The sequence below is a fragment of the Butyrivibrio sp. genome, assembly GCF_017433805.1.
In the GTDB taxonomy this organism is placed as follows: Bacteria; Bacillota; Clostridia; order Lachnospirales; family Lachnospiraceae; genus Butyrivibrio.
Genome location: NZ_JAFRGN010000036.1, coordinates 173015 through 230685, shown reverse-complemented (window position 1 = coordinate 230685; position 57671 = coordinate 173015). Strand labels below are relative to the sequence as shown.

Below are 57671 nucleotides of genomic sequence, written 5' to 3'. Positions count from 1 at the left end.
ATTTGCCACTGAGGGCGAAGAGTCCTTCAGGGATATGGAGACAGCTCTTTTGGAGACCGCTTCCAGCGAGCATTTCAGAGAAATGGTTATTTCACTTGGAGGAGGGCTTCCACTTCGAGAGGAGAACAGAGAGCTTCTTGGAAGGCTTGGAAAGGTAGTGTACCTTCGCACCAAGCCTGAGACAGTTTATGAGAGAGTTAAGTTTGACGATTCGAGGCCACTACTTAAGACTGAGGATCCTCTTGCGAAAATTCGTAAGATGCAGGAGGAACGTGGCAACATTTATGAGCTCGCGGCTGATTATATAATAGATACTGATGAGCTTACCCCATCACAGATCGCTGACAAGATCATTGAGGGACTTGGAATCGTCTTTTGATATTAGAAATTAGAAGATATGAACAAAAGAAATTATTCCAAAGAATTAGAGAACAAAATAGCGGAGTTTGAAAAAGAGGAAAGGGCACCCAAGCTTCTTTTACATGCGTGCTGCGCACCGTGCTCGTCATACTGTCTGGAGTATCTTAGAGAGTATTTTGACGTTACAGTCTTTTTCTACAATCCTAATATCACAGAAGAGCGTGAGTACAGGAAAAGAGTTGAAGAGGAAAAGAGACTTATCGCTGAGTACAACAAACAGGTCGAGGATGGGAACTTTGAAGGGATGAATTCAGATTCCAGAGCCAGACGCATTGAAATCATGGAAGGGGATTATGTCCCTGGAGATTTCCTCAGCGCGGTCAAGGGCTATGAGGATTGCCCTGAGGGCGGCGACAGATGCAGGAAGTGTTTTGAACTTAGACTTGACGAGACAGCCAGAATAGCAAGGGATAAGGGCTTTGAGTTTTTTACCACGACTCTTACTATCAGCCCTCTCAAAAACGCCGATGTGCTGAACGAAGTTGGAGAGCTTGCTGCGGAGAGAATTAATACAGAGGGTAAAGGCACTGTAAACTTCCTTCCATCAGACTTTAAGAAAAAGAACGGGTATAAGCGCTCTATAGAATTGTCCCATAGATTTGATCTGTACAGGCAGGATTTCTGCGGATGCAGTTTTTCCAAGGCTCAGAGGGAAAGAGAAAAAGAGGAGAGAAAAGAAAATGGATAATCAGCAGTTCGATCAGCAGTATACATCACAGATGATGCCACCACAGCAGAAGATCATAATGGTGACACCTTATAGCATGGCAGATGACAATAATAACCCAATAGCTAAAAAATATATTTTGGCAGCGGTTATATGTATGTGCATTTCCAAGTTTTTCCCGGCAATCAGCATGCTCATTATGTCGGCCGAAAGGTTTGTTGATATGCCTTACGTTCCATCAAGCTTTAACATCCTTTTATTTATTGCAGCAATTGTTATTCTGATCATTACAAGAGTTAAGTATCCCAAGAATAGTATAGCTAAGGGGCTTTTGATAGGTCTTATAGCTAATGCAGTTATTTCATTTTTAATAGGAATAGGTGTTCTGGTTGCGCTCTTTGGTATCCTTAGTACCTATTCTTCAGCAGAATTCTCAGATTTTATCTATGAACTTATGGAGATATTTGATCTATAAAAATAGCTTGTTGATGTATAAGTAATTATTTGGTAGAATCTTGTAGATTGTGATTAAATATTAGCTATTTGGATAGCTACTTTAGATAAGAAAGAAGGTTAGATTTTGGAAAAAGTACTTGAACTAATTTCTAAAGAAGTAGGAGATGCATTTGAGGCAGCTGGATATGATAGGGAGCTCGGAAGGGTAACTATCTCTAACAGACCTGACCTGTGCGAGTATCAGTGTAATGGTGCTATGGCTGGTGCCAAGAAATATGGCAAGGCTCCATTCATCATTGCTGATGAGGTGGCTGAGAAACTTCAGGGTAACGACATGTTTGACAAGGTTGAATCTGTTAAGCCTGGATTCCTCAACATCACAGTAAGCGGAGACTTCGCAAGAAGCTATATCGTTAGAATGCTCCACGAGAAGCACATGGGCGTTACAATGCCAGGTCACGAGCCTACATATATCATAGATTATGGCGGACCAAACGTTGCTAAGCCTCTTCATGTAGGACATCTTCGTTCTGCAGTAATTGGTGAGAGTATTAAGAGAATCCTTAGATATACAGGTAACAAGGTAATCGGTGATGTTCACCTTGGAGACTGGGGACTTCAGATGGGACTTGTTATTACAGGTCTCAAGGAGAGGAAGCCAGATCTGTGCTACTTTGATCCTGATTATACAGGTGCTTACCCTAAGGAGGCACCATTTACTGTTACAGAGCTTGAGGAGATTTATCCTGCAGCCAGCAAGAAGTCCAAAGAGGACGAGGCTTTCAAGGCAGAAGCTATGGAAGCAACCAAGCTTCTTCAGGATGGTTACAAGCCATACAGAGCACTTTGGCACCACATCCTCAATGTTTCAGTTACAGACCTTAAGAAGAACTATGACAAGCTTAGTGTAAGCTTTGATCTTTGGAAGGGTGAGTCTGATGCACACGAGACTATCCCAGGAATGGTAGATTACATGAAGTCTCATGGCTATGCTCATGAGAGCCAGGGAGCACTTGTTGTTGACGTTGCAGAGGAGACAGATACCAAGGAGATTCCTCCATGTATGATCCTCAAGTCAGACGGAGCTTCACTTTACAACACAACTGACCTTGCTACAATCAAGCAGCGTATGGATGGTGAGCATCCAGCTGGAATTATCTACGTAGTAGATAAGAGACAGGAGCTGTACTTTACACAGGTCTTCAGATGCGCTCGCAAGACCAGGCTTGTTATGCCTGAGACAGAGCTTCATTTCGTAGGCTTTGGTACAATGAATGGCTCAGATGGCAAGCCTTTCAAGACAAGAGAAGGCGGCGTTATGCGTCTTGAGAAGCTCATCGGCGAGATTGATGACAAGATGTACAACAGAATCAAGGAAGGCAATCCTGACATCAGTGAAGAGGAGGCTAAGGATACATCACACAAGATAGCTCTTTCAGCTCTTAAGTATGGTGATCTTTCCAACCAACCAGCCAAGGATTACATCTTTGATATTGATAAATTCACTTCCTTTGAGGGAGATACAGGCCCATACATTCTCTACACTATGGTTCGTATCAAATCAATCCTCAAGAAATACGAGGCAGAGGGCGGTAACGTCAAGGAAGCCAAGCTCGGTAACCCAGACAGCCCTGCTATGAAGGAGCTCATGCTTCAGCTTACAAGATTTGCTGATGCAGTAGAGAGCGCAGCAAGAGATCTTTCTCCTAACAGAATCTGTGCATATATCTATGATCTTAGTAATGCATTTAACAGTTTCTATCACGGAACCAAGATCCTCGCTGAGACAGATGCAGACAAGAAGAGCAGCTATATCGCACTTCTTAGCACAACACTCAAGGTACTTGAGACAGGTATAGACCTTCTTGGATTTAGTGCACCTGAGAGGATGTGAGCGATATATGGAAGAGAAGCTTCAAGTATGCATGCTCGCATGCATATACTTGAAACCTCGATGACATAACGGACATGAGGAAAGAAGACATACGAACGAAGTGAGTAGGTCGATTTCCGAATGGACGTAGGATTGCGTGAGCGAAGCGGAGCAATCCGTAATATCGCTCATAAGTAGTGGGTATATATAATGAATCAAAATCACATGTTCAGCAACAGGAAACTTCTCCTGTTGCTGATTCCTATTATAGCTGAACAATTTCTGAACTCCCTTATGGGAATGGCTGATTCCATGATGGTCAGCAACGTAGGAGCAGCGGCTCTTTCCGGTGTATCCCTCGTTGACTCCATCAACAATCTGGTAGTTCAGGCTTTTAATGCCCTTGCAACAGGTGGAGTTATCATCTGTTCAACTTATATTGGCCAGAAGGACATCAGAAGAGCTAATGAGGCAGCCAGACAGGTTATTCTGGTATCTGCCTTCATATCTCTTGCTGTTATGCTGATCTGTCTTCTTTTCAGAGGACAGCTCCTTAGAGGAATATTTGGACAGATAGATGCAGATGTTTATCAGGCAGCTAGTATCTATTTTATCCTGACTATTCTGTCTTACCCTGGAATATCTCTGGCTGCGGCCGGAAGTGCCATATTCAGGGCTCAGTCCAATACAAGACTTCCTATGAACGTAGCCATTGTTTCTAATATTCTGAACGTGGCTGGTAATGCGGTTCTTATCTATGTATTTGGGCTTGGAGTTTACGGAGCAGCTATTGCTACTCTGGTTTCAAGAGTATTTTCTGCAGTTGTACTGTTATGGCTTCTTCGCAGAGATAATCAGGAAATCTTCATCAGGCAGTATCACAATATCAGACCTGATTTTGACAAGATCAAACGTATCCTTGGAATGGGTATTCCAAACGGTATAGAGAATTCCATGTTCCAGTTTGGTAAGCTGGCTATTCAGTCATCTGTATCAACCCTTGGTACAATGGCGATTGCAGCTCAGGCTATGACCAATATCTTTGAGAACGTCAACGGTGTTGCGGGTATTGGAGTTGGTATAGGTCTCATGACCATAACTGGTCAGTGTCTTGGAGCAGGCAGGAAGGATGAAGCCATCTACTACACCAAGAAGATGATAGGATGGGGCTACATTGCAATACTGGCGAGCTGTCTGTTTACCTATGCTATTGCAAGACCAGTAACTATCCTTGCTCACATGGAACCAGATAGTGCTAAGCTTTGCATTTACATGCTGGGCTGGATCACTATAGCCAAGCCACTGCTCTGGGCGCCATCTTTCATTACTCCATATGCCATGAGAGCAGCTGGAGACGTTAAGTTCTCAATGATAATCGCTACACTTACCATGTGGCTTTGCAGAGTTACCCTTGCTACCTTCCTTATCCGCGTGGTTGGTATGGGTGCAATGGGTGTGTGGATCGGAATGTTTGCAGATTGGGCAATCCGAGGCATTATTTTTACTATCAGATTTGCCAGCGGAAAATGGATTCACAAAGTTGTCGAATAGTTATTAGTCTTTTAATGGTTTTTTAATTAAATAAGAATCTTATCTCCAATATAATTAGGGTGTAGTAAATTTTCGTATAAATAATTATGGCGAAACGTATGGAAGAGAGAAAAAGAAAGCTTTTCTTATATATACGCTACACCCTGACTGCAATTGGAATCATGCTTCTGATTGCAGCTATTATTACGCTTGTTTTTAGTATTCGCTCAGAAAATGAGGATACTGAAGTCAAAAGACCAACTATGGTCACTCACCGCGTACTGTTCCTGTGCGCATATAATCCACTTTATTATACATATGATGATCAGATAGAAGGCCTCAAACAGGCTCTCTATCCTAAGGGTATTGAGTTTGATGTGATTTACATGGATGCCAAGAATTATGGCACTGATGCTGATAAGCTTGATTTCCATGATTTCCTAAAGAAGAGGATGGAATCCAAAGACAGGGGCTACGAAGCAGTTCTTTTAGGAGATGATGATGCCCTTGCATTTGCACTCAAATATCAGGAGGAGCTTTTTAAGGGGCTTCCAATGGTTTTCTTTGGCATAAATGATGCGGACTTTGCTGTGAAATCTGCAGAAAATCCTATGATGACAGGCTTTTATGAAAAAGACTACCTGAGAGATTGCCTGGAACTTGCCATGGAAACTATGCCAGATAGAAAGACCTTCGTGGCGCTTCACGATGAGTCAGCTGCTGGTAAGGCGGATATGGATATCTTTTTCTCCTATGACCAGAAGTATCCGGATTATACCTTTACTGATATAAACACAGAAAGTCTCACTCAGGAAGAGCTTATTGGAGTGCTTAAGAGACTTCCCAAAGATGACGCAGTTCTTTTCTACATGACCAGTTATACAGATCGCAACGGAAATACTTATTCTATGCTGGATCGCACAAATACGGTTGTGACATATGCTGATGTGCCTATCATCAGAAATTATTCCGGTGGAAGAGATCAGGGCGTTTTGGGCGGAATATACATGGATTTTTCCATACAGACAAGGGACGCAGGACTTATTATTGTTGATGTCCTTGAAAATGACACGGATATTTCAATGTATCCTCTTGATCTGGTCACTCCAAGTAAGGCTGAGTTCAACTATAAACTCATGCAGAAATATGGCATAAAAGAGAGTATGCTTCCGCCAAATACGAATTACGTCAATAAGCCTTTTAATCCTCTGGAATACTATAAGAATATTATTCCGGCATCGATGCTTATTGTTACAGCCCTTATGCTACTGATGGTTACTGCGAATATGACAGTCACGCAACAAAAGTATGATAATGAGCAGCTTAAGATCTCAGCTGAGAAGCTGGAAAAATCGAGGAACAAGCTCCGTTATCAGGCTGAACATGATGATCTGTCAGATCTTTTGAACAGAAGAGCCATTGTTGAAACTCTGAACAGAGAAATCAAGAGCGACGAAAAATATGCGGTCATGATGGTTGATATAGACGGCTTCAAGGTTGTAAATGAGAACTATGGGCACAGTATGGCTGACTATATCATCAGGCATTTGTCCAGAGAACTCAAACAGCTTGCTATTGATAAGCGATGGCAGGTCGGAAGATATGGCGGAGATGAGTTCATTGTTATGGTTCCGGGCAAAAATCTGGAGGCGGATTCTGAGGAAGTACAGGAGATTCTGGAAGCCTTTAGAAAACCGATAGTAGCAGGCGAAGACACTCTGGCACTTTCTGCCAGCGTAGGTGTGTCAAATGCATCCGGAGATAGCTATCCTGAGCAGCACATTATAAATGCTGAGATCGCTATGTATGAAGCCAAGGAACATGGCAGGAATACAGCATTTATTTATGCTGACGAGATGCAGAAAAAGCTTCAGGAAGAGAGCTATCTCAAGACTCTGGTGAATGAAGCCTTTGATAATAATCTGTTCTACATGGTATATCAGCCCAAGATTGAGACTGCTACAGGCAAAACTATAGGCTTTGAGGCTCTTGTAAGGGCGAAAAACATTGCACAGGGACCAGGTACCTTTATTCCTGTTATTGAGAAAAATGGCTGGATCATCAGGCTTGGAAGAATCATAACAGAGCAGGTTGTTAAGCAGATGGCAGAATGGAGAGATCAGGGAAAAGAGCTCATTCCAGTTTCCATAAATTTCTCATCCAAGCAGGTTAATGATGTGGGCTTTATGAGCTTCTTAAAAGAACTGCTGGCAGAGTATCAGATACCACATAGATATATACAGATAGAGATTACGGAATCTCTTTTGATAGAGCAAAATATCCAGACCAAGAAGCTGTTCGAAGACTTTAAGGATTTGGGCTTCAGGATTCTGATGGACGATTTTGGAACAGGATATTCGTCCCTTGGTTATCTGATCTATATTCCTATAGATGAGATAAAGCTGGATAAGTCCCTGGTGGATGCTTATCTGATTCCTGGTAAGGACAGCTTTATCGGTGATGTAATTAAGCTTGCACACGACATGAACAAGACAATCATCATCGAGGGCGTTGAAGAAAAATGGCAGTATGACAGGCTCTGCGAGTTCAAAGCAGATGCAGTACAAGGCTATTATTTCAGCAGGCCACTCGAAGCTGATATGGCGATTGATTTCGTGGCAAACATGAATTGATATTTTCCAAACTATAATGACATGAAAGGGCGTGAAGTTTTATGAAGGGAATGAAGTTTTTTTGCAAAGGATTTGCAGCTTTACTACTTGTGTTAGGGGTACTTGGTGGGTCTTGCGTGAGAGCACAGGCCAGCGACTTTGACCCGTCTTTTTATGCAGCTCAGTATCCGGATGTTGTGGCTGCCTATGGAAGAGATCCGAACGCTCTGTATAGTCATTATGTGAATTTTGGAATAAATGAAGGCAGATATAAAAATGCGCAGGAAGCAGCCTCTGGAGAACATGAGGCATATACTGCACCTACAACCTATGTGGATGTGGACCTCGATAATCAGACCATGAACTACTATGTGGATGGCGTATCTGTACTGTCGTCCCCTATAGTTTCCGGTAATATCAAAAATGGCAATGGAACACCAAGAGGAGTGTTCTTTATTGATTCAAAGGTTCCTGGTAAGTACCTTGTAGGGCCAACCTGGAATGTATGGGTCAACAGATGGATGAGATTTACAGGGGCAGTAGGACTTCACGATGCCAGCTGGAGAAGCGAATTTGGCGGCGATATCTATACCTATAACGGATCTCATGGTTGTGTGAACCTCCCTAGTGATGTGGCTAACACCTTGTATGATATGGTTAGTGTTGGAACCATGGTTGTTGTACACTAAATAACATGATACAATTTATCTATAAAACATTTATGGAGGTAGAGATAATGTGGAGTAGAAAAGAAATTAAGGCTAGGGGTAAAGAGTGCTTTAAGCGAAACTACTGGAAATCTGTGCTGGTAGGAATCGTTTATTCTCTTTTCTTTGCATCATCATCAGGTGTAGCATGGAAACAGAATGGTGAACAGATTGAACAGGCTATGGCAGAAGGTACTATCGATGAGCAGACTTTGATAATAATTGCTGTAGCTATACTTGCAGTTCTGGCGTTTGTGGCCATTATCGTTGCTCTTTTTGATACGTTCCTGTTCAATCCACTTGAGGTCGGATGTAACAGATTCTTTATACAGAATCTTGATGCAAATGCTGATCTTGGTGAGATGGGATATGCTTTTAAACATGGCTATCTTAGCACTGTTGGTGGTATTTTCCTTAGAAACTTTTTGATTGCGCTTTGCTGTGTGCTATTCATTATTCCGGGAATAATACTGTCGTATTCCTATAGGCTGGTGCCATATCTTTTGGCAGATGAGCCGGGAATTAAGGCTGTTGAAGCTCTTAAGAAGTCAAGAGCTATGATGAAGGGCCACAAGTTTAATGCATTTGTTTATGACCTTTCATTTATTTTGTGGGGTATCCTGGTAGTATTAACACTTGGGCTTGCAGGTATCTTCTACGTTAACCCATATAAGCTCAGTTCTGATGCAGCTCTTTATAAGGCAATCAAGGGATAAAATATTAGCTGGATATAAGGTCTCAGGTTTTTAAACCTGAGGCCTTCTTTATTTCTTAAATCTTTCTTAAGGTTTGGCTCTAACCGGCAAATAATAAATGATATAACGTATAATTAATTTGCGATTATATTACCGCGTAGTAGAAAGGAAGATGAGACATGAGAAAAAGAATTGTATATCTTCTGACGGTAGCTTTGGCCTTGATGTGTGTTACTTCTGGCTGTGGTAATAAAGAAGCTGCAGGTGAAGTGACAGATTCTGCAGAGCCAGCTACTATCTCCTTGCTGAACATTAAGAGTGAGGTAAGCTCTCAGTTACAGACTCTTGCTCAGGAATACCAGAAAGAAACAGGAGTGACAGTAAATATCCTTAATGTTGAGTCTGGCGTTGATGCCCAGGCGACACTTAAGGGGTATTATTTGTCTGATCAGATGCCTGATATCATTGCCTGTGAATCCTCCGGTTTTGGTAACTGGGAGGGACTTCTGGTTGATATGAGCGATCAGGGCTGGGCTTCCAGAACTGATGCAGCCTACAAGGATTCGACTTATGGTACCCTTGGCTTTCCTTATACAACTGAGGCCATAGGTCTTGCTTATAACGCAGATATTTTGGCTAAGGCAGGCGTTGATCCAGCGTCCATCACGGGACCCGAGTCAATGAGAAAAGCCTTTGAAACAATAGATTCTAAGAAGGACAGCCTGGGCCTTAAGGCTGTTATTGGATATTGCGCAGAACCTGAGAATCTTGGATGGTCCGCAGGAAACCATATTATGGGTGCGTATTACGATTCAGGCCTTGACAGGGCTGACACTACATACATTGATATGCTTGGAAATGGCGGATCCTTTGACGATGAGAGACTTACTCATTTTGCTGAGATGATAGGTCTTTTCAATGAGTATTCTGATCCGGCTCTTCTGACAGATGGCGTATATAATGATCAGGTGCTGGGCTTTGCATCTGGTAAATATGCTTTCATAACCCAAGGGTCATGGATCGGTGCAACACTCACAGGTGATGATGCCAGTCAGTATGCCGCTGCCGGCAATTTCGAAATTGGAATGATCTCATATGCTTTTGAAGAAGGCATGGATACAATCCTTACCAGCGCTCCATCCTGGTGGGCAGTATCAAAAGAAGGAAATGTTGATGCAGCACTTGCATTCTTGCAGTGGTGCTCTGAGGATAGTGCGCAGAAGATTCTGGTAGAAGAAGCAGGCTTTGTAAGCCCATTTGTTGATTGCAAATATGTGGCTTCAGATCCATTTGCTCCTGTAATTTCCAGCTATATTTCAGCAGGTAAAACCTCCAGCTGGCACTGGATGGATATGCCAGAAGGACTTGGACAGAACGGTTTGTCTTTTGCCTTCCATCATTTCGCAAAGGGCGACACAGATGTGGCTGGTTTTGTTAATGAAATCAAGAAGATTGCCAAAGACTGGTACGCTAAATTATAAGGAGGGGACATGAGAGAAGATAAAGTTCGTATTAAAAAGATACATTCTATTATGTTCCAGCTGACGACATCAAATGTCATGATCTTCATAGCGTTCATAATAGTTATGGCCTTTGTGGTTCTGTCTATGAGGAGCTCCACAAATAGCAGTAAGAGCATGTTCAATACCATGATGAAGCTGACGCAGGATGAGGCAACACTAAAGAGTGATGTCATGTCTCTTTACGATCAGGCTACAGGCTATGTTGCAGCTTCTGCTGTTGAGACCAAGACAGCGCTTCTTCCTCAGATTGAAGCAGTAAGGTCGGCGATAGATGCAGATATTTCATCGCTTGAGACAGATTTTACAGCACTTGGTAATGAAGCTGCGATAGCGCAGATGGCTGAGATACGTCAGCAATATTCAAGGCTTAATAAGTTCATTGATTCATCTATAGAAAAATGTGATGCCGGAGATACTGATTCAGCCTACAATATTCTGTTTAATAAGGCTGAGATTCAGAAGGTGGCTATTTTCCATTCCACTAAGGTTTTGGATGAGGCAATAAATGCATCCTCTGATGCCACAATCCTCATGATGACCACCTTGCTTAAGTCCGGTAATATGACGGCTCTTATTGGTGTTATTGTCATTCTGATGCTGATCATATTCAGCTTCCTTATCAACTATAAGAACATCGTCAGAAAGATTAGGAGCATCAGTGACGAAGTTAATAGTATTATTACAGATATTGAGGCGGGCAAGGGCGATCTTACAGCAAGAATTGGAACAAAGACTAAGTCGGAGCTTCTTTTCATAACTACAGGTATCAACCATTTCATTGAGACACTGCAGGGAATAATGAAGGATGTAAAAGAGGGTTCCGGAATACTCACCAAGTCCTCAGAGGAAGTTGCGGAAGAGCTTCATATTGCTGATGACCACGTTACTAATACTTCTGCAGCATTGGAAGAACTTGCAGCCAGCATGGAGACAGTAACCGGCAATGTATCTCATATTAATGACAGTGTTGATAGCGTCAAGGCTGCGGCTCAGGATATTGCTGATCAGGCAACAGATGGTGCCAAGACTGCTGCTGAGATCAAAGCAGAGGCAGATGAGCTCAAGGCAAGAGTTAATACCAAAAAGACTGAGGCGGGAGAACAGGTGGAGAGCCTTTCTGCCACACTTATGGAATCTGTTCATGAGTCAGAGAAGGTTACTCAGATCAACGAGCTTACAAATGTCATTCTTGAAATTGCAAGCCAGACTAACCTTCTTGCCCTTAATGCTTCTATTGAGGCAGCACGAGCAGGAGAAGCCGGCAAGGGCTTTGCTGTAGTTGCTTCTGAAATAAGTTCTCTTGCGGATAACAGTAGACAGACAGCTGCCAATATCCAGAACATCAGTAATGAGGTTACAGATGCTGTTAATAATCTGGCCAAGAATGCTCAGGCTGTGCTTGATTATATCAATGGTCAGGTAATCGGCGACTATGATGAATTCGTTGCTACTGGTGAGAAGTATGAGCACACAGCTGACCTCATGGAGGATATGCTTGGTAAGTTTAATGACAAGGCTGAGAACCTCAATGAGATCATGCATGAGATGGTAGAGTCTGTATCACTTATCAGTACTTCAATCAGAGAGAGCTCACAGGCTATTTCCCAGTCTGCTGAGAGCTCGCAGGAAATTGTCGGTGGTATCAAGAAGATATCCAAGGCTATCGACAGAAATACTGAGGTTACTGAACAGCTTAATGATACAACACAGAAATTTGCAACTCTCTAAGCTTTTAGATATTATATTGAAAAAGGTTTAGTTGAGGGCAATATGACAAATTTTGGGGTAAAAGAAATAGTGGGCGCAAGAGGCGTGGCAGATGAGTCCGCAGTGCGCATTAAATATGAGAAGCTAACAAGGTCTTTGATAGAAAAGAGGCTCTCCATCACTACGATGGAGAGCTGTACTTCTGGCCAGTTAGCTTCTCTTATTACTGATACGGAAGGTTCATCCGCTGTGATAAAGGGAGCCTTTGTTACCTACTCCAATGAAGCCAAGGTTCAGATGGGGGTACCTGCTGGCGTTATTGAGGAGTATGGAGTTTATTCAGCTGAGACGGCGGTTGAAATGGCGAAGACCAGCAGAAGAGCTTACGACGCAGATATAGCTGTTGGTGTCACAGGAAGCTTTGGAAATGTGGATCCAAACAATGCAGACAGCACTCCGGGGGAAGTGTTTTTTGCTATTGAGACAGATAGTGGAGTTAAGGCCTATCACTGCACAGTTCCTGATCAGCCATCAAGGCTTTCCTATAAGCTATATATGGCTGATGTGATAGTGGAGGAGCTATTTGGCGCCATATAAAAAATGTGTTGCATATAACAGTTGCTCAGTAGTATAATGAACAATGCTGTGGAAACATTTTAGTGGAATTTAGTTTCCGAATTACATATTAAGGGCAAAATTAGAGTAATCTAATGACGCAAAGCTATAGGGTCCGAGAGGATAGCCAGTTGCATTTTAACTAGTAGCGATGCGTATTCGCTACTATTTTTTTTGCTGTTTTTTCATTGGTCAAAAAGGAGTTTGTAAGATGAAAAGTGGTGTTGAGATGAATAAAGAAGAACTTCGTGTTGCGCTCAAGAATGCGCGTGATTTTTTAGGTGGTGGTACCTATAGAAATCTTGAGGTATATGAAGCTTCTATAATAGCCGATTACAATAAGAAATCAGAAAAGCTCGCTAAAAAGGCTGCTGGAGGAATCGTAACTATATTTATGTGGTTCTGCCTCGGGTATTCTGCAGTTTTTTTGCCAGCGTTCTTATACTATACCAATAATAAATATGACGCCGATCTGTTGGGTATGGTTATAATTGCGATCATGTTCGGAATAGCTCTTCCATTTATTGCAAGAAAAAGAGTGGATCAGAAATTAGAGCTTCTTACAGCTGATACAAAGAGAATTCTAGGTAAGATCGAAGAGCAGAAGAAGGGACATGTGGCAGATCATCCTGAAATTTATGGCTTTATGCCAGATAAGTATGTAACAATTGCGTATATAGAAAAGCTTATGGAATATATCGATGATGGACGTGCTGAAACACTTAAAGAGGGAATCAATATTCTTGAAAGTGAAGCTCGTTTTAGAGGAATACGTTCAGATTATTCCATGGCAATCAGAGACCTCAAATTCCCTATGAATGCGTGAAAACATAAAATGGACCACTAACCCCGTCCCCTAGGACCATTTAGGCGGACGGGGTTACAAAAAAGGAAGTGCGATTTGCACTTCCTTTTTTAGTAGCGAGAGGGGGATTCGAACCCTCGACACCGCGGGTATGAACCGCGTGCTCTAGCCAGCTGAGCTATCTCGCCATATTTGTTGTCTGCCGCAGCCGACTTGTATACTATAACGCGTGGGAGCAATGTTGTCAACAAAGATTTTAGCATTTTTATAAAAAATTAGTTATACGTTTTGAAATTATCAATAATTCGTAGTAGTCCTATGTGATACAATAAAGTATATCGCATTCATATGCAAAACGCAGTAAAATAGCGATAAAAAAGGAGATAGAAATGGGAGTAGTTGTTGGAAACTCATTTTGGTTTGATTTTGAGGTTAGGCTAATGGAGTTCTTGCAGAGAACTCTGGGTGAGACAGGAGTAAATATTTTTTCATTTTTCTCAACCTTTGGTGAGGAAATGATGCTGATTCTGATTCTTGGCTTTTTATTCTGGTGTTATGACAAGAAAGCTGGTACCTACGTGGGAATAAATGTAATGATGGGTATCGTGCTTACGCCACTTATTAAGAATGTTGTCTGGAGAAGACGTCCTTATTTTGATCATGAGACCATTAAGTGCTTCAGGCCGGTTGAAAAGGATGCTGATATCTATGACATAGCAGCTCAGGGCTTTTCTTTCCCAAGTGGACATTCAACTAATTCGGCTGCAGTTTATGGATCACTGGCAAGGTTCTACAAAAAGCCTGTGTTCACAGTACTTGCTTTTGTACTTCCTTTCCTCGTTGGCTTTTCCAGAGTGGTTGTTGGCTGTCATTATCCAACAGATGTATTGTGCGGATGGCTTACTGGTACAGTTATCGTGTTTGTTATGCCAGCTATTATCAGCAGAGTAGATGAGAAGAAGCTGTGGATTGCATATCTTATCATCTTCCTTATTTCAGCTATAGGTCTTTTCTACTGCAAGACCTCTGATTATTTCTCAGGACTTGGACTTATGGGCGGATTCTTTTGCTCAGCTTTGTTTGAAAAGAGATTTGTCAATTTCGAGACAACAAGAAATCCTCTGTTCTGCGTAACAAGACTTCTTGGTGGAATTATTGTTTACTTCGCACTTAACACGTTGTTTAAGATGCCATTTAGTAAAGAATTCCTGGATTCAGGAGTTTTTCTTGCTAATATCGTTAGGTTTTTTAGATATGCAATAGTGTCCTTCCTGACAATCGGTGTATATCCGTTTTTTTTCAAGGCAGAAGGATTTCTTAACAAAGATAAGTAAATAGTAGACGTCATGCGATAACAGGAGGGCATAATATGTGGGCTTATGAAACTTCTTTTTATCAGATCTATCCATTGGGCTTTTGTGGAGCTCCTTTTGAAAATGATGGCAAACTTGAGCACAGAATTCTAAAGGTGATCGACTGGATTCCTCATTTCAAGAAGCTGGGAATCGGCGCAGTTATGTTCAACCCTGTATTTGAGTCAGATACCCATGGCTATAATACAAGGGATTACAAAAAGATCGATGTTCGTCTTGGAACTAATGCTGATTTCAAGAAGGTCTGCGATGCACTTCACAAGGAAGGCATCAAGGTTGTTCTTGATGGCGTATTTAATCATGCTGGTAGAGGTTTCTTTGGCTTTGTAGATGTCCTTGAAAAAAAGTGGGATTCTCCCTACAAGGACTGGTTCAATATTAGTTTTGACGGAAACAGCAATTACAATGATGGTCTGTGGTACGAGGGCTGGGAAGGAAACTTTGACCTGGTTAAGCTTAATCTTCGTAACCCTGCAGTTACAGATTATCTCATGGAGAGCGTTAAATTCTGGATTGATGAATTCGGAATAGATGGTCTTAGACTTGATGTGGCATACTGCGTAGATCCTGATTTTATCAGAAGGCTTCGCAGAGAGACTCCCGCCTGGAAAGAGGACTTCTTCCTGATGGGCGAGATGATAGGCGGAGATTATAACCGCATTATGGGAGATGACCTTTGTCACAGTGCTACTAACTATGAGTGCTACAAGGGCATGCATTCAGCTCTTAACAGCATGAACCTCTTTGAGATTGTTCATTCACTGCTCAGACAGTTCGGACCTGAGAACTGGACACTTTACAGAGGTAAGCACCTCCTTGCATTTGTAGATAACCACGATGTCAGCAGAATTGCCAGTGTTCTTCAGAGGCCACAGCATCTGCCACTTATTTATACTCTGATGTTTGGAATGCCTGGAATTCCTACAATCTACTACGGAAGTGAGTGGGGAACCAAGGCTGATAAGTCTCAGGGGGATCCGGCTCTTCGTCCATGCTTTGATGCACCTGAGTGGAACGAGCTGACGGATGTTATCAGTAAGCTCTGCCATGCGAGAGAGGGCTCCAAGGCGTTGTCCTATGGAGAATTTAAGTCACTTCTTCTTACGAACAGACAGTGCATTTTTGAAAGAGAAACTGAGGGCGACAGAGTCCTTGTAGTAATAAATGCTGATGAGAATCAGTTCCATGCTGACTTTGATGCAAGAGCTGGAAGAGCAACGGACCTGATTACGGGAGCTGAGATAGACTTTGGCGGAGGCCTGGATATCCCGGCTTACACAGCATATCTTCTCCAAATATAAGAGTTACCTGTAAGGAAAGGCATAAAACATATGAAAATTCACTACGACAAACTATATAAAGACGACAGAAAAAATGAGCTACTTGGTATTGGTGTGCCTTTTCCTAAGGGAGAACTGACCCAGAAAGATTTTGAAAGGCTTGCAGTCCTTGATTCGGGCAGCATCATTCCATCCCAGTTCAAGGTGACCTCCACCTGGGAGGATGGCTCCATCCGGTTTGTTTACGCAAGATTCCTTGGAACACTTCCAGGTAATAAGGCTAAAGACTTTGTGCTGGTCACTACCTCAAGCCTTATAGATGGCAGTAATGCCTTTGCTGATCAGATCAATAATAACTTTGTGACTAAGACTAACAGTACGATTTCTGTCACGAACGGACTTATCAATTTCAAGGTTTCTGATTTCCAGAAGGAGGCCTTCCAGAGCTTTGTTTATGACAATCATGTATTCAAAAAAGAGCAGTTTTCCGGCCCTGTTTTAAAGCTTGATGGTAAAACGCTTTCTCCAATATTTGAATTGTGGAACGTAATTGAGAATGGCCCAATCTATTCAGTAATTGAGGCTACGGGACATTTTGAGGACGCAGACAATAAGCTTAGCGGTGAAGGAATCAAGTTCACGCTTCGTCTGTCCATAACCAGCGACAAGCCATGGCTGGAAGTAGCGCTCAAGGTAATTAACTGCACAGAGGACAGCATAGAGCCGGATGAGCTTATATTTGAGCTCAGGAACCTTGGCAAAAACAAGGTAACTCCTAGAACAACTGTAGGTATTTCCAACTATAAAACAAACTTTGAAAGTAGTGAGGATGGAGAAGAAGTATCCAAAACTATAACAGCTGAGTATCTGGAAAAAGAGGCAAATGAGCATTTTGCAGAGGTTATCTACGGAACCTTTATGGCAGATGTTTCAGACTTTGGATCAGGTGTTGGAGTATGTGCCACAGTTTTTCAGGCTCAGCAGAATTTCCCTAAGGCTATAAGTGCCAGCAGTGATGGCATCAAGATATATCTTTTACCGGATAAAAACGAGCTGTCTCAGATTTCCAAGGCACAGCCAGTGAGGTTTGAGTCTGGAATGGCAAGAGAGCAGAGGTTCCTTCTGCATTTCCATGATGCTGATGAGGAACTTTATGAGCTTAACAACAGGAGTATCATCTACCAGATGCCGGATACGGGCTATGTAGATACTGAAGTTTTCGAGGAGGCCAAGGTCTTTCCTGATATTTTCCTTGCGCCTGACAAGCAGATAGATGATGTGGAGATTGCGCTTATAGATAAGGCTGATTCCCATGCAAGGTGCTATGGAATGCTGTGTTGGGGCGATGCACCTGATCCTGGCTATACGGCTCAGGGAAGAGGCGGCGGAGACCTTGTCTGGACTAACAATGAGTACGACTACCCCCACGCTATGTACATGATGTATGCAAGAACAGGTATCCGCAGAATGCTGGACTATGCCAATGTGGCCTGCTGGCACTGGATGGATGTGGATATCTGCCATTACAACACGGATCCTATTTTTATAAATGGTCAGTGGGAGCACCAAAGGAAGCATACTGGCGGGTCAGAGGATGGTAAAGGCTCACGAGGAATCATGGCATGTTCCCATGAATGGGTAGAGGGACTTCTTGATCACTATCATTTCACTGGCGATGAGAGAGCCTTTGAGGCTGCTATTGGAATTGGCGAAAATGTTCTGGCTCTTTTGGAGACACCTGAATATCAGAAGCCTGGCGAGATAAGTGCAAGAGAGACGGGATGGGCCCTTAGGAGCCTCACAGCTCTTTATGTGGAGACCCATGACAGGAAGTGGCTCACCAGGGCTGACTGGATTGTTGGCCAGTTTGAGCAGTGGAACGACAGATATGGCAACTGGTTGTCACCATATACTGACAATACCACAATCAGAGTGGGCTTCATGATATCTGTGGCTATTGGCTCACTGATGCGCTACTACAGGGCAGTTCCAAGTGGACGTGTTAAAAAACTTATATTAAAAGCCATCGACGATATCGTTGATAATTGCAGAACACCTCAGGGACTTTTTTACTACAAAGAGCTCCCAAGCCTTTCCAGAAACGGTAATAACACATTACTTCTGGAATCCATGGCTATTGGCTATGAGCTTACAGGAGAGGAAAGATATCTGGATTATGGCATAAAGACATTTAAGAAACAGATTGGCAACCAGAGCGGTGTTTCTTTTACCAAAAAAATAGTTGAGGATACTGTAATGGTTGGCAATGGACCTACCAAAAATTTTGCCCAGTCATTTTTGCCATTGACCTTCTTCTATGTCAAGGCAGTACTAGCAAATAAGTTGTTGCAATAGGAGTTTTATATTATAATTTATTTATGGAAATACGTACACCTATAATTGCAATATTGGTATCTATCATACTGTTGGTAATCTACCTTCGAAGGAATGTTCCGCAGCTTATTTCTGCGCGAGTTTTCTTCGTTTTCTTGGTGTCGGTCTTTTTTAACAACTTGTGTGAGATATTGGAGTGCGCAGCGTTCCTGTTTATTAAAGAAAATGATTCTGCAGCAGCTCTTAGAGGAGTGGCTCAGATTCTGTACGTTGGATCTCTTTTGTTCTGTGCATTTATCATGTGCATATATGTCTATACCAAGACTACGCTTAAGAGAACGGTTTCCAACAGAATGGTGGTAATTACAGGACTTCCTGTGGCTTTTGCCGTAGTTACAGCAACCATCATGGGACTCAAGGTTGGAATAAACGCTTATGGTTATTACTACAATTATGGCCCGGCAGCACAGATCTGTTACCTGGTAGGTTTTGTATATATCTTTCTGTCGCTGATGCGAATTATATATTTTAAGGAGCGAATCCCAAAAGAAAGCTTTTATTCGATACTTACTGGTCTGGTCATCTGGACAGTATTATCGCTGTATCAGTTCATTGACAGAGGAATGCAGGTATCGGCCATCGCCATGATGATGATGGCACTGATTCTTTTCCTGTCGATGGAAAATCCAAGAGAGTACTACGAGAGATCCATAGAGGGAATCAGGAACAGGGATGCCTTTGAAATGGCTCTTTTGGAAAAACTTGGACTTAAAAGAGATTTCTTTATAGTATCTATTATTTTTACAGGAAAAACAGCAGTCATGTCCAATTCGGAGAGGAGCGAGATGACTGAGCTGATGAAGATAGTTGGTAAGATTTCCGAGACCTATGTAGGTGCGCCGGCTTATCTTTTTAACTGGAATACGCTATGTTCTATCATTAAGACACCTGAGAGGGTGGAGACCTTCATGAACATAGTCAATAACTTAAAGGACAATGAGGGTAAGAATTACAGACTAACCTTTGCAGTTTTGGAACTTCCTAAATATGCGTCTGAGCCTGAGAAGGCGCTTCAGATTCTGGCTTATGTTTCTGGAGAGTACGCTTTTACTCAGTCTTCACCGAACCTTGTGATAGACCAGACGGTTGTGGACAAGATGACCTACAGAAATTCCATCGAGGATGTGGTCAGAACAGCAGTAAAAGAGAGAAGCTTCGACGTATATTACCAGCCAATCCTGTCGGTTGCGGACGGAAGCTTTTGTTCTGCAGAGGCGCTTGTAAGACTTAGGAGACCTGATACGGAGAATTATATTTCTCCTGAGGACTTCATCCCGATTGCCGAGAAATGCGGACTTATTCAGGAAATTGATGATCTGGTATTCGAAAAGGTTTGTTCTTTCATTGCCAAAGAGAACCTTAGTAGCTACGGTATCAAGACTATAGAGGTTAACCTTTCCGGTAACGAAGCTGTTGACGAGCAGACACACATAAGGCTCATCAACAAGATGAACAAATATCATATTCCACCCAAGTTTATCAATTTCGAGATCACAGAAACTTCCTACATCAATAATGATGAGGTGTTTAAAGAAAATGTGACAAGGCTCCGTGAAAGTGGAAGTACCATTTCCATGGATGACTTTGGATCAGGCTATTCCAATCTTTTGGAGATCCTCAAGATGGATTATGCACTGGTCAAGATGGATAAAGAGTTTGTATGGAGCTGTCTTGATAAAGACAAGCCGGAGAATATGAGGATGCTGGATTATACCATTAAATTCCTCAAGGACTTCGGGCTTCACATCCTGGCAGAAGGTGTAGAAACACTGGACCAGGCCCAGATACTCATAGATAAGGGCGTTGAGTATCTACAGGGATTCTATTATTCAAGACCAATACCAGAAGAAGAATACATTGATTTCCTCAAAACACAAAAGGGCATGTTTGCGAAAGGAGACTAATATGAACGAAGGTCTTTATAATGCTGTTTTTTGCTACGGCGAGAATAAGGTTGACCCATTTGAACAGACAGCGGTGGATTTTGACAGGATTATCGGAGACATGAAGCTTGTTGGCTATGAGATCAACTCGCTTAATATTGTTCATCAGATCATGCTGGAGCAGCTTGATAATCTTCTTAAGACCAAGAATAAAATCGTGGAAGAGACTATGGATCTGGATAACAAGGATGATGTCTGCAGGGAGAAATATGGCCTTTCTTTCAAGGATATCATTGCCCTTGATCCTCAGCATGATATTGAATGGGATATCAAGAGCGGTAAGGTAATCTATTTCCTTTCACATGAAGCTATGCACAAAGAGGCTGCTTATTTTACTCTTTTCAAAAAATCAATGGATGCCTTCACGGCCAAGACTGGCTTCCAGTACATGAGCTTGTAATATGGGAAGGGTTCTGGAAACAGAAAGACTGATATTAAGAGGCTGGAGAGAGGAAGATGCTTCCAGTCTCTTTAAGTATGCCAGCGATGACCGCATTGGGCCTGATGCCGGGTGGCTTCCACACAAGGACGTTGGCTATAGCAGAGCGGTTATTCGCACTATTTTTGCCAAGGATGAAGTGTACGCTATCTGCATCAAGGGCCAGGAAAAAGAACCAGTGGGTAGCATTGGGCTTACTCTGAATGGCAGCAATGAAAGACCTATAGATGATGGCGCAGCAGAGCTTGGCTATTGGATCGGATACCCCTATTGGAACCAGGGATATGTTACAGAAGCTGTAAAAGAAATCATGAGACATGGCTTTGAGGATCTGGGACTTCACATGATAGTCTGTGGTTACTTTGATGGCAACGAGAGATCCAAAAAAGTTCAGGAAAAATGCGGCTTTAAACATATGTATACCAATGAAAGGTCGCATATTCCTATGCTTGGTGAGACCAGAGTCGAGCATATGAGCATAATTACTAGAGGTACGTACTACGCCAAACGGCTTATCGGGAGCTGATCTGGGCTTGCGACAGGCCATAAAAAATACACATTTTTATCGCGGCAAAGTATTACAAAATATGTAATATCGTGTTATAATACTAGCATGTGAGTAAGGACATGGTTAGTGGGGACCAAGGACATTCCTGCTTCCATGTTTTTTAATCTTCAGCCATGAAAGCGCTTTCAAGTTAGCAGAGGTTTTTGTTTCAGACTAAGGAGGAACAAGATGTTAAATATTGGAGAGTGCGTAATTTACGGTAGTCATGGTTTATGCCAGGTACGAGAAATCCTGGTACCAACGTTTCTTGAGAGGGGCAAAGAGAAACAGTATTACATGATGATTTCCGCAGTTGATGCCGGAAGTGTCCTCTATGTTCCAGTGGAGGGGGCCGAAGACAAGGTTCGTGAAGTCATCAGCGCTGACTATGCTGAAGATTTGATAGACGACATCGAGGAAGTGGAAGAGATTGAGCTTCCAGAGGGTAAGAAGGCCGAGCCCGCAATACTAGAGATTATTAAGAGAAATGTTGTGGATGAGATGATGGGTCTTGTGAAGTCCTTGCGCAGGATCAAAGCTACTCGCGAAGCAGAGGGCAAGAGATTTGCAACACTTAATGAGAAATACCTGAATATGGCAGAGAAGCTTCTTTACACTGAACTGGCTTATTCTCTTGAAACCGAGAAGGATAACATCAAGAGAAGGGTGTTAGAAATGCTTGCAGAACTTCCAATGGAGACCGCTTAACTTGCGGTCTCTTTTTTGTATTTGAGTAAGTGGGGATATTATATAGGCGGGAAATATGATAAAATGTGCTGTAGTGTTGCTTTAGTGTAGTGAAGAGGCGACGCAAGATATATCAGTTTGGGGAAATGTAGATGACAAAAGAGTTATATTACGATAGTGCATATATATCAGAGTTTTTTGCTGAGGTTATAAGCTGTGAGAAAAAGGATGGAAAAGGTGGTAAGGACTGCTACGAGGTAATCCTTGACAGAACAGCCTTTTTTCCAGAGCAGGGAGGACAGGGCAGTGATAGTGGAGTTCTTGAATTTGGCGATGCTGGAAATGATGCCAAGGTAATGCATGTGAGCATTGGCTCAGAGATAAGGCACCTTGTTGATAGAGAGATTCCTGTTGGGACAACAGTTCACGGCGTTATAGACTGGGCTCACAGGTTCAGCAATATGCAGCAGCATACAGGAGAGCATATCTTTTCAGGGCTTGTGAATTCAGAATTTGGCTATAACAATGTGGGCTTTCACTTAAGTGATTCAGAAGTGACAATGGACTACGATGGAGTTCTGAGCGCGGAGGATATTAAGGCTCTTGAGCTTAAGGCTAATCAGGCTATATGGGCTAACCTTGAGGTTTTGTGCGAATTTCCTGAGGCTGATAAGCTTGCTGAGATTCCTTATAGGAGCAAAAAAGAGCTTGAGGGCGACGTCAGAATAGTTACTATTCCAGGTATCGATATCTGTGCCTGCTGTGCGCCTCACGTTATCAGAACTGGCGAGATCGGGCTTCTCAAGGTGGTTGGCCTTCAGAATTATAAGGGCGGCGTCAGAGTCAACATTCTCTGCGGCCAGAGATCCCTTGAGTATCTGCAGAGCGAGCATGAGATAGTATCTGAGCTTTCTGGAATGCTCACAACTTCAAGTGATAAGGTCATAGCTTCTGTAAAGAGAGCTTTTGAAGATAACAGCGCCATGAAGGCTGAGTTGTCACAGGCCAAAGAGGCACTTATAGAATACGAGCTTGAGGACATCGTTAAGGCAGCTTCAACAGACAGAGAAAAGGGAATCTTTGTAAGTGGTGACAACAGCGATATATACGTGATCAAAGATAATTCCTATGATTCTAATATGATGAGAAAGCTTGTCAATGAGCTTGCCAGTAAGAAAGCCGGATACTGCGGAGTTTTTGCGGGCTCAGCTGATAAGGGCTACAGATTTATAGTGGCTTCTGGAACAGCAGGCAAGGATTGCAAGGCTTTATGCGATAAGCTCAGGAATGATTTCGGGGCAAAGGGCGGCGGAGCGCCTGCCATGGTTCAGGGAAGTGTGAATCATTCAGATATAGAGACTGTTATAGCTTCAATATCTGAATAAGAGGAGAGAGAAGATCTATGAACGTTGGGAGTTTTAAGGATTTTAGAGAAGGTTGTAAAAATGCCATTCCTATCTGCCTTGGCTATATAGCTGTTTCTTTTGCCTTTGGAATAGAGGCCTCCAAGATTGGAATGACCACATTTCAGGCGGCGATGACATCACTTCTTAATGTAACAAGTGCCGGCCAGTTCTCGGCTCTTGAGGTAATTGCCAGAAATGGAAGCTTTGTGGAGCTCGCGATTTTGCAGTTCATCATTAACCTCAGATACATGCTGATGTCCACAGCTCTTTCACAGAAGCTCGATGGAGTTAATACTCTTAACAGACTCGGAATATCCTATGGTGTGACAGATGAGATATTTGCTGTCAGCATCTTCAAAAAAGACAAGCTTTATCCAATGTTCTCTTATGGACTGATTCTCACATCTGTTTTTGGATGGGTGTTTGGAACAATTCTTGGAGCTGTTGCAGGACAGGTTCTTCCTCAGATCCTTGTCAGCAGCCTGGGACTTGCTATTTACGGAATGTTTATTGCTATCATCATTCCTGATACCAGAGTTAAGAAGCCTGTAGCTGTGGTTGTTGTGGCAGCTATGGTTTTGAGCTGTGTATTTACCTATGCTCCGGTTCTTAAAATGATTTCTGGCGGGTTTAGGATTATAATAGTAACTATAGTGGTTGCAGCATTAGCAGCAATTGCCGCACCAGTAGAGGAGGAAGCACATGAGTAAAGTATATCTGTATATCCTCCTTATGGCAGTTGTAACGTACTTGATAAGGGCCCTTCCTCTTACTCTTATACGGAAAGAGATAAAGAGCCGCTTCATCAAATCATTTTTATACTATGTTCCATATGCGACACTGGCAGCAATGACATTCCCTGCCATTTTGTCAGCAACTGATCATCTGGCTTCATCTGTTGCAGGATTTGCAGTTGCGCTGATCCTTGCCTTTAACAAAAAGAGCCTTCTGACAGTTGCAGGTGTTTCCTGCCTTACAGCGTTTGTTGTGGAGCTATTTCTTTTACTGTAAAAACATGATTAAATAATATAGTGAGGTATTTGACATGAGAGTTGGAATGGGATATGATGTGCACCGGCTTGTAGAAGGCAGAGACCTTATAATCGGTGGTGTTAAGATTCCATATGAAAAGGGACTTTTAGGACATTCGGATGCGGATGTTCTTTTGCATGCTATATCGGATGCACTTTTGGGAGCGGCAGCTCTTGGAGATATTGGTAAGCATTTTCCGGATACAGATCCTAAGTTTAAGGGAGCGGATTCAAGAGTGCTCCTCAGGGAAGTCTGTAGACTCCTGGACGAAGCTGGATATCGCGTCGAAAATGTTGATGCGACCATAATCGCCCAGGCACCCAAGATGAGACCACATATCGATACCATGAGGCAGAATATTGCAGATGACCTTGGAATCGAACTTTCTCAAGTCAATGTCAAGGCTACAACAGAGGAAGGCCTTGGCTTTACTGGAACCGGAGAGGGTATTTCCTCTCAGGCTATATGCCTTTTGGAGAACAAATAACTATAGGAGAACATATATAATGGCACACAAATTTACTTTTTATAATACACTTTCTCGTAAGGTTGAGGAGTTCAACCCAAGAGAAGAGGGCAAGGTTTCAATGTATACCTGTGGACCTACTGTTTACCACTTTGCCCACATCGGTAACATCAGAACTTATATCATGCAGGATGCGTTGATCAAATCCCTTGGTTATGCAGGATACGATGTAAAAAGAGTTATGAATATCACAGACGTTGGACATCTTTCATCAGATGCTGACACTGGCGAAGATAAGATGCTTGCAGGTGCAAAAAGAGAGCACAAGACAGTAATGGAGATCGCTAAGTTCTACACAGATGCTTTCTTTAAGGATTTCGATGCAGTTGGCAATAAGCGCCCAGACGTTGTTGAGCCAGCTACAAACTGCATTCCTGAGTTCATCCATATGGTTGAGACTCTTATTGAGAAAGGTTATGCCTACGTTGCAGGCGGTAACGTATATTTCGATACAAGTAAGCTTCAGGATTATTACGTATTCTCTTCAGAGGTTGAGAAGGAACAGCTTCAGGTTGGTGTTCGTGACGACGTTGAGGAAGATACTAACAAGAAGAACAAGACTGACTTCGTTCTCTGGTTCACTAAGTCCAAGTTCGAAGATCAGGCTCTTAAGTGGGACAGCCCATGGGGCGTTGGTTACCCAGGCTGGCACATTGAGTGCTCATGCATTTCCATGAAGCACCTCGGTGAGTTTATCGATATCCACTGCGGTGGTGTTGACAATATTTTCCCTCACCATACTAATGAGATCGCACAGTCAGAGAGCTATCTTGGACATGAGTGGTGCAAATACTGGTTCCACTCCAATCACCTTAATGACAAGTCAGGTAAGATGAGTAAGTCTAAGGGCGCAGTTCTCACTGTTTCTGTACTTCAGGAAAAGGGCTACGATCCACTGGTTTACAGATTTTTCTGCCTCCAGTCACACTATCGTAAGCCACTTGAGTTCTCCTATGAGGCTCTTGATCAGGCTACTCAGGCGTTTAATAAGCTCGTTAAGAGAGTTGCTGAGCTTAAAGAGGATGGCGCTGTTGACGTAGCTGCCAAGGAGAAGTTCGAGGAGAGCTTCAGAGATGCTGTAAGTAACGACCTTAATACATCAATGGCTATCACAATTCTCTATGATGTACTCAAGGCTGATATAAATGATGCTACCAAGCTTGCACTTGTTGAGAGCTTTGACAGCGTTCTTTCACTTGATCTTATTGGACATGCCAAGGGCTTATCTGAGGGACCAGATGTTGATCCAGAGCTTGAGATGTTTATTCTTGATGCTATCGAGAGAAGAGCTAATGCCAAGAAGGCTAAGGACTTTGCTACAGCTGATGCTATCAGAGCAGAGCTTCTTGAGAAGGGCGTAGAGATCAAGGATACTCGTGAGGGAGTTAAATGGCAGCTGATCTAAATGCTTATTTAAACGACAAATTTGGAATACAGGCACAGGATATCAGGACTTATTCGCCCCTTACACTGGCCTATATAGGTGATGCCTTTTTTGACGTGATCATCAGATCAATACTGGTCAACAAGGGCAACACTGCTGTTAATAACCTGCACAAGAGAGCCAGCAGTATTGTTAAGGCGCAGACTCAGTCCGCTATGGTCAAGGCTCTTATGGATGACCTTACAGAGGAAGAGCAGGATTATTACAGAAGAGGACGCAATTCCAAGCCCCACACCAAGGCCAAGAATGCCACAACTATGGACTATCTTGATGCAACAGGTTTTGAAGCTGTCATGGGCTTTTTGTATCTGACTGGTGACCTTGACAGAGCCTGCGAACTGGTTAGTAAAGGCATCGAGAAGCTAAGTCTTGATGTTTTATGATGTAGTGAGTAATTCTGTTTCTTTTGGAATGGGATTATCTGAATGAAAGGATTTTTAATGGAAGAGAATTTTGAGAGCAGAATTATAGAAGGAAGAAATGCTGTACTTGAGGCATTTCGCTCAGGTAAGACAATTGACAGACTGTTTATTTTGGATGGCTGCAAGGATGGACCTGTTCAGACAATCCTTCGCGAAGCCAAGAAACACAAGGACACAGTTATTTCTTTTGTCAAAAAAGAGCGTCTTGACCAGCTCTCTGAAACTGGCAAGCACCAGGGCGTAATTGCCTACGGCGCTTCCTATAACTATGCTGAGGTTGACGATATCCTTGCAAAGGCCAAGGAAAAGGGTGAAGATCCATTTATCATTATTCTTGATAATATCGAGGATCCACACAATCTCGGTGCTATTATTCGTACAGCTAACCTTGCTGGTGCTCACGGAGTTATTATTCCCAAGCATAGAGCAGCATCTCTTACAGCTACTGTAGCCAAGGCTTCTGCAGGTGCTATCAACTACACACCAGTAGCCAAGGTTACTAACATTGCAAACACTATCGAGGATCTCAAGGACAAGGGACTTTGGTTTGCCTGTGCTGATATGGGCGGAACAACCATGTATCAGCTGAATTTAAAGGGACCTATCGGTCTTGTTATCGGCAATGAGGGTAGTGGCGTTTCCAGACTTGTCAGAGAGAAGTGTGATATGATCGCATCTATCCCTATGAAGGGCGATATCGATTCTCTTAATGCATCTGTTGCCTGCGGTGTTCTTGCATTCGAAGTAGTAAGACAGAGACTTTCATAAATAAAAAGATTATATGAGTGATAACAGATATAAAGAAAAATCTGATGAAGAGCTTATTTTATCTATAAGAGATGGTGATGATCCCGGTGCTGTTGATCATATCATGAACAAGTACAAGAATCTTGTCAGGAAAAAGGCGGCTTCCATGTTTGTTCTTGGAGCTGACAAGGATGACCTGATTCAGGAGGGCATGATAGGTCTTTTTAAGGCGGTAAGGGACTACGATTGTGGCCGTGATGCCAGCTTTGCGACCTTCGCAGATCTGTGTATTTCAAGGCAGATGTACTCTGCAATCAAGGCTATGGCCAGGAAAAAGCATACGCCTCTTAACAGCTATATTTCGATCTATGCAAGGAGAGAAGATTCTGGTGAGGATGCTACGACAGCTCTTGAGGAGATACTTGAATCGGATTCAAGTATGATTCCGGAGCAGCATGTGATAGATCAGGAGAATCTCAAGGCTTTGGAAGAGGCGATTGATAGTGAGCTAAGCCCGCTTGAGAGCCAGGTTCTTGACCTTTATATCACCGGAATGAGCATTAAACAGATTTCTGCGGTTTTATCAAGAGATGAGAAGTCTACTGATAATGCAATGCAGAGGATCAGAAATAAGCTCAAAAAGTATTTGAACAGATAATATTGATGTAATGGGTACTTCCTGTTACATCATATTAAAAAAAACATTTCCTACTAAAATGATAGGAATTTGACAGATAGTGTTAATTCATGTACAATTGCAAAATATAGATGCAATTAGATTGCATTAAATATAACGAGGAGATATGAATATGAGATTATTTGAAAGTAAGAAGCTCATTGGACTCACAGCTGCAGTAACACTGTTAACAGGTGTTCTTACTGGCTGTGGAAGCTCTAATGAAGTAGCAACTAATGCCACAGATAATAACAATACAGCAGCTGTAACAGAGGTAGCTAATGAGAATGCAAACGATCTTTTGGTGACAATCAGAGAAAGAGGCAAGCTCATTATTGCTATGGAAGGCCAGTGGGCACCTTGGACCTATCACGATGAGTCAGGCAATCTTGTGGGCTTTGATACAGAGGTTGGACAGGAGATTGCCAAGAGACTTGGCGTTGAGGCTGAGTTTGTAGAAGGTGAGTGGGATGGCCTTTTCACTGGTCTTGATGGCGGCAGATATGACATGATCATCAACGGTGTTGAGATTACAGACCTTCGTAAGGAAAAGTATGATTTCACTACTCCTTATGCATATATCAGAACTGCTCTTGTAGTTAAGAATGACAATACAGAGATCACTTCTTTTGAAGATCTTAAGGGCAAGAAGACAAGTAATTCACTTGGATCAACTTATGCAGATATGGCTGCAGACCTTGGAGCTGAGGTTCAGAATGTAGACACTCTTTCTGAGACAATTGATATGGTGCTTTCCGGAAGAGTTGATGCTACTCTCAATGCAGAGGTTTCTTTCTATGATTATCTTGGGGAGCATCCTGATGCACCTATCGAGATTGTTGCTCTGACAGATGAGGCTTCAGAGGTTTCTATCCCTCTTAGAAAGGGAGATGAGACAGCATCTCTTAGAGAGGCAGTTAATGCTGCTATTTCTGAGATGGCAGCTGATGGAACTCTCACTGAGCTCTCTAACAAGTACTTTGGAAGAGACATCACCAAGTAATAATCTGATATAATGGAAGGTGCCCTCGGGTACCTTCTTTTTGTTGTCAAAGGAACATTTATGAGTGAAAGATTAATAGGAATAATTACAAGTTCATTTTTTAAAATACTGATACCTGGAATCAAGGTGACAATTCCGCTGACGCTTTTGTCTTTTGCATTAAGTCTGGCTGTGGGACTGCTGCTTGCTCTTATCCAGGTAGCTGATATCAAGGGACTTCGCCAGGTTGCCAGGTTCTATATATGGGTATTCAGGGGAACACCGCTTATTGTGCAGCTCTTTATCATATTCTTCGGTCTTCCCAATATTGGAATCACGCTGGATGCATTTCCTTCAGCTGTGCTGGCTTTTGGACTTAACCTTGGCGCTTACAATGCAGAGGTTTTCAGGTCGGCTATTCTGGCTATTCCCAAGGGACAGCTTGAAGCAGCATATATGATAGGTCTTAACTACCCACAGGCAATGGTAAGGATCATACTTCCCCAGTCATTTCCTGTAGCTTTTCCTAACCTTTTTAATAACCTGATCAGCTTGCTCAAGGATACAGCGCTTGCTTCCAGTATCACGGTTATCGACCTGTTCACTACAGCTCAGCAGATAGCTGCAAGAACTTATGAGCCATTTGCTCTATATCTTGAGGCTGCATTTATATATCTGATCTTTTCAACAGGCCTTACATGGCTGCAGCGGTATTTGGAGCAGAAGCTTGTTTGGAAGAGCGACAAGAAAAGATGATTTTAGGATAAGTAAAAGGTGAAGTAATATGCTGGAAATACATAATTTACACAAGTCTTTTTCTGGAACAGGAGTACTGTCCGGAATGGACTTTAAAGTTGATAAAGGAGAGGTTGTTGCCATAATCGGACAGTCTGGATCAGGTAAGACAACACTTCTTCGCTGCATGAGCTTTTTGGAAAAGGCTGATATCGGAGAGATTATCTTTGATGATTACAAGGGAGATATGGCCCATATTTCGCAGAAGGATATCAAGATGCTCAGAATGGAGATGGGCTTTGTGTTCCAGAGCTTTAATCTCTTTAACAATATGACAGCCCTTGAAAATGTTATGGAGGGACTTGTTACAGCAAGGAAAATGCCCAAGGATAAAGCCAAAGAGAAAGCGCTTGAGGTTCTGGCCAAGGTTGGAATGCTGGATAGAGCCTACTATTATCCTGGTGAATTATCAGGCGGTCAGCAGCAGAGAGTTGCTATAGCAAGGGCGATTGCTCCTGAACCCAAGGTAATCCTTTTTGACGAGCCTACAAGTGCTCTTGATCCAGAGCTTACAGGGGAAGTACTTGAGACTATGAAAAAGCTTGCTCTTGAGGGTACAACAATGGTAGTGGTAACACACGAGATGTCTTTTGCAAAAGAGGTTGCTTCAAGAGTAGTATTTATGGATGGCGGCGTTGTGGTTGAGCAGGGAACGCCACAGGAAATCTTTGGAAATCCCAAAGAGGAGAGGACCAGACAGTTCCTTAACAGGGCTCTTCACAAGCTGTAAACTGCCGGATTTACCTATATAGTTTTTTAGTATGAATTTAATGAAAAAATACTTGCACTTGACTTTTAAGTATGTTATATTGATATAGCTGTTGTAATGAACAGCGGTAACTATAGTTAATTAGAAGATTTTTTGTATATAGAGAGGTGAGAAGAGATGAGACAGGACATTCAGCCAGAATTCCATCAGGCCACTGTTACTTGCAACTGCGGTAACACATTCACAGTTGGATCAACAAAGAGCGAGATTCACGTAGAAATTTGCTCAAAGTGCCATCCATTCTATACTGGCCAGCAGAAGGCTACAAGTGCTCGTGGACGTATTGACAGATTCAACAAGAAATACGGCATGAACAACCAGTAATCTATTTAGTAAAATAAAGAGGTTGAGGCAATTAGCCTCAGCCTCTTTTTTGCTACTAGACTAAACGAAACGGGGAACTAGCATGAAAAAACGTAAGATCAGACATTATTCGGGAATAGGCGGACAGGCTGTACTTGAAGGCGTTATGATGAAGAATAAGGATATGTACGCTGTTGCAGTCAGAAAGCCTAATGGGGAAATAGAGGTTGAAGTTGACGAGTACCACGGAATTGCTTATGGCAGTAAGCTTCTTAACATTCCATTTGTCAGAGGTATTTTCGTATTTATAGATTCTCTTATTTTGGGACTTAAGTCTCTTAATTATTCATCTTCATTCTATGAAGAGGGTAATGAGAAGCCTACCAAGCTTGACGAGGAGATTGATGCTGTTTCAGGTGGACATGAGGATACTTTCCTTATGGTTGTTACTACAGCTATTTCATTCCTGTTTGCTATTGGATTATTCATGGTTTTACCATATGCGCTTTCAGAGATTCTGAGCAAATATATCAGAAATGCTTCTCTGATCGCTATTGCCGAGGGTGTACTCAGAATAGTTATTTTTATTCTGTACATTCTGCTGATTTCCTGTATGAAGGATATCAGACGCCTGTTCCAGTATCATGGTGCAGAGCATAAGTGTATTAACTGCATTGAGAAGGGAAGACCTCTTACTGTTGGCAATGTCAGAAAGAGCTCAAGACTTCACAAGAGATGTGGCAGTAGCTTTATTTTGTTTGTAATGCTCGTTAGTATTGTCCTGTTTTTCTTTATCAGAGTTGATTCATATGCTCTTAAGATCGCTCTCAGGATACTGCTTATTCCTGTTATTGCAGGCATTTCTTATGAGCTTATCTCACTTGCTGGCAGAACAGATTTCTTCCTTATTAAGCTTATTTCAGCTCCTGGTTTGTGGCTTCAGAGGCTCACAACCAAGGAACCAGATGACAGCATGATCGAGGTTGCCATTAAGTCAGTTGAGTCTGTTTTCGACTGGAAGGAATTCCTCAAGGATTCTTTTGGCTATGAGATCGATGACAGCTGGCTCAAGGATGACGAAGAAGAGTAAAAATGAGTAAATACGTTGATTTATTTACAACTGGATTAGAGACATTAGAAAGGGCCGGGATCACGGAAGCTAGGCTGGATTCCCGGCTCCTTTTAGAATACGTGTGTGGCACTGACCATAGCACTCTTTTGGCGCATCCTGATATGGAAGTATCAGATGAGAATAAAGAGAAGTATCTGGCTATGATAGACAGAAGAGCAGCCCATGAGCCTGTTGCCTATATCCTGGGCAAGTGGAGCTTTATGGGACTTGATTTTAATGTGAATAGTGATGTTCTGATTCCAGAGCAGGATACTGAGATTCTGGTGGAGGAAGCTCTCCGCAATCTGGAAGATACTATGAGGATTATGGATCTGTGCACAGGTTCAGGCTGTATTGCACTTAGTCTTCTTAATTATTCTAATGATACCAAGGCTGTATGCACAGATATTTCCAGCAAGGCTCTGGATGTTGCAAGGAGCAATGCTGCTGAGCTTGGTTTTTCTGACAGAGCTGAGTTTATTGAGACAGATCTTTTCCCAACTACAGAAGTTGGCAAGTTTGATATTATTGTTTCCAATCCGCCATATATTGCCAGCAGTGTGATAGAGACTTTGGCACCAGAGGTCAAGGACCACGAGCCAAGGCTGGCTCTTGATGGTTCTGAGGATGGACTTGTTTTTTATAAGCGGATTATTGACAGAGCACCTGAGTTTCTGTATTCAAGCGGATATCTGCTTCTTGAGATTGGCTATGACCAGGCTGAGGCAGTAGTTCGTATGCTTGAGGATAAAAAGGTGTATCATGACATTCAGGTTGTTAAGGACCTTGGAGGTAATGACAGAGTGGTATCAGCATGTTTCTATTAGCAGGCGCGCAAATTGATAGTAATCAGTAACTACTAACATAGGATCATATTTGCCAGAGAAACTGCGGATATGACCATAAATGCGCGAGGATAGAGAAATGTTTGATAGAATAGAAGACATTCTTCGTAAGTACGAAGATATTACAATGGAACTAAATGAACCTTCAGTTATAGCTGATCAGGAGAGATTTCGTAAGCTCATGAAGGAGCAAAAGAATCTTGAGCCACTTGTTGCATGCTATAACGAGTACAAGAAGTGTAAGGAGACTATAGAAGAGAGCTTATCTATGCTGGATGAGGAGTCTGATCCTGAGATGAAGGAGATGCTCAAGGAAGAGCTTCAGGCAGCCAAGGACAGGGTTCCTGAGCTTGAGAGCCAGCTCAAGATTTTACTTCTTCCCAAGGATCCTAATGACGACAAGAACGTTATCGTTGAGATAAGAGCCGGTGTTGGCGGCGACGAGGCAGCTCTTTTTGCAGCTGATATGTATAGAGTTTATACCAGATATGCTGAGAGACAGGGCTGGCGCGTAGAGACTATGAGCGTTGAAGACATCGGAATTGGTGGTATCAAGACGGTCAGCTTTATGATCAAGGGAAATGGTGCTTACTCAAGACTTAAATTTGAGAGTGGAGTACACAGAGTTCAGAGAATACCAGCAACTGAATCTGGCGGAAGAATTCATACTTCAGCTATAACTGTAGCTATCATGCCTGAGGTTGAAGATGTAGAAGTTGAGATCGATATGAATGACTGTAAATTTGACGTATTCAGAGCTTCCGGTAATGGTGGACAGTGCGTCAATACTACAGATTCAGCGGTCAGACTTACACATTTCCCAACTGGAATCGTTATTTCCTGTCAGGATGAGAAGAGCCAGCAGCAGAACAAGGCCAAGGCGCTTAGAGTTCTGAGAGCCAAGTTATATGAGCTTGAGCAGGAGAGACAGCATAATAATGAGGCAGAGCTCAGACGTAGTCAGGTTGGAAGCGGTGACAGATCCGAGAAGATCAGAACCTACAATTTCCACCAGGGAAGAGTGACAGACCACAGAATAGGACTTACTCTGTACAAGATTGATCAGATCATGGACGGTGATATCGATGAGATCATTGATTCACTTATTGCGGCTGATCAGGCAGAGAAGCTCAGCAAGGTAGAAAATAACTGATAATTACGTATATCTTAAATTAAAATAAACTAAGATGTGTTAAGTTGAAGCCAGTTTATAAAGGTTGTATAATCATTATATGGCGCATAATCTATACTTTTTTTCGTGAAAGGTATTCGGTGATATATGGACGCAGGATTCAAGGCTGAGCTAATTGAATGGGGTGTCGACTGGGACGAGATATTAGACAGGTTTATGGGCAATGAGGATCTCATTGCCAGATTTATGTTTAAGTTCCTCAAGGATCAGAGCATGAATGACCTGACCAAATATCTTGAGGAAGGAAATGTCTCGGAAGCATTTAAGGCTGTACATACACTAAAGGGTGTAGGCGCCAATCTCGGACTTAAGGGATTTCTTACACCGGTCAAAGAGCTTACAGAGGTTTTAAGAGCTGGCTCCATGGAAGGATATGAAGATTATTACAATCAGATCAAACCTAAATATGATGAGCTGATAGTAATATTGGAAAAGTATCAGTCATAGTCTATTGTGGAAATATTAGATTTGCTTAGAAAGCTTGGGATATATTCATCCCAGGCTTTTTCTATTGTCTTATCCATTGAGAAAATCTTGAATGTAGTTCCTGTTGTAATCTGTATGAATTCGCCGTTAAAGCGGATATTGATTCCGAGAAGAACATCTTCTGGTCTGATTCCGGCATCTGCTTCTGCTACAATGGCCTTTTTGACCTCTTCATCAGGATGGAAAACCAATTTAAAGCCAAGAGGAGTTCTTTTACCCTTGATAAGATCAAAGCAGAGGCTCCTGAGATCGCTCCATCTGGAGAAATCGCCTGTTTTATCAGCTTCTGTAGTTGTTTCATCGTTCTTGTAGAAGTCTTTATGAATATGTCCGTCAACATGGAAGGTGTTAAAGGTCTCTATCACAGCCTCTTCTACGTAGTAGCTATCGAACAGGTCTGTAGCAAGGAGCCTTCCCATGAAATCTTTTTTGTTAGATATTTTAACTGCGATCATTTTGTTTCCTATCTGATTTGGTGTGCTTTTTGTGCATTTTATGCAAAGAGTCCATAAGTTTTGCACCACTTGATTAGTATATCATGAAAAACTAATATTATTGCAACATTTCAATATGCTAATTTTTATAATAATTGTGAAGATAAATTCACAAAATTCGATAGATTAATTAGTATATTATTGACTAAATTTAGTTTATACTATTACTAGTTTATTTCTTGGAGAGGAAATCACGATGGCTAAGACAGTAAGACTTAAAGATATTGCAGATAGAATAGGCGTCAGTACAGTTACGGTTTCCAAGGCGCTTTCTGGTCAAAAAGGAATGAGTGAAGAGCTCAGAGAGAAGATTCATGCTCTTGCGGATGAGATGGGTTATGTTCCTTCAGTATCCAGAAAGCAGGATTTTACGAGCAAGAGTTATACCATTGGAGTTCTTATTTCTGAGAACTTTATGAGTGAATATAGTTCTTTTTATACCAGAATGCATCAGCAGGTATCGCAGATCGCCATGGATAAAGGCTGCTTTACAATGCTGGAGGTTATTTCTGTTGAAAATGAGAAAGCCAAGGCTACGCCAAGACTTGTAGAAGATAACAAGGTCGATGGTATCGTGGTCGTAGGAAGACTTGATCATGATTACCTCAAGGCTATCAAGGATGATAGTGGAGTTCCTATGGTTTATCTGGATTTCTGCAACCACTCAGGAGATGAGGATGCGGTTGTTTCAGATAGTTATAATGGAGCCTATTGCCTTACAAACTATCTTTTTGAGATGGGCCACAAGGATATTGCTTTTGTTGGAACTATCCTGGCTTCAGGTTCTATAACTGACAGGTACATGGGCTATTCTAAATCTCTTTTGGAGCATGGAGAGCCCTATAGAGAAGACTGGATAATAAATGACAGAGACCTTGAAAATGGCATAATGGATGCTAATAAGTATTTCCAGCTTCCTAAAGATATGCCAACAGCGTTCTTTTGTAACTGCGATCTGGCAGCAAGCATGCTGATCAAGAAGCTCAATGAAAATGGCTACAGAGTTCCGGAAGATATTTCCGTTGTAGGATATGACAACTATCTGTTCCCAGGACTATGTGATATCAAGCTTACAACCTACGGCGTAGATAGTTATGAGATGGGCAGAAATGCAGTTCTTAACCTTATCCGTAAGATAAGCGGTGAGAGATACAGACAGGGAATTATGATCCTTGAAGGACATATGATAGAAGGCGAAAGCGTTAAAAAAATCAACTAACCCAGGTGGCTAGTTGATTTTTATTTGGTAAATTATTTGATTTTTCATCCTTTGGCAGAGTTTTTGATGATCTCTCTGGCCTCAGTGATCGCGTTCCTATAGGCAAAAGAGATGCTAAAGCTCTCTCCACAGTCCATAGTGACTTTGGCAAAACCAGTCTTTTTGATGTGATTGACATTTATAAGAGTATAGTCACTAATTGGGCAGATCTGCGGGAAAATAGCACACTGGTCGTAGAAATTATAGATTTCATCGATCAGGGTTATGTCTCTGCCATCTGCTATATGAATGGTGAGTTCTGAACCATGTTTTTTGACATATACTATGTCATCATTCTTGGCATAGAAGGTGCCATCCTTGCCACGAAGCTCCAGAGTCGGGATAGGATCACCCTTTATTTCCTTGATCTTATCTATCATGGCAGTCAATTCAGCAACTCTGAGGGGCTTGTCTATGAACATGAGATTAGGAATCTCAAGACCGGATTCCTCGTATTGCTTGCGGTAATCAATTGATGAGACACAGAGAATAATAGGTCTTACAACGCCTGCTTCTAACAGGAGCTTGACGATTTCAAAGCCTCTTGGCTCCTCCAATGTCATGTCTACAAAAAGGCCATCATACATCTGCGGATAGCGTAAAAAAGCTTCCACATTACCATAGGAGTCTATATAGAGCCTTTCTCCACATTCCTTAAAGAATCTATCTGACTGTCTGCCGAGCAGCCTTTCGGTCTGCTTCCTGTCAGCTATATTGTCATCACATACTGCTATATGCATTTCTTTTCCCTCAAAACAAATAAAGATACTTTTTCATACTTCCCCATTATTTTATATGAAGCTAAAAGAGATTGGAAGCCAAAATAGTACGGCTACAAGTAATATTTGAAGAACTAGAACAAGTGGCATACCAAGGGTGAAATACCAGTGTTTGGTCTTGTGGCGGAAGATGATCATGCCCAGGATAGAGCCGATGCTGCCTCCCACAAATGCCACAGAAAATAGGGTTGCCTCAGGAACACGGAAGGCGTTCTTACGCGCCCTCCGTTTGTCGATTCCCATTAAGGCAAACCCTATTATATTAGCTAAGATCAAATATCCTATTATAAGAACTAAAGAATTCATGTATTACTTATTGGATTCTACTTCCTGCATCTTCATAGCACGAACCTTGCATGAAAGACCAAAGAGGTTGATGAAGCCCTCTGCATCGTGGTGATCATAGAGGTCGCCAGTCTTGAAAGAAGCAATGCTCTCATTGTAGAGAGAATAAGGTGACTTGGTGCCAGCCTTAATGATATTGCCCTTGTAAAGCTTGAATGTTACTTCGCCAGTTACATATTTCTGAGTTGACTGGATGAAAGCCTGCTCAGCCTCTCTAAGAGGAGTGAACCATTTCCCTTCATATACTATATCAGCAAACTTGTTGCCCATATCTTTCTTCATTGTATAGGTATCACGGTCTAAAATCAACTCTTCAAGCTGCTGATGTGCCTCGTAGAGGATGGTTCCGCCAGGTGTCTCATAAACGCCACGGCTCTTCATGCCTACAACACGGTTCTCAACGATATCTACGATACCAATTCCGTTCTCGCCGCCGAGCTTATTGAGTGTGCGGATGATATCTGAAACCTTCATTTCCTTACCATTAACAGACTTGGGAACGCCGCCCTCGAAAGTCATAGTAACAGTAGTAGGAGTGTCAGGTGCATCCTCAGGAGTTTTGCCGAGTACTAAGAGATGTTTGTAATTAGGTTCAAGTGAAGGATCCTCAAGCTCAAGACCTTCATGGGAAATATGCCAGAGATTACGATCACGGCTGTAGCTTGAATCTGCTGAGAATGGAAGATTGATTCCATGAGCCTTGCAGTATTCAATCTCTGATTCACGGGAATCCATTGTCCACTTGTCATTTCTCCAGGCAGCAATGATCTTGATGTCTGGTGCAAGAGCCTTGATTCCGAGCTCGAATCTGATCTGGTCGTTACCCTTACCTGTAGCACCGTGGCAGATAGCAACAGCGCCTTCTTTTCTAGCTACTTCTACAAGCTTCTTGGCGATAAGAGGACGTGCCATTGATGTTCCAAGAAGGTACTTGTTCTCATATACTGCATGAGCCTGTACACATGGAACGATATATTCGTCGCAGAACTCATCAACTACATCAAGGATATAGAGCTTGCTTGCTCCGCAGCTGATAGCTCTTTCCTCAAGACCGTCAAGCTCTTCCTCCTGACCACAGTCGATACATACGCATACAACTTCATAATCGAAGTTCTCCTTAAGCCATGGAATGATAGCTGTTGTATCAAGTCCACCAGAATATGCAAGAATAACTTTTTCTTTAGCCATTACCGTAACCTCATCTTTCTTTATATTATTTTTTCGATTATCATTAATTATGTACGGCTACTTGATAATAATTAATCACAAATAGCTGCTACTAGTTCAATATAAATCATCATTGCATAAAATGCAACACATTTTTGCATAAATATTTAAAAAATTCATTTTTGATGCATAAATATTAAAAAACATATTGCGCAATTCATTTTTGAGTCGTATACTGAAAAAAGTTTAAACAAGCTATTTTGACAAGTTATTATTTTGATTTTCCTAATTATTTCTTATAAAGAGAGGATGCATAAAATGATCAAAGTCGGAATTATTGGCGCAACTGGTTATGCAGGCGCAGAGATAGCAAGAATTCTTTTGGGACACCCTGAAGCAGAGGTTGTCTGGTATGGCTCAAAGAGCTATGTTGGTGAAGAATTTGCAAGTATATTCGGAGGCTTTTTTAAGATAATAGAAGATAAGTGCCTTGATGATAACATGGAAGAGCTTGCTGATCAGGTTGATGTAGTATTCACTGCAACTCCTCAGGGACTGTGCGCTTCACTTATAAATGAAGATATTCTTAATAAGGTCAAGGTTATTGACCTGTCTGCAGACTTCAGATTAAAAGATGTAGCTGAATATGAGAAATGGTACAAGATTGAACACAAGGCACCTTCTTATATAGAAGAAGCAGTGTACGGACTGTGCGAGATCAACAGGGACAAGATCAAGGATGCAAGACTTGTTGCTAACCCAGGATGTTATACAACCTGTTCAATCCTGACTGCTTATCCTCTTATTAAGGAGGGCATTATCGATCCTGACACTTTGATCGTAGATGCTCTTAGCGGTGTTACAGGAGCTGGAAGAGGAGCCAAGGTTGCAAATCTGTTCTGTGAAGTTAATGAAAGTGTTAAGCCTTACGGCGTAGCAACTCACAGACATACTCCTGAGATTGAAGAACAGCTTGGCTATGCAGCTGGCAAGAAGATGGTTATAAATTTTACACCTCACCTCGTTCCTATGAACAGAGGAATCCTTGCTACTGAGTATGCGACACTGGTTAAAAAGGATGGAAAGCTTCCAACAGAGCAGGAAGTAAGAGCTGTCTACGAGAAGTATTATGGTAGTGAGATATTTATCAGATTATTAAACAGTGGTGTTTGTCCTGAGACAAGATTTGTTAACTCCAGTAATTTCGTCGATATTGGATTCAAGATCGATGAGAGAACTGGCAGGATCATCATGATGGGGGCATTAGATAACCTGGTTAAGGGAGCAGCTGGTCAGGCTGTACAGAATATGAATATCATGTTTGGGCTGGATGAGACAATGGGACTTAGGATTGTCCCAAGGTGCCCATGAGGAGTTGGAAATGGTTCGTGTAATGACAATGGATGATTACGATGAGGTTTGGGAGCTTTGGAATTCAATTCATGGATTTGGGCTTCGCTCATTGGATGATTCAAGGGAAGGAATAGAGAGGTTTCTCAAGAGAAATCCTACCACAAGCGTAGTTGATATCGAGGATGGAAAAATAGTAGGTGCTATTTTATGCGGCCATGATGGAAGACGAGCTTGTCTGTATCACGTATGTGTTAATGAGAAGTACAGAATGCATGGTATAGGCAAAAAGATGGTTGGGTTTTGTTGTGAGAAGCTTAAGGAAGAGCATATCAGTAAGGTGTGTCTGAACGCTTTTGTTACGAATGTTGTTGGAAACAAGTTCTGGCAGAAGATGAACTGGACTCGCAGAGATGACATGTACTATTACGATTTTGCTCTTAATGAAGATAACAAGACAGTTTTTGTTCCGTAAAAAGATTAGGAAGGATGGAGCTTGATATGAAGAAGATAGATGGCGGCGTCACAGCTGCTAAGGGATTTAAGGCAGCTAGTTGCCAGGCAGGGATCAAGTATCAGGGCAGGACAGATATGGCTTTTGTATATTCAGAGCTTCCATGTGTCTGCGCTGGAACTTTTACCTCTAATGTAGTTAAGGCAGCCTGTGTTATGTGGGATAAAAGTATTGTTGAGTCAGGAAGTCCAATGCAGGCAGTTGTTGTCAATTCCGGAATAGCTAACGCCTGTACGGGAAAAGAGGGCTATGATGCCTGCGAAGCTACTGCTAAAGCGGTTGAGGAGAGCCTTGGCGTTCCTTACTCTTCTGTAGCTGTAGCATCAACAGGAGTTATTGGAATGCAGCTTCCAGTAGATAAGCTGGTGGCAGGTGTTAAGACCATGAGTACAACCTTGGACGGTAGTATCCAGGCTGGAACTGATGCATCCAAGGCTATCATGACTACAGATACTGTTAATAAGGAAGTCGCTGTTTCTTTTGAAGTATCAGGTAAAACTGTTACTCTTGGTGGAATGAGTAAGGGTTCAGGAATGATCCATCCCAACATGTGTACTATGCTAGCATTTCTGACTACAGATCTTGCTATTGAAAAAGCTCTTTTACAAGAAGCTGTCAGCGATGTGGTTAAGGATACCTTCAATATGATAACTGTTGATGGTGATACATCCACCAATGATACGCTTTTGTGCATGGCTAATGGTCTTGCAGAAAATGAGAAGATAACAGACAAGAACGCTGATTATGAAGCCTTCAAGGAAGCACTTAAGTTTGTCTGTGAGTTCCTTGCCAAGAAGATGGCTGCGGATGGAGAGGGCGCAAGTAAGCTCTTCGAGGCCAAGGTTGTCGGTGCTAAGGACAAGCAGGATGCAAGAATCCTGTCCCGTGCAATTGTTGGCTCTAACCTGTCCAAGGCTGCTATCTATGGATGCGATGCCAACTTTGGAAGATTCCTTTGTGCTATGGGATATTCCGGAGCAGACTTTGATCAGAATGATGTTGAGCTTTACTTTGAGAGTGTAAACGGTAAGCTTAAGGTGTTTGATAAGGGAACACCAATATTATTTGATGAAGACAAGGCGCTTGAGATTATGAAGGCAGACACAGTTACTGTATTTGTAAACATGAATGAAGGCGAAGCGCAGGCTACAGCCTGGGGCTGCGATCTGACATACGATTATGTCAAGATAAATGCGGACTACAGGAGCTAAAGGGGAGGAGAGTGGCATGGATAAGGATATGCAGGAAGTATTAAAAAAGGCAGAGGTGCTGGTAGAAGCACTTCCATATATTCAGAAGTTCAACAAGAAAGTAATTGTTGTTAAGTATGGTGGAAGTGCCATGAGTAATCCTGAACTTCAAAAGAGTGTAATAACAGATGTTACTCTTTTGAAGCTTGTAGGGTTTAAGCCTATTATCGTTCACGGTGGTGGAAAGGCTATCAGCAACTGGGTTGCCAAGGTTGGCAAAGAGGCTGAGTTTGTAAATGGCCTCAGAGTTACAGATGAAGAGACCATGGAAATTGCTGAGATGGTTCTGAGCAGAGTTAACAAGCAGCTTGTTACTATGGTTCAGGAGCTGGGAGTTAAATCAATTGGTATCAGTGGCAAGGATTCAGGACTTCTTCATGTTACCAAGAAGTATTCCGATGGTAAGGACATTGGCTTTGTTGGAGAGGTTGATAAGGTTGATCCTAAGGTCCTCTTTGACATGATAGATAATGACTATCTCCCAATTGTTGCTCCTATCGGTTTTGATGACAATTTTGATACCTACAATATCAATGCTGATGACGCAGCCTGCGCTATTGCCAAGGCAGTTGGAGCTGATAAGCTTGCGTTCCTGACTGATATTGAAGGTGTTTACAAGGATATCAAGAATCCTTCTACATTTATTTCACGTCTTACCTGTTCTGAGGCAGATGCGCTTATTGCTGGTGGTAACATTGGCGGAGGAATGCTCCCTAAGCTTAATAACTGTACCAATGCAATCAGAGAGGGCGTTAAGAGAGTGCATATCCTCGATGGAAGAATTCCTCACTGCCTGCTGCTGGAGATATTTACAAATAAAGGTATTGGAACAATGTTTATGCCAGATGCTGATGACTTTGCTGCAGAAGCCTGACGTACTATGGATTTCATAAATAACGGGAGATATTGTGATGAGTGAGACAATGAAGCAGTATATAGAGGAAGCTGAGAAAGCGCTTCTTCATACCTATAACAGATATCAGATCGTCCTTGATAAGGGGGATGGGGTATATCTTTATGACCTTGATGGCAAGAAATATCTGGATTTTGTATCTGGTATAGCTGTTTTTGCTCTTGGTTATAATAATAAGGAGTATAACGATGCTCTTAAAGCTCAGATAGATAAGCTTTTGCACACTTCTAATTACTACTATAATGTTCCTGCCATAGAAGCTGCCAAGAAGATAAAAGAAGCTTCCGGTATGGACAGAGTATTTTTTACCAACAGTGGAGCTGAAGCTGTAGAGGGAGCACTTAAGGCTGCCAGAAAGTATCATTATAATAAGACTGGCAAGGCAGATGGTGAGATTATAGCCATGAACCATTCCTTCCACGGCAGAACCTTTGGAGCGTTATCTGTTACTGGAAATCCTCACTATAGAGAAGCTTTTGAACCTATGATCGGCAATGTTAAATTTGCTGATATCAATGACTATGATAGCGTAGAAGCGTGCGTTACAGACAAAACATGTGCTATTATATTGGAGACTGTTCAGGGTGAGGGAGGTATTTTTCCGGCTACTGAAGAGTTCCTTACAAAGGTAAGAAAGCTCTGCGATGAAAAGGACATTTTGCTGATACTGGATGAGATTCAGTGTGGTATGGGCAGAACCGGATATATGTATGCCTGGCAGAAATTTGGAATTAAGCCAGATATCATGACAACAGCCAAGGCACTAGGTTGCGGAGTTCCCGTTGGAGCTTTCCTTATGACAGAAAAAGTTGGAGCAAATTCTCTTGTTGCCGGAGATCATGGTACTACCTACGGGGGCAACCCTTTTGCCTGTGCGGCGGTAGGCAAAGTACTTGATTTATTTAAACAGGACAATATAATAGAGAATGTGAAAGTAGTGGCTCCTTATTTAGAAAAGCGCTTAGATGAGCTTAAGGATGAGTACGACTTCATAATAGATAGAAGAGGTGCGGGATTGATGCAGGGGCTGGTATTTAACAGACCTGTTTCAGAGATAATAAACAAGGCTCTTGAAAAGGGCTTGATCTTAATTAATGCCGGGGCTGAGATAATCAGATTCGTTCCACCTCTCATTATAACCAAAGAGAATGTGGATGACATGATCGATATTTTAAGGTCATGCCTGGAGTCTGTATGAAATTAAAAGTAAGAATTTTTTCTATTATACTTATTGCATGTACCCTTGCGGGCACAATTGTGTACGCCCGCTCGGGACAGAGCATTTTTGAAAATCGTTCTTTATTTCCCAAGAGCAGAACAACAGTGAGATTGTGGTACACGGATGATTCCCTTACCAGTTATCTTCAGAGCAAGGCTGTTGCTTATTCTGAGAACAATCAGAATGTCAGAGTTGAGCCTGTGCTTGTGTCTGGTCTTGAGTATCTGGAAGCAATCAATAAGGCTTCTCTTACAAATGATAACTACCCGGATCTATTTATTATAACTAATGATTCATTGGAAAAGGCTTATCTGGCTGGACTTGCCATGGAGATTACTGATGGTGAGGATTATCTTTCACCTGAGATGTTCCCTGATGCTGCAATCAGTTCTGTTTCATATAATGGCAGATATATAGCCTATCCTATGTATTTTGAGACCAGTAGTCTTGTGTATAACAAGACCTACATGGAAGAGATGGCCGTTGCCAACATGCAGTCAGAAATAGATGCTGCTGAGGGTGAAGCTGCTCAGGCTGAGATAGATGCTTCTTCTGATGAGGCGTCTGAGGCTGATTCAAGCGAGGCTACATCGGATGTACCTACAGAGATTACTCAGGTCATGATTGAGGAGGAGATTGCACATAACCTTCCTCTTACAATATCTGATATCCTCAAGTTTGCTGAGAGCTACAATGCTCCAGAGCAGGTTGAGGCCGTATTTAAATGGGATGTTACTGATATTTTCTATAATTACTTCTTTGTAGGTAATTATATGAATGTTGGTGGTAAGGCTGGTGACGATGTTAGTCTTATTGATATTTACAATACAGACACAATCAGCTGTATGAAGATTTATCAGCAGCTTAACCAGTTCTTTGCTATTGATGCAGATGACATCGACTACGACAAGATCGTCAGCGATTTCATAGATGGTAAGATTGTATTTACCGTAGCGACAACAGATATTCTTGGCAAGATCAAAGAGGCTCAGGATGCAGGCGAATGTCCTTACGAATTTGCTGTTGCTGATATGCCAGGGCTTACAGCTGATTTTGGTACCAGAACTATGTCAGTTACAAACTGCCTTGTAGTTAATGGATATACTGAGCACATTACAGAGGCTAATGCCGTAGCAAGATATCTTTGCAACGATAACTCAGGAGATATTTACGTCAATAGTGGCAAAGTGGCTGCTCATTATGGCGTTAAATATAATGACAGCAATATTAATACTTTTGTTGATGTATATAACGATTCAGTTCCTATGCCTAAGACTATTGAGACAAGTAATCTTTGGATGGAGCTTGAGATTGCATTTACCAAGATCTGGAATGGAGAGGATTGTAACGCTACTCTTAGAGCGGTATCTGAGAGCATTATGACTCAGATTACAGGAGAAGCTTACACTGAGGAATTTATTCCTGATCCTGACGATGAGGCTATTACAGCTGGACTTACAGAGGAAAGTGATTGATGATGTGCATGCCATAAATGGTATTGCGTTATCAAGTTAACTTTTATAAAATTAAAATGCATGGCGGGGTCCTCTCTAAGGGAGGAAACATGCGAAATATTATAGTATTACTAGTTACAATGATGTTACTTGTGGGCTGTCAGAGGGCAGATTCACAGGTGATGGTATTATCTTCTCAGGATGTAGAGCAGGAGCTGGTTCTGGAAACAGACACAGCGGAGGAAACTCCGAAAGAGACAGAGACTGCAGAAGCTATAGAGAAGGTGACCTGCGCAGTGTTTGTATGCGGCGCAGTGGTTAATCCTGGAGTTTATTATCTTGATAATGATCTCAGGATCGTGGATGCAGTTGATGCTGCAGGTGGCTTTACTGAGGATGCTGACAAAGCTTATGTCAATCTTGCGGCGCTGATTCAGGATGGACAACGGCTCAGGATTCCGACAGTAGCTGAAGTGGCAGAAGCAGAGAAAGCTTCTGATAAGAGTGCCAAGGCCGAGAGCTTTGACATTGGTGATACTTCAGGACAAGGGACTGGATCAGCGGACAGTAACAATGGACTTATTAATATCAACACAGCTTCAATAGAAGAGCTTAAGGTGCTTCCTGGGATTGGAGACGCGGTAGCTGGCAAGATAGTTAGTTATCGCACTGAGACTGGTAATTTTTCCTGTATCGAGGATATTATGAAGGTTTCAGGGATCAAGAATAAGCTCTTTTCCAAGATAAAAGATCAGATAACTGTGTAGAAATGGTGGTTTGTATGAGTAAAAAAGCACTTGTTGTTGATGATGAAAAAGTGATAGTCAAGGGCATTAAGTATAGCCTTGAACAGGATGACATAGTTGTTGACTGTGCTTATGATGGACAGGAAGCTCTTGATAAGGCAAAAGCCAATGAATACGATATTATTCTTTTAGATGTAATGCTGCCTATACTTACAGGTTTTGAAGTATGTCAGCAGATCAGAGAGTTTTCAAATGTTCCTATCATTATGCTCACAGCTAAGGGCGATGATATGGACAAAATCCTTGGTCTTGAGTATGGTGCTGATGACTATATCACCAAGCCATTTAATATTCTTGAAGTTAAGGCCAGAATCAAGGCAATTATGCGTAGAGCATCCAAGAATTCTGATAGTAAAGATGTTATCGCCTATGGCGACCTCAAGCTTAATGAGGAGTATAGAAGAGTATTCGTTGGTAATAAGGAAATAAATGTTACCAGCCGTGAATATGAGCTCTTGGAGCTCCTTGCTTCTAACCCTGGCAAGGTTTATTCAAGAGAAGAACTGCTCACTACAATATGGGGAACTGAGTATCCTGGGGATGTCAGAACTGTTGACGTTCATATCAGAAGACTTAGAGAAAAGCTTGAGTCCAATCCTAGTGAACCCAGATATGTCAGAACAAAATGGGGCAGTGGCTACTATTTCCAGGCGTAAGTAGCATTCTAATATGAAAAAGTTTGTAGATGGAATTATTGAATCTTTTAAACAATTAAAAATCAGAGACCTTCTAAAAAGTCTAAGAGTACGTTTCTTTTTTGTCGTAGCTATTACAGGATTATTATCATGCCTTTCTGTGCATATGATGATTCTTGATAGCTATGAGAACCGTGCCGTCAGTGTCAAGTCTACAGAGGTGCAGACGCAGCTCAAGATTCTGGCCAATCACCTTATTACTTACAACTATTTACAGAACCAGTCATCAGATGTTATCAATGCTGAGCTGGATATGCTTGCCAATCTCTATGATGGACGAGTAATGGTTATCAATGATGATCTCAAGGTTGTCAAAGATACTTATAGTATCAGTCAGGGCAAGACAATTATTTCTGAGGAAGTTGTAAACTGCCTGAAGACAGGAACAAAGGGAACTATGTCAAGGTACGATCAGGCCAATGGATATATTGAGCTTTTGACACCTATTGTAGAGACACAGCTTATAGAAGAGCAGGATGTATATGACAGCGACGATAAGAACGAGGTGGTTAGAGGAGTTCTTTTGACTAGTGTATCTACTGACACTATTGCTACCACAATGGAGATCCTTGATAGGCGTGCTACTACAATTGAGATATTGATTGCCATGGTGATTCTGGTATTTGCAGCACTTGTTGCATATGCGCTTCTTAAGCCGTTTGATAGAATTACAGCTGCTATCAATGACATCAAGGAAGGTTATACAGATAAGCCTATTGTTGGCCCCAACTATATGGAGACAGAGCAGATCATCAAGGCTTTCAATGCTCTCCTCAGGCGAATGAAGGTTTTGGACGACTCCAGACAGGAATTTGTATCCAATGTCTCTCATGAGCTTAAGACTCCTATTACTTCCATCAAGATATTAGCTGATTCTCTTCTGGCACAGGAAGATGTTCCTAATGAAGTGTACAGAGAGTTCATGACAGATATTGGTAATGAGATAGACAGAGAAGATAAGATCATCAATGACCTTCTTGCTCTGGTTAAGATGGACAAGACTTCTGCAGGTCTTTCTATTACCGAGGTTGATGTGGTTGCACTCACAGAAAGCGTGCTTAAGAGGATGAGGCCTATAGCCAGAAAGCATAATATAGAGCTGACCCTTGAGAGTAAGAGAGCAATAACAGCTGAAATTGATGAAGTTAAGATCTCGCTTCTCATCATGAACCTGGTTGAGAATGCTATTAAATACAACAAGGATAATGGCTGGGTAAGAGTAACACTTGATGCCGACCATCAGTATTTCTATGCATCTGTGGCAGATTCTGGAATGGGCATTCCGGAAGCTTCACTGGATCATATTTACGAGAGATTTTACCGCGTAGATAAGTCACGTTCCAGAGAAATCGGTGGAACAGGTCTTGGTCTATCTATAGCGAGAAACGTAGTAATCATGCACAGAGGCTCAATAGATGTTAAGAGTACTGTGGGAGAGGGCACAACCTTCACAGTTAAGATACCTCTTTCAAGTGTAGGAACAAAATGATGAAAACAGTTAACAGACATTCAAATTGCATACGGAATCTGGGCGTCTTTCTGGCTACAGTAATGCTTATGCCACTTCTGGCTGGTTGTGGCAAAGAGGAAGCTTCTCCTGAGCAGCAGATCAAGGTTTACTACGTAAATAGCAGTGAGACCGGAATCATATCTCAGGACTATGAGCTTATTGCGCCTATAACAGATACTGACGCAGCTATCAAAGAGCTCATTGATGTATTGGGACAGATGCCTGACAGACTTCAGTACGAGGCACCGATATCAGGTGATATTCATTTGATTGGCTATTCACTTAATGATAAGCTTCTGACCATGAATTTCAGCCCTAATTACACTAACCTTGGTAGAACAATAGAAATTTTGGACAGAGCAGCCATAGTCAGAACTTTTACTCAGCTAGAGAATATTGATTATGTATCCTTCCAGATCGAGGGAACACCAATTACTGACCATTACGGAAATGTTATTGGTAATATGTCTGCAGATACCTTCATCTATAATGCTGGTAACGAGATTAATACCTATGAGAAGGTTGAGCTTAAGCTGTATTTTGCCAGTGAAGATGGCAAGAAGCTGATTCCCGTATACAGATCTGTTGTATATAACAGTAATATTTCAATGGAAAAGCTTGCAGTTGAGCAGGTTATCAACGGGCCTAACACAGATATTGCCTTTCCAACGGTATCCAAGGAAACCAAGGTCAGAAGTATAAATTCCAAGGATGGTGTCTGCTATATAGACTTTGACTCTGCGTTTTTATCTCAGACTGGTTCAGCTTCTGCAGAAGCTGTTATTTATTCAATAGTAAATACTGTTACGGAACTTCCAAATATCAACAAAGTAGTATTCTCTGTTAACGGAGAGTCTGCCTTTACATTTATGGATTATCTTATAAGCGGATCATATGAAAGGAATCTTGATCTGGTAGAATAACAAAAGGAATTACATTATGAAACGACCGTTATGCTTGGCAGCACTTTTAATAACGGCGTTAGTCTATTTATATCTTGAATTATCTGGATCTGAAAATCTTGTAGATGTTTCTAATACAGGAGATGGGCGTTCACTTCAAATAGTTGGCATTGTAGACAGAAAAGAGTTTCGAGTCGACTATTTGGGTGAAGTATCTCCGGTAATCTATATTATTCCCATAGGAATCAATGACTTAGGAAATAATAAGTATATTCAATGTTATATGTCTAAAGAGGATTATAAAGAGCCTGCTATTGGACAGTATGTCAAAGTGGCAGGAACGCAAAAATCCTTTGAGCCTGGGAGAAATCCGGGCGAATTTGACTCACGCCTTTATTATTCAACTTTGAAAATTGCATATAGAATAAAAAACGCAAAGATACTGGCAGTTACCGGTAAAAAAGATACGATCAAAGAGGGCTTGTATCAGATAAAATATCAGCTGGAATCTGTGCTGGATAAGAGCCTATCGTCAGAAGATGCTTCCATAATGAAAGCTATCATTCTGGGGGATAAGGCGTTTATGGATGAAGAAACCAAGAGCCTTTATAAGGATGCTGGAATCATTCATATCATGGCAGTTAGTGGTCTTCATATTTCCATTCTTGGTATGGGCTTATATAAGCTCCTTAGAAGGCTTCGTATTCCACTGATACCGGCGACTATATTACCTATAGCATTCATGTTTGCCTATGGGCAGATGTGTGGAATGAGCGCCTCATCGGTAAGAGCAATTGTTATGTTTGGAGTAAGGCTCATGGCGCCTGTGCTTGGAAGAACCTATGACCTTTTATCAGCCCTTAGCCTTGTAGAGATAATGCTTCTTATAGAACAGCCTTTATATTTATATAACAGCGGATTTTTATTTTCCTTTGGTGCTGTGGTGGCTATCGGATTCGTTATGCCAGCTATTAAGAGTTTTATTCCTAATGCAGAGGCTGAGAAGATGAAGTTTTCTGATGATAAAGAGAGCGTTTTTAAGACTATGGCATATAAATACATTGGATCAGCTCTTCTTGTGAGTATATCGATCCTACTGGTTACAATACCTGTGTACATGAGCTTTTACTATGTATATCCTATTTACTCTATTATACTTAATCTTTTTATTTTGCCACTTATGCCACCTCTGATGCTGCTAGGAATAATCTGCATGCTTCTTGGAAGCTTTCTGGGAAGCTTAGGTTTGATACCGGGCGTTATGATACATGTCATTCTCAGAAGCTTTAGCCTTCTATGCAAGGTAGTAGGGACATTCCCAGGAGGAAAGTGGTATATGGGAAATGCCCCAAAATGGAAGATTGTTTTATATGTGGCAGCACTTATCATGTTTTCAGTGCTTACAATGAATCAGAAATTTAGTAAATATAAGGCTACAATTACGGCTTCCTATCTGTCAGTTCTTTTTCTTCTGATTATCAATCCCGTGCCAGATCTTAAGATTACTGCAATTGATGTAGGTCAGGGAGATGGGATACTGATTAGAACCAGGACAGAAGCTCTTCTGATCGATGGTGGCAGTACAGACAAAAATCAGGTGGGGAAATATACTATCATTCCATATCTTCAACATGAAGGAGTTGGAAAACTTGACGCAGCTATAGTGACGCATGAAGACGAAGACCATATATCCGGCATTTTTGAGATAATGGATGATATGGAAAAGGGAGGGATAAGTATTAAGAATCTTATTCTTCCTGATGTGGGAAGCTCATCCAGAGGCTCTAACTACAGAATGCTTGAAGAAAGAGCAAGAGAGCTTCATATTCCTGTAAGTTATATCAGCTGTGGACAGGGATTAGCTTTTAATGATATGAAGCTGACCTGTCTTAATCCGGTTAAAGATATGACTACAGATGGGGCCAATGCCTATTCGACAGTTCTTTTTATGGAATATGAGAATTTCACAGCTCTATTTACTGGAGATGTTGAAGAAGAGGGACAGGCACATATCATGAAGGATGTGAGGGCTAATTCTGATAAGCTTTCTCATATAAATCTTCTAAAAGTTGCACATCATGGCTCAAGGTACACAAGCGATGAAGAATTCCTTAAGGCGCTACGTCCTGGCATTGCGCTTATAAGCTGCGGAGAAGGCAACTCCTATGGCCATCCTCACAGGGAACTTATAGAAAGGCTTGATGCTGTTGGCGCCAGGATCTATCGCACGGATAAATCCGGAGCAATAACAGTAATTGTGAATAATAACAGGGTTTACGTTGATGAATTTTTGGCGCCTCTGTGATAACATATATGTTGGAGCGTGAAAATGGCAGCTAAAACAACAGATTTTCCAGTAAAACAAAGACAACTTAATGAAGATATTAAAAATGGCAACTTTCAGAGGTGCTATCTTGTATATGGAGAAGAAGCATATTTGAGAAATCAGAACAGGGATAAGCTTGTGAAAGCTCTTGCCGGCGATGTTACATCGATGAATTTCTCCAGATACGAGGGAGACTCCGTCAATCCAGGCGAGATCATCGACATGGCCGAGACAATGCCGTTTTTATCTGATAAAAGAGTTATTCTTATTGAGAATAGTGGTCTTTTTAAGAGCGGGTGTCCAGAACTTGCAGATTATCTCAAAAGTCCCTCAGAGACCACGTTCTTTATTTTTGCAGAAAAGGAAGTAGATAAGCGTAAGGATATCTACAAAACTGTTTCCAAGACAGGCTTTGAAATATGCTGTGAGGAACAGGACGAGAGAACTCTGGCCAGTTGGATTGCCAGCAAGGTAAAGAGTGAAGGCAAGACTATTTCTCCAAGAGCTCTTTCATTTATGATCGACAGAGTCGGTACTGACATGTCCAATATCAGCACCGAGCTTGAGAAGCTTATATGCTATTGTCTTGATAGAAACGAGATAACAGAAGAGGATATCGAGGCAGTTTGCGCTAACTGGCTTACCAATAGGATCTTTGCAATGACAGATGCCATTGTTGAAAAGAATCAGAAAAGAGCTATAGATCTGTACTATGATCTGCTTGCTCTCAAGGAGCCACCAGCCAAGATACTGGCTCTTATAACAAGGCAGTTTAATCTGATGCTTCAGGTCAAGGAGATGAATGAGAATCATAAGGATAATGGTTCTATAGCAAGTGCTGTTAAGCTTGCACCTTTCCTTGTTAATAAGTACATTGGGTGGGCGAGAGGTTACACCAGACAGGAGCTTCAGGATGCACTTGAACTGTGCGCCGCTAATGATGAGGCGGTCAAGACTGGTAAGCTTGACTATGTGATCAGTGTTGAGATGGTGATCATTAAGTGCACAGCGTGATACTTTTGGAGTTGAGAAATTTGTTACATTATTTGAAATAATATTACTAAGGGATTATACTAGACAAAGATTATTTTCTTAATCATTTCGTATGGCCCGGGGAGGTTTAGTTTTGGATAGACCAAGACCACAGGAACTTTATAGACATTTTAAGGGAAATCTGTATCAGGTAGTTACTATAGCTACTCACTCTGAGACAAGAGAAGAGATGGTAGTTTACCAAGCTTTGTATGGTGATTACAAGGTATATGTCAGACCACTGGATATGTTCATGTCTGAGGTAGACAGGGATAAGTATCCTGATGTTAAGCAGAAATACAGATTTGAGAAAGTTACTGATACCAAAGCAGAAGCGTCAGAGCCAGTAGCTTCAAAAGCTCAAGCCTCTGAATGCAAGACATCTGATTCCAAAGCATCCACGCCTGCATCAAGCCTTGATCAGCAGCGCAACAACTTTCGTAAGGAACCATACAAGCCTTCAGCAGTCATGGAGAAAAGCGTCGACGAAGAAGCGCAGGAGCTCAACATGGATCCTCTTGTTATTGAGTTCATGGATGCTGATCTTGCTGCTGATAAGAATGATATATTGTCCAAGCTCCGCCCGACAATAACGAATGATATGATTGACATAATGGCTATGTCTCTTGGCGTTGTTGTTAACGAGGGAGATGTGTATGACAGATTTAATGATCTGAGAACTTGTCTCAGTACTATGGAGAAATTCGAGAGTACTAGATTAAGATAAATATTATGAGGTTTAAGGAGTTTTACCAGGAATGAAATTACTTTCAATTGCAGTACCATGCTACAATTCCGAGAGCTATATGGAGAAATGTATTGATTCTCTGCTCGTCGGAGGAGAGGATGTAGAGATTCTCATTGTAGATGATGGTTCTAAAGATAGAACTGCTGAGATAGCAGATGCTTATGCAGCCAAGTATCCAACAATTTGCAAGGCTATTCATAAGCCAAACGGAGGACATGGAAGCGCAGTTAATGCCGGTATCGAGAATGCTACAGGACTTTTCTTCAAAGTTGTTGATTCAGATGACTGGGTTAAGGAGATAGCTTACAGAAAGATCCTTTCAACATTAGCAGAACTTGCAGGAGGAGAGACACAGCTTGATCTTCTCATCAGCAATTTCGTATATAACAAGGTTGGCGAAAAAAGACATAAGGTAATGCGTTACAATAGGATGTTTCCTATTGAACAGCTCTTTACATGGAAGGATGTAAAGAGAACTCCTAAGGGACATTATCTTTTGATGCATTCAGTTATTTTCAGAACCAAGCTTCTGCAGCAGTGTGGACTTAAGCTTCCAGAGCATACCTTCTATGTAGATAACATTTATGTGTTCAACCCACTGCCATTTGTTAAGACCATGTACTATCTGGATGTTAACTTCTATTACTACTACATTGGTAGAGAAGACCAGTCAGTTAACCAGAAGATCATGTTGTCCAGAATCGATCAGCAGATTCGCGTTAACAAGCTGATGGTTGATTACTATGTTGAGAATTATGGTATGATCCGTTCTCAGAGAGAGCGTCATAAATACATGTTCAACTATCTTGAGATCATTACAGCTATATCCTCAGTTCTTTTGATCACAGAGGATACACCTGAGAATCTCGCTAAGAGAAAAGAACTTCTTGATTATATCAAGGATAAGAACTTTCTTTTATATTTGAAGATCAGATATAGTATCGAAGGTACTTATATCTATCTTCCAGGTAAGGGCGGAAGAAAGATCACACTTGCTGGTTACAAGCTCTTACAGAAGATATTCCACTTTAACTAATCTGATTATTGTGGAATTATAAGCTGTTAGTATCAGATTATGAGGAAAAATTATGAAAAAATTCTATGAAGAGTGGACTGGACGTAAGCTCTGTAAAGAGACACGGATGGATCTATTTAAATTGGCTATGCCAATTCTGGTTTATGTGCCTATTTATATGTCCTGGTTCATTTGTATTGAGAAACACAAGTTTTCTCACTATGCAATCATCCACACTGTAATAGATGATTACATACCGTTTGTGGAGGCATTCATTATTCCATATTATTTATGGTTTGCATATGTGGCGCTTACACTAATGTTCTTTTTGCTTTCTTTTGATGTGGAGGACTATTACAAGTATTTCTTTTTCCTTGCAACAGGAATGACGATATTCCTTGTAATATCAACACTATTTCCTAATATGCATAATCTACGCCCTGTAGTTATGCCAAGGGATAACATATTTACAGATCTTGTTCGTGTTATATATAGTACGGATACACCAACTAATCTATGGCCTAGCATCCATGTATATAACTCAATTGGAACAATGATAGCTGTTCATCACAGTAAGCGCTTTGGTAAAAGAGGTAGCATCATTATGGACTTCATTGGATGGAGTGTTATCCTATCCACACTTTTTGTTAAGCAGCATTCCTTCTATGATGTAATAACAGCATTTATCATGGCTATTATTTTCTACATATTGTACTATCACACATCTCTTCTAGAGAACTTCTGCATCAAGCAGGAATCGAAGATAGCAGTTCGTTACAACTAATAACAACAGCCTGGCTCATACGAGTCAGGCTGATTTTTTATTCTAAATATTTAGTTCATCATACGCAGCTTCTGCTGGAGACACTCCCAGGTGATGTGGTCTGATTTGACAGATACTTCGCCGTCTGTGTGAACCCACATAGGCTTGTCAGTCTTGATGGTGGCCTTTCTGACAACGTGGTGGCCAACACCCTTGATCCAGTAGTAGTTACCTAAAAATGACATTGGAAGAGTAAAGAGCATCTTGATTGCTGGCATATCACCTGCGTAAACAATGTCGAACTTACCATCAGTTAAGTCTGCCTTGGGGGCGAAGTTAAAGCCGCCGCCCTCGTGATGATGGATCATTGCAGCTATAAAGATAAAGCGCTTTAAGTGAATGCTCTCGCCGTTATCAAGGATGATTTCACAGGGAACCTTCTCGGCTCCAAGGAGCTGCCTAAGAGCTATTGAACCATAGGTAAGCTTACCAAGGCCTATTTTGTTGAGGAAATTCTTGGTACCGGAAGAAAGAGCCTGTTCGCATACAGCAGCGTCAAAGCCAATTCCTGAGCTTACATCGAATATCCTGGTTACAGCTATCTTGTCATCGTGAAGTCTTGATGTCTCTCTGGACATGGAATTATAGGTCAGTTTGCCAAGATCCAGTGTGCGTACATTCTGAGCTTCTATAATCTTATCTAACAAAGTATCTATATCCTTGGGATAAGATAAATCCCTTGCAAAGTCATTGCTTGAGCCAATTGGAATATAGCCTACAAGTGTGTTCTCAAAGTCCTGTATTCCGTTGACAACTTCGTTAAGAGTGCCATCGCCTCCGAGGACTACAAGCTTGATGGGACTTTCATGTTTCTTATTAGTGGAATCATTCTCGCCTTCTGGCGCTTTGGTTGTAAGGTTCCTGGCCAGCTTGGTTGCATGTCCTGGTCCCTTTGTGAATACTGCTCTGTACTCAAATCCCTTTTCGTCAAATTTCTTTTCTAGTTTCTCCCATATCTCTTTGCCCTTGCCTGATCTGGCAGAGGGGTTAACTATGCAGTAATACATTTAATTGCCTTCCCTGTGTTGTTATTGATAATTAGTCATTTAACACCTGGTCTTGTTAAATAAATAATTAATGCATTTATTATAGCATTTTTTCTCGGTATATGATACGATACACAAGATGTTGCTTTAACGCATTACATTGTAAAAGGTTATTGGGAAGGAGTCTAGAAATGTATTCATTGGAAGAATTAAGGGCAGTAGACCCTGAAATCGCGTCTCTTATTGAGAAAGAGGTAGATCGTCAGAACGATCACATCGAACTTATTGCATCTGAAAACTGGACAAGTAAGGCTGTTATGTCAGCTATGGGAAGTCCGCTTACCAACAAATATGCAGAAGGACTCCCTGGAAAAAGATATTATGGCGGCTGTTATGTAGTAGATGAAGTTGAGAAGATCGCCATCGAAAGAGCTAAAGAGCTGTTCCACTGCGATTATGCAAATGTTCAGCCACACTCAGGAGCTCAGGCAAACCTTGCAGTTCAGTTTGCACTGCTTCAGCCAGGCGACACAATCATGGGTATGAATCTTAATCAGGGTGGTCATTTAACTCATGGTAGTTCAGCTAATATTTCCGGAACATATTATAAAGTTATCCCTTATGGCGTAGATGAGAACGGTGTTCTTGACTATGAGGAGATGTACAGACTTGCAGTTGAGTACAAGCCTAAGCTTATCATTGCCGGCGCTTCAGCTTACTGCAGAACAATCGATTTCAAGAAATTTAGAGAAGCTGCTGATGCTTGCGGAGCAGTTCTCATGGTAGATATGGCACACATTGCAGGTCTTGTAGCTGCAGGTGTTCATCCAAGCCCATTCCCATATGCAGACGTTGTTACAACAACAACTCACAAGACTCTTCGTGGACCTAGAGGAGGACTTATCCTCTGGAATCAGGAAGCTCAGGACAAGTACAAGTTCAACAAGGCAGTATTCCCTGGAATTCAGGGTGGACCACTTGAGCACGTAGTTGCTGCCAAGGCTGTATGCTTTAAGGAAGCTCTTTCTCCTGAGTTTACAACTTATGGACAGAACGTTGTCAAGAACGCTAAGGCT

At 41.7% G+C, this 57671-nt stretch carries 57 protein-coding genes, 1 tRNA gene and 1 riboswitch (2 of these 59 running past the window's edge); of the genes, 52 read left to right on the top strand and 6 right to left on the bottom strand.

Annotated elements, in window-relative coordinates:
* The 12 genes from IJI01_RS09890 to IJI01_RS09835 all read left to right on the top strand — a co-directional run.
* Nucleotides 1-379, top strand: partial view of a shikimate kinase gene (locus IJI01_RS09890; RefSeq protein ID WP_292189502.1) — the 3' end only. The gene continues 1115 nt to the left of window position 1, outside the view; the window shows 379 of its 1494 coding nt (coding positions 1116-1494); the start codon falls outside the window, past its left edge; its stop codon occupies nt 377-379.
* Nucleotides 380-397: 18 nt separating this feature from the next.
* Complete coding sequence (locus IJI01_RS09885; protein ID WP_292189500.1) at nt 398-1108, top strand: epoxyqueuosine reductase QueH; 711 nt, start codon at nt 398-400, stop codon at nt 1106-1108.
* Nucleotides 1101-1562 carry a hypothetical protein gene (locus IJI01_RS09880; protein WP_292189498.1) on the top strand — a complete coding sequence of 154 codons (462 nt, stop codon included), beginning with the start codon at nt 1101-1103 and terminating at the stop codon, nt 1560-1562. Before IJI01_RS09885 ends, IJI01_RS09880 begins: the two co-directional genes overlap by 8 nt.
* Before the next feature lie 105 nt (nt 1563-1667).
* Nucleotides 1668-3437 carry an arginine--tRNA ligase gene (gene argS, locus IJI01_RS09875; protein ID WP_292189496.1) on the top strand — a complete coding sequence of 590 codons (1770 nt, stop codon included), beginning with the start codon at nt 1668-1670 and terminating at the stop codon, nt 3435-3437.
* 189 nt (nt 3438-3626) lie between these two features.
* Nucleotides 3627-4967: an MATE family efflux transporter gene (locus IJI01_RS09870; protein ID WP_292189494.1), complete on the top strand. Its 1341-nt coding sequence runs from the start codon at nt 3627-3629 to the stop codon at nt 4965-4967.
* A 98-nt stretch (nt 4968-5065) separates the two neighbouring features.
* Nucleotides 5066-7579: an EAL domain-containing protein gene (locus tag IJI01_RS09865; RefSeq protein WP_292189492.1), complete on the top strand. Its 2514-nt coding sequence runs from the start codon at nt 5066-5068 to the stop codon at nt 7577-7579.
* 41 nt (nt 7580-7620) lie between these two features.
* Nucleotides 7621-8247, top strand: a complete 627-nt coding sequence (locus tag IJI01_RS09860; protein ID WP_292189490.1) for a L,D-transpeptidase — start codon at nt 7621-7623, stop codon at nt 8245-8247.
* Between the two features lie 47 nt (nt 8248-8294).
* A complete protein-coding gene (locus tag IJI01_RS09855; protein ID WP_292189488.1) occupies nt 8295-8981 on the top strand; it encodes a DUF975 family protein in 687 nt (228 codons plus the stop codon).
* A gap of 158 nt (nt 8982-9139) precedes the next feature.
* Nucleotides 9140-10441: an ABC transporter substrate-binding protein gene (locus IJI01_RS09850; protein WP_292189487.1), complete on the top strand. Its 1302-nt coding sequence runs from the start codon at nt 9140-9142 to the stop codon at nt 10439-10441.
* Nucleotides 10442-10450: 9 nt separating this feature from the next.
* Nucleotides 10451-12211, top strand: coding sequence for a methyl-accepting chemotaxis protein (locus IJI01_RS09845; protein WP_292189485.1), 1761 nt, complete (start codon nt 10451-10453; stop codon nt 12209-12211).
* A 42-nt stretch (nt 12212-12253) separates the two neighbouring features.
* Nucleotides 12254-12787, top strand: coding sequence for a CinA family protein (locus IJI01_RS09840; RefSeq protein ID WP_292189483.1), 534 nt, complete (start codon nt 12254-12256; stop codon nt 12785-12787).
* An 83-nt stretch (nt 12788-12870) separates the two neighbouring features.
* Nucleotides 12871-12944, top strand: a riboswitch (cyclic di-GMP riboswitch).
* Between the two features lie 72 nt (nt 12945-13016).
* Nucleotides 13017-13631 carry a hypothetical protein gene (locus tag IJI01_RS09835; RefSeq protein ID WP_292189481.1) on the top strand — a complete coding sequence of 205 codons (615 nt, stop codon included), beginning with the start codon at nt 13017-13019 and terminating at the stop codon, nt 13629-13631.
* A gap of 93 nt (nt 13632-13724) precedes the next feature.
* Here IJI01_RS09835 and IJI01_RS09830 read toward each other — a convergent pair.
* Nucleotides 13725-13798: transfer RNA gene (locus IJI01_RS09830), tRNA-Met, on the bottom strand.
* Between the two features lie 201 nt (nt 13799-13999).
* Here IJI01_RS09830 and IJI01_RS09825 point away from each other — a divergent pair.
* From IJI01_RS09825 to IJI01_RS09715, 23 genes are all read left to right on the top strand, one after another.
* Nucleotides 14000-14944 (top strand): phosphatase PAP2 family protein, encoded by a 945-nt coding sequence (locus IJI01_RS09825; protein WP_292189479.1) that lies wholly within the window; start codon nt 14000-14002, stop codon nt 14942-14944.
* 35 nt (nt 14945-14979) lie between these two features.
* The gene (locus tag IJI01_RS09820; RefSeq protein ID WP_292189477.1) at nt 14980-16284 is read left to right on the top strand and encodes an alpha-amylase family glycosyl hydrolase; all 1305 of its coding nucleotides are present in this window, start codon (nt 14980-14982) and stop codon (nt 16282-16284) included.
* Between the two features lie 30 nt (nt 16285-16314).
* A complete protein-coding gene (locus tag IJI01_RS09815; RefSeq protein WP_292189474.1) occupies nt 16315-18618 on the top strand; it encodes a beta-L-arabinofuranosidase domain-containing protein in 2304 nt (767 codons plus the stop codon).
* Nucleotides 18619-18788: 170 nt separating this feature from the next.
* Nucleotides 18789-20561 carry an EAL domain-containing protein gene (locus IJI01_RS09810; RefSeq protein WP_292189470.1) on the top strand — a complete coding sequence of 591 codons (1773 nt, stop codon included), beginning with the start codon at nt 18789-18791 and terminating at the stop codon, nt 20559-20561.
* Nucleotide 20562: 1 nt separating this feature from the next.
* Complete coding sequence (locus IJI01_RS09805) at nt 20563-21000, top strand: hypothetical protein (protein WP_292189467.1); 438 nt, start codon at nt 20563-20565, stop codon at nt 20998-21000.
* 1 nt (nt 21001) lies between these two features.
* The gene (locus IJI01_RS09800) at nt 21002-21565 is read left to right on the top strand and encodes a GNAT family N-acetyltransferase (protein ID WP_292189464.1); all 564 of its coding nucleotides are present in this window, start codon (nt 21002-21004) and stop codon (nt 21563-21565) included.
* Between the two features lie 210 nt (nt 21566-21775).
* A complete protein-coding gene (locus IJI01_RS09795; protein WP_292189461.1) occupies nt 21776-22294 on the top strand; it encodes a CarD family transcriptional regulator in 519 nt (172 codons plus the stop codon).
* A gap of 131 nt (nt 22295-22425) precedes the next feature.
* Complete coding sequence (locus tag IJI01_RS09790) at nt 22426-23658, top strand: alanyl-tRNA editing protein (protein ID WP_292189457.1); 1233 nt, start codon at nt 22426-22428, stop codon at nt 23656-23658.
* A gap of 17 nt (nt 23659-23675) precedes the next feature.
* On the top strand, nt 23676-24389 hold the full coding sequence (locus IJI01_RS09785; RefSeq protein WP_292189452.1) for an AzlC family ABC transporter permease: 714 nt from the start codon (nt 23676-23678) through the stop codon (nt 24387-24389).
* Nucleotides 24382-24690: an AzlD domain-containing protein gene (locus IJI01_RS09780; protein WP_292189449.1), complete on the top strand. Its 309-nt coding sequence runs from the start codon at nt 24382-24384 to the stop codon at nt 24688-24690. The genes IJI01_RS09785 and IJI01_RS09780 overlap by 8 nt, the downstream gene beginning before the upstream one ends.
* Nucleotides 24691-24724: 34 nt before the next feature.
* Nucleotides 24725-25198 (top strand): 2-C-methyl-D-erythritol 2,4-cyclodiphosphate synthase, encoded by a 474-nt coding sequence (ispF, locus tag IJI01_RS09775; protein ID WP_292189447.1) that lies wholly within the window; start codon nt 24725-24727, stop codon nt 25196-25198.
* A gap of 19 nt (nt 25199-25217) precedes the next feature.
* On the top strand, nt 25218-26642 hold the full coding sequence (gene cysS, locus IJI01_RS09770; RefSeq protein WP_292189445.1) for a cysteine--tRNA ligase: 1425 nt from the start codon (nt 25218-25220) through the stop codon (nt 26640-26642).
* A complete protein-coding gene (locus IJI01_RS09765; protein WP_292189443.1) occupies nt 26627-27064 on the top strand; it encodes a Mini-ribonuclease 3 in 438 nt (145 codons plus the stop codon). The genes cysS and IJI01_RS09765 overlap by 16 nt, the downstream gene beginning before the upstream one ends.
* Nucleotides 27065-27121: 57 nt before the next feature.
* Nucleotides 27122-27871: a 23S rRNA (guanosine(2251)-2'-O)-methyltransferase RlmB gene (gene rlmB / locus IJI01_RS09760; protein WP_292189537.1), complete on the top strand. Its 750-nt coding sequence runs from the start codon at nt 27122-27124 to the stop codon at nt 27869-27871.
* 13 nt (nt 27872-27884) lie between these two features.
* Nucleotides 27885-28508, top strand: coding sequence for an RNA polymerase sporulation sigma factor SigH (sigH, locus tag IJI01_RS09755; protein ID WP_292189440.1), 624 nt, complete (start codon nt 27885-27887; stop codon nt 28506-28508).
* A gap of 151 nt (nt 28509-28659) precedes the next feature.
* On the top strand, nt 28660-29529 hold the full coding sequence (locus IJI01_RS09750; protein WP_292189437.1) for a transporter substrate-binding domain-containing protein: 870 nt from the start codon (nt 28660-28662) through the stop codon (nt 29527-29529).
* A 60-nt stretch (nt 29530-29589) separates the two neighbouring features.
* Entirely contained in the window at nt 29590-30264 is a 675-nt protein-coding gene (locus IJI01_RS09745; protein WP_292189433.1) for an amino acid ABC transporter permease, read from the top strand.
* Nucleotides 30265-30292: 28 nt separating this feature from the next.
* The gene (locus tag IJI01_RS09740) at nt 30293-31033 is read left to right on the top strand and encodes an amino acid ABC transporter ATP-binding protein (protein WP_292189426.1); all 741 of its coding nucleotides are present in this window, start codon (nt 30293-30295) and stop codon (nt 31031-31033) included.
* Between the two features lie 156 nt (nt 31034-31189).
* Nucleotides 31190-31396 (top strand): 50S ribosomal protein L31, encoded by a 207-nt coding sequence (gene rpmE / locus IJI01_RS09735; RefSeq protein ID WP_013281212.1) that lies wholly within the window; start codon nt 31190-31192, stop codon nt 31394-31396.
* Between the two features lie 82 nt (nt 31397-31478).
* Entirely contained in the window at nt 31479-32465 is a 987-nt protein-coding gene (locus IJI01_RS09730) for a DUF1385 domain-containing protein (RefSeq protein WP_292189423.1), read from the top strand.
* 2 nt (nt 32466-32467) lie between these two features.
* Nucleotides 32468-33313 carry a peptide chain release factor N(5)-glutamine methyltransferase gene (gene prmC / locus IJI01_RS09725; RefSeq protein ID WP_292189421.1) on the top strand — a complete coding sequence of 282 codons (846 nt, stop codon included), beginning with the start codon at nt 32468-32470 and terminating at the stop codon, nt 33311-33313.
* A gap of 97 nt (nt 33314-33410) precedes the next feature.
* The gene (prfA, locus tag IJI01_RS09720) at nt 33411-34484 is read left to right on the top strand and encodes a peptide chain release factor 1 (RefSeq protein WP_292189418.1); all 1074 of its coding nucleotides are present in this window, start codon (nt 33411-33413) and stop codon (nt 34482-34484) included.
* Nucleotides 34485-34610: 126 nt separating this feature from the next.
* Nucleotides 34611-34970 carry an Hpt domain-containing protein gene (locus IJI01_RS09715; RefSeq protein WP_292189415.1) on the top strand — a complete coding sequence of 120 codons (360 nt, stop codon included), beginning with the start codon at nt 34611-34613 and terminating at the stop codon, nt 34968-34970.
* Here the strand turns inward: IJI01_RS09715 and IJI01_RS09710 are convergent.
* Nucleotides 34961-35464 (bottom strand): DUF5721 family protein, encoded by a 504-nt coding sequence (locus IJI01_RS09710; protein WP_292189413.1) that lies wholly within the window; start codon nt 35462-35464, stop codon nt 34961-34963. The genes IJI01_RS09715 and IJI01_RS09710 overlap by 10 nt on opposite strands.
* Before the next feature lie 235 nt (nt 35465-35699).
* Between IJI01_RS09710 and IJI01_RS09705 the strand changes: the two genes are divergently transcribed.
* Nucleotides 35700-36722 (top strand): substrate-binding domain-containing protein, encoded by a 1023-nt coding sequence (locus IJI01_RS09705; protein ID WP_292189410.1) that lies wholly within the window; start codon nt 35700-35702, stop codon nt 36720-36722.
* Nucleotides 36723-36766: 44 nt separating this feature from the next.
* Here IJI01_RS09705 and IJI01_RS09700 read toward each other — a convergent pair whose 3' ends face one another.
* Genes IJI01_RS09700 through IJI01_RS09690 form a run of 3 tightly spaced genes read right to left on the bottom strand, consistent with a single transcriptional unit; the run spans nt 36767 to nt 39073 of the window.
* Nucleotides 36767-37501 (bottom strand): LytR/AlgR family response regulator transcription factor, encoded by a 735-nt coding sequence (locus tag IJI01_RS09700; protein ID WP_292189407.1) that lies wholly within the window; start codon nt 37499-37501, stop codon nt 36767-36769.
* Nucleotides 37502-37552: 51 nt separating this feature from the next.
* Nucleotides 37553-37846: a DUF1294 domain-containing protein gene (locus tag IJI01_RS09695; RefSeq protein WP_292189404.1), complete on the bottom strand. Its 294-nt coding sequence runs from the start codon at nt 37844-37846 to the stop codon at nt 37553-37555.
* A gap of 3 nt (nt 37847-37849) precedes the next feature.
* Entirely contained in the window at nt 37850-39073 is a 1224-nt protein-coding gene (locus tag IJI01_RS09690; RefSeq protein ID WP_292189402.1) for an argininosuccinate synthase, read from the bottom strand.
* Nucleotides 39074-39370: 297 nt separating this feature from the next.
* Here IJI01_RS09690 and argC point away from each other — a divergent pair, with 297 nt between their 5' ends.
* The 15 genes from argC to IJI01_RS09615 all read left to right on the top strand — a co-directional run bounded on the left by argC (nt 39371) and on the right by IJI01_RS09615 (nt 55570).
* Complete coding sequence (gene argC / locus IJI01_RS09685) at nt 39371-40423, top strand: N-acetyl-gamma-glutamyl-phosphate reductase (protein WP_292189399.1); 1053 nt, start codon at nt 39371-39373, stop codon at nt 40421-40423.
* Nucleotides 40424-40433: 10 nt separating this feature from the next.
* Nucleotides 40434-40877, top strand: a complete 444-nt coding sequence (locus IJI01_RS09680; RefSeq protein ID WP_292189397.1) for a GNAT family N-acetyltransferase — start codon at nt 40434-40436, stop codon at nt 40875-40877.
* 26 nt (nt 40878-40903) lie between these two features.
* Nucleotides 40904-42127: a bifunctional ornithine acetyltransferase/N-acetylglutamate synthase gene (gene argJ, locus IJI01_RS09675; RefSeq protein WP_292189394.1), complete on the top strand. Its 1224-nt coding sequence runs from the start codon at nt 40904-40906 to the stop codon at nt 42125-42127.
* A gap of 16 nt (nt 42128-42143) precedes the next feature.
* A complete protein-coding gene (gene argB / locus IJI01_RS09670) occupies nt 42144-43040 on the top strand; it encodes an acetylglutamate kinase (protein WP_292189391.1) in 897 nt (298 codons plus the stop codon).
* 37 nt (nt 43041-43077) lie between these two features.
* The gene (locus tag IJI01_RS09665) at nt 43078-44277 is read left to right on the top strand and encodes an aspartate aminotransferase family protein (protein WP_292189389.1); all 1200 of its coding nucleotides are present in this window, start codon (nt 43078-43080) and stop codon (nt 44275-44277) included.
* Complete coding sequence (locus tag IJI01_RS09660; RefSeq protein ID WP_292189386.1) at nt 44274-45773, top strand: sugar ABC transporter substrate-binding protein; 1500 nt, start codon at nt 44274-44276, stop codon at nt 45771-45773. The genes IJI01_RS09665 and IJI01_RS09660 overlap by 4 nt, the downstream gene beginning before the upstream one ends.
* An 89-nt stretch (nt 45774-45862) precedes the next feature.
* Nucleotides 45863-46519 (top strand): helix-hairpin-helix domain-containing protein, encoded by a 657-nt coding sequence (locus IJI01_RS09655; RefSeq protein ID WP_292189383.1) that lies wholly within the window; start codon nt 45863-45865, stop codon nt 46517-46519.
* A 14-nt stretch (nt 46520-46533) separates the two neighbouring features.
* Nucleotides 46534-47214 (top strand): response regulator transcription factor, encoded by a 681-nt coding sequence (locus IJI01_RS09650; RefSeq protein ID WP_292189380.1) that lies wholly within the window; start codon nt 46534-46536, stop codon nt 47212-47214.
* A gap of 13 nt (nt 47215-47227) precedes the next feature.
* Nucleotides 47228-48742: a sensor histidine kinase gene (locus IJI01_RS09645; RefSeq protein ID WP_292189378.1), complete on the top strand. Its 1515-nt coding sequence runs from the start codon at nt 47228-47230 to the stop codon at nt 48740-48742.
* Nucleotides 48739-49686, top strand: coding sequence for a GerMN domain-containing protein (locus IJI01_RS09640; RefSeq protein ID WP_292189376.1), 948 nt, complete (start codon nt 48739-48741; stop codon nt 49684-49686). Before IJI01_RS09645 ends, IJI01_RS09640 begins: the two co-directional genes overlap by 4 nt.
* A 16-nt stretch (nt 49687-49702) precedes the next feature.
* Nucleotides 49703-51970 carry a DNA internalization-related competence protein ComEC/Rec2 gene (locus IJI01_RS09635; RefSeq protein ID WP_292189374.1) on the top strand — a complete coding sequence of 756 codons (2268 nt, stop codon included), beginning with the start codon at nt 49703-49705 and terminating at the stop codon, nt 51968-51970.
* 24 nt (nt 51971-51994) lie between these two features.
* Nucleotides 51995-53005 carry a DNA polymerase III subunit delta gene (holA, locus tag IJI01_RS09630; protein WP_292189370.1) on the top strand — a complete coding sequence of 337 codons (1011 nt, stop codon included), beginning with the start codon at nt 51995-51997 and terminating at the stop codon, nt 53003-53005.
* Between the two features lie 112 nt (nt 53006-53117).
* On the top strand, nt 53118-53750 hold the full coding sequence (locus IJI01_RS09625) for a DUF1653 domain-containing protein (RefSeq protein ID WP_292189367.1): 633 nt from the start codon (nt 53118-53120) through the stop codon (nt 53748-53750).
* A gap of 31 nt (nt 53751-53781) precedes the next feature.
* Nucleotides 53782-54807, top strand: coding sequence for a glycosyltransferase family 2 protein (locus IJI01_RS09620; RefSeq protein ID WP_292189365.1), 1026 nt, complete (start codon nt 53782-53784; stop codon nt 54805-54807).
* 52 nt (nt 54808-54859) lie between these two features.
* The gene (locus IJI01_RS09615; RefSeq protein WP_292189363.1) at nt 54860-55570 is read left to right on the top strand and encodes a serine/threonine protein phosphatase; all 711 of its coding nucleotides are present in this window, start codon (nt 54860-54862) and stop codon (nt 55568-55570) included.
* A 50-nt stretch (nt 55571-55620) separates the two neighbouring features.
* Here the strand turns inward: IJI01_RS09615 and IJI01_RS09610 are convergent, their stop codons facing one another.
* Nucleotides 55621-56616, bottom strand: coding sequence for a diacylglycerol/lipid kinase family protein (locus tag IJI01_RS09610; RefSeq protein ID WP_292189361.1), 996 nt, complete (start codon nt 56614-56616; stop codon nt 55621-55623).
* Nucleotides 56617-56786: 170 nt separating this feature from the next.
* Here IJI01_RS09610 and glyA point away from each other — a divergent pair, with 170 nt between their 5' ends.
* Nucleotides 56787-57671: the 5' portion of a serine hydroxymethyltransferase gene (glyA, locus tag IJI01_RS09605; RefSeq protein WP_292189357.1), read on the top strand. Its footprint extends 354 nt past the window's final position; 885 of the gene's 1239 nt are visible here — the first part of the coding sequence; the start codon lies at nt 56787-56789; its stop codon lies beyond the right edge, outside the window.

Coding starts and splice junctions, on each gene's coding strand:
- ispF (WP_292189447.1), top strand. CDS start 24,725: ATGAGAGTTGGAATGGGATATGATGTGCACCGGCTTGTAGAAGGCAGA.
- IJI01_RS09655 (WP_292189383.1), top strand. CDS start 45,863: ATGCGAAATATTATAGTATTACTAGTTACAATGATGTTACTTGTGGGC.
- IJI01_RS09840 (WP_292189483.1), top strand. CDS start 12,254: ATGACAAATTTTGGGGTAAAAGAAATAGTGGGCGCAAGAGGCGTGGCA.
- IJI01_RS09640 (WP_292189376.1), top strand. CDS start 48,739: ATGATGAAAACAGTTAACAGACATTCAAATTGCATACGGAATCTGGGC.
- IJI01_RS09805 (WP_292189467.1), top strand. CDS start 20,563: ATGAACGAAGGTCTTTATAATGCTGTTTTTTGCTACGGCGAGAATAAG.
- prfA (WP_292189418.1), top strand. CDS start 33,411: ATGTTTGATAGAATAGAAGACATTCTTCGTAAGTACGAAGATATTACA.
- IJI01_RS09645 (WP_292189378.1), top strand. CDS start 47,228: ATGAAAAAGTTTGTAGATGGAATTATTGAATCTTTTAAACAATTAAAA.
- IJI01_RS09690 (WP_292189402.1), bottom strand. CDS start 39,073: ATGGCTAAAGAAAAAGTTATTCTTGCATATTCTGGTGGACTTGATACA.
- prmC (WP_292189421.1), top strand. CDS start 32,468: ATGAGTAAATACGTTGATTTATTTACAACTGGATTAGAGACATTAGAA.
- IJI01_RS09740 (WP_292189426.1), top strand. CDS start 30,293: ATGCTGGAAATACATAATTTACACAAGTCTTTTTCTGGAACAGGAGTA.
- rpmE (WP_013281212.1), top strand. CDS start 31,190: ATGAGACAGGACATTCAGCCAGAATTCCATCAGGCCACTGTTACTTGC.
- IJI01_RS09710 (WP_292189413.1), bottom strand. CDS start 35,464: ATGATCGCAGTTAAAATATCTAACAAAAAAGATTTCATGGGAAGGCTC.
- sigH (WP_292189440.1), top strand. CDS start 27,885: ATGAGTGATAACAGATATAAAGAAAAATCTGATGAAGAGCTTATTTTA.
- IJI01_RS09620 (WP_292189365.1), top strand. CDS start 53,782: ATGAAATTACTTTCAATTGCAGTACCATGCTACAATTCCGAGAGCTAT.
- IJI01_RS09695 (WP_292189404.1), bottom strand. CDS start 37,846: ATGAATTCTTTAGTTCTTATAATAGGATATTTGATCTTAGCTAATATA.
- holA (WP_292189370.1), top strand. CDS start 51,995: ATGGCAGCTAAAACAACAGATTTTCCAGTAAAACAAAGACAACTTAAT.
- IJI01_RS09665 (WP_292189389.1), top strand. CDS start 43,078: ATGAGTGAGACAATGAAGCAGTATATAGAGGAAGCTGAGAAAGCGCTT.
- IJI01_RS09885 (WP_292189500.1), top strand. CDS start 398: ATGAACAAAAGAAATTATTCCAAAGAATTAGAGAACAAAATAGCGGAG.
- IJI01_RS09635 (WP_292189374.1), top strand. CDS start 49,703: ATGAAACGACCGTTATGCTTGGCAGCACTTTTAATAACGGCGTTAGTC.
- IJI01_RS09780 (WP_292189449.1), top strand. CDS start 24,382: ATGAGTAAAGTATATCTGTATATCCTCCTTATGGCAGTTGTAACGTAC.
- IJI01_RS09610 (WP_292189361.1), bottom strand. CDS start 56,616: ATGTATTACTGCATAGTTAACCCCTCTGCCAGATCAGGCAAGGGCAAA.
- cysS (WP_292189445.1), top strand. CDS start 25,218: ATGGCACACAAATTTACTTTTTATAATACACTTTCTCGTAAGGTTGAG.
- IJI01_RS09785 (WP_292189452.1), top strand. CDS start 23,676: ATGAACGTTGGGAGTTTTAAGGATTTTAGAGAAGGTTGTAAAAATGCC.
- IJI01_RS09730 (WP_292189423.1), top strand. CDS start 31,479: ATGAAAAAACGTAAGATCAGACATTATTCGGGAATAGGCGGACAGGCT.
- IJI01_RS09850 (WP_292189487.1), top strand. CDS start 9,140: ATGAGAAAAAGAATTGTATATCTTCTGACGGTAGCTTTGGCCTTGATG.
- IJI01_RS09860 (WP_292189490.1), top strand. CDS start 7,621: ATGAAGGGAATGAAGTTTTTTTGCAAAGGATTTGCAGCTTTACTACTT.
- argB (WP_292189391.1), top strand. CDS start 42,144: ATGGATAAGGATATGCAGGAAGTATTAAAAAAGGCAGAGGTGCTGGTA.
- IJI01_RS09715 (WP_292189415.1), top strand. CDS start 34,611: ATGGACGCAGGATTCAAGGCTGAGCTAATTGAATGGGGTGTCGACTGG.
- IJI01_RS09855 (WP_292189488.1), top strand. CDS start 8,295: ATGTGGAGTAGAAAAGAAATTAAGGCTAGGGGTAAAGAGTGCTTTAAG.
- IJI01_RS09705 (WP_292189410.1), top strand. CDS start 35,700: ATGGCTAAGACAGTAAGACTTAAAGATATTGCAGATAGAATAGGCGTC.
- IJI01_RS09815 (WP_292189474.1), top strand. CDS start 16,315: ATGAAAATTCACTACGACAAACTATATAAAGACGACAGAAAAAATGAG.
- IJI01_RS09700 (WP_292189407.1), bottom strand. CDS start 37,501: ATGCATATAGCAGTATGTGATGACAATATAGCTGACAGGAAGCAGACC.
- IJI01_RS09745 (WP_292189433.1), top strand. CDS start 29,590: ATGAGTGAAAGATTAATAGGAATAATTACAAGTTCATTTTTTAAAATA.
- IJI01_RS09820 (WP_292189477.1), top strand. CDS start 14,980: ATGTGGGCTTATGAAACTTCTTTTTATCAGATCTATCCATTGGGCTTT.
- IJI01_RS09825 (WP_292189479.1), top strand. CDS start 14,000: ATGGGAGTAGTTGTTGGAAACTCATTTTGGTTTGATTTTGAGGTTAGG.
- IJI01_RS09765 (WP_292189443.1), top strand. CDS start 26,627: ATGGCAGCTGATCTAAATGCTTATTTAAACGACAAATTTGGAATACAG.
- argC (WP_292189399.1), top strand. CDS start 39,371: ATGATCAAAGTCGGAATTATTGGCGCAACTGGTTATGCAGGCGCAGAG.
- IJI01_RS09845 (WP_292189485.1), top strand. CDS start 10,451: ATGAGAGAAGATAAAGTTCGTATTAAAAAGATACATTCTATTATGTTC.
- IJI01_RS09615 (WP_292189363.1), top strand. CDS start 54,860: ATGAAAAAATTCTATGAAGAGTGGACTGGACGTAAGCTCTGTAAAGAG.
- IJI01_RS09870 (WP_292189494.1), top strand. CDS start 3,627: ATGAATCAAAATCACATGTTCAGCAACAGGAAACTTCTCCTGTTGCTG.
- IJI01_RS09800 (WP_292189464.1), top strand. CDS start 21,002: ATGGGAAGGGTTCTGGAAACAGAAAGACTGATATTAAGAGGCTGGAGA.
- rlmB (WP_292189537.1), top strand. CDS start 27,122: ATGGAAGAGAATTTTGAGAGCAGAATTATAGAAGGAAGAAATGCTGTA.
- IJI01_RS09660 (WP_292189386.1), top strand. CDS start 44,274: ATGAAATTAAAAGTAAGAATTTTTTCTATTATACTTATTGCATGTACC.
- IJI01_RS09835 (WP_292189481.1), top strand. CDS start 13,017: ATGAAAAGTGGTGTTGAGATGAATAAAGAAGAACTTCGTGTTGCGCTC.
- argJ (WP_292189394.1), top strand. CDS start 40,904: ATGAAGAAGATAGATGGCGGCGTCACAGCTGCTAAGGGATTTAAGGCA.
- IJI01_RS09650 (WP_292189380.1), top strand. CDS start 46,534: ATGAGTAAAAAAGCACTTGTTGTTGATGATGAAAAAGTGATAGTCAAG.
- IJI01_RS09880 (WP_292189498.1), top strand. CDS start 1,101: ATGGATAATCAGCAGTTCGATCAGCAGTATACATCACAGATGATGCCA.
- IJI01_RS09865 (WP_292189492.1), top strand. CDS start 5,066: ATGGAAGAGAGAAAAAGAAAGCTTTTCTTATATATACGCTACACCCTG.
- IJI01_RS09680 (WP_292189397.1), top strand. CDS start 40,434: ATGGTTCGTGTAATGACAATGGATGATTACGATGAGGTTTGGGAGCTT.
- IJI01_RS09790 (WP_292189457.1), top strand. CDS start 22,426: ATGACAAAAGAGTTATATTACGATAGTGCATATATATCAGAGTTTTTT.
- IJI01_RS09795 (WP_292189461.1), top strand. CDS start 21,776: ATGTTAAATATTGGAGAGTGCGTAATTTACGGTAGTCATGGTTTATGC.
- IJI01_RS09750 (WP_292189437.1), top strand. CDS start 28,660: ATGAGATTATTTGAAAGTAAGAAGCTCATTGGACTCACAGCTGCAGTA.